This window comes from Pseudomonas sp. GW704-F2 (assembly GCF_059423025.1).
In genome coordinates this window covers 1-43,684 of record NZ_JBWKXO010000038.1, presented here as the reverse complement: position 1 = coordinate 43,684, position 43,684 = coordinate 1, and the positions used below count along the sequence as shown (strand labels likewise).

At 61.8% G+C, this 43,684-nt stretch carries 34 protein-coding genes, 1 tRNA gene and 2 pseudogenes; 18 read left to right on the top strand and 19 right to left on the bottom strand.

The genetic code is table 11. The features are described 5' to 3' along the window. On the top strand, positions 1-9,120 hold a 9,120-nt coding region (locus AC07W0_RS24760), incomplete at its 5' end, for a tandem-95 repeat protein (protein WP_495029338.1). Between the two features lie 123 nt (positions 9,121-9,243). Then, on the top strand, positions 9,244-9,582 hold the full coding sequence (locus tag AC07W0_RS24755; RefSeq protein WP_017849960.1) for a hypothetical protein: 339 nt from the start codon (positions 9,244-9,246) through the stop codon (positions 9,580-9,582). Between the two features lie 44 nt (positions 9,583-9,626). Here AC07W0_RS24755 and lapD read toward each other — a convergent pair whose 3' ends face one another. Further along, the gene (lapD, locus tag AC07W0_RS24750) at positions 9,627-11,585 is read right to left on the bottom strand and encodes a cyclic di-GMP receptor LapD (protein ID WP_046385016.1); all 1,959 of its coding nucleotides are present in this window, start codon (positions 11,583-11,585) and stop codon (positions 9,627-9,629) included. 11 nt (positions 11,586-11,596) lie between these two features. Continuing rightward, complete coding sequence (gene lapG / locus AC07W0_RS24745; protein WP_017849958.1) at positions 11,597-12,313, bottom strand: cysteine protease LapG; 717 nt, start codon at positions 12,311-12,313, stop codon at positions 11,597-11,599. Positions 12,314-12,578: 265 nt separating this feature from the next. Here lapG and bcsQ point away from each other — a divergent pair, with 265 nt between their 5' ends. Then, on the top strand, positions 12,579-13,538 hold the full coding sequence (gene bcsQ, locus AC07W0_RS24740) for a cellulose biosynthesis protein BcsQ (protein ID WP_102618607.1): 960 nt from the start codon (positions 12,579-12,581) through the stop codon (positions 13,536-13,538). Positions 13,539-13,779: 241 nt separating this feature from the next. Here bcsQ and AC07W0_RS24735 read toward each other — a convergent pair whose 3' ends face one another. The 5 genes from AC07W0_RS24735 to AC07W0_RS24715 all read right to left on the bottom strand — a co-directional run bounded on the left by AC07W0_RS24735 (position 13,780) and on the right by AC07W0_RS24715 (position 17,985). After that, positions 13,780-14,967: a methyltransferase gene (locus AC07W0_RS24735; RefSeq protein ID WP_102618608.1), complete on the bottom strand. Its 1,188-nt coding sequence runs from the start codon at positions 14,965-14,967 to the stop codon at positions 13,780-13,782. Beyond that, positions 14,948-15,637, bottom strand: a complete 690-nt coding sequence (locus tag AC07W0_RS24730; RefSeq protein WP_102618618.1) for an ABC transporter permease — start codon at positions 15,635-15,637, stop codon at positions 14,948-14,950. Before AC07W0_RS24730 ends, AC07W0_RS24735 begins: the two co-directional genes overlap by 20 nt. A 38-nt stretch (positions 15,638-15,675) precedes the next feature. Continuing rightward, positions 15,676-16,371: an ABC transporter permease gene (locus AC07W0_RS24725; protein ID WP_017849953.1), complete on the bottom strand. Its 696-nt coding sequence runs from the start codon at positions 16,369-16,371 to the stop codon at positions 15,676-15,678. 74 nt (positions 16,372-16,445) lie between these two features. Continuing rightward, a complete protein-coding gene (locus AC07W0_RS24720; RefSeq protein ID WP_017849952.1) occupies positions 16,446-17,198 on the bottom strand; it encodes an ABC transporter substrate-binding protein in 753 nt (250 codons plus the stop codon). 13 nt (positions 17,199-17,211) lie between these two features. Continuing rightward, a complete protein-coding gene (locus tag AC07W0_RS24715) occupies positions 17,212-17,985 on the bottom strand; it encodes an ABC transporter ATP-binding protein (RefSeq protein WP_017849951.1) in 774 nt (257 codons plus the stop codon). A 555-nt stretch (positions 17,986-18,540) separates the two neighbouring features. Here AC07W0_RS24715 and gabP point away from each other — a divergent pair. Next, complete coding sequence (gene gabP, locus AC07W0_RS24710; RefSeq protein WP_017849950.1) at positions 18,541-19,932, top strand: GABA permease; 1,392 nt, start codon at positions 18,541-18,543, stop codon at positions 19,930-19,932. A gap of 140 nt (positions 19,933-20,072) precedes the next feature. On the opposite strand, the gene AC07W0_RS24705 is transcribed toward gabP, so the two are convergent. Next, on the bottom strand, positions 20,073-20,486 hold the full coding sequence (locus AC07W0_RS24705) for a hypothetical protein (protein ID WP_046385011.1): 414 nt from the start codon (positions 20,484-20,486) through the stop codon (positions 20,073-20,075). Between the two features lie 69 nt (positions 20,487-20,555). Next, positions 20,556-21,503, bottom strand: coding sequence for an alpha/beta hydrolase family protein (locus AC07W0_RS24700; RefSeq protein WP_102618609.1), 948 nt, complete (start codon positions 21,501-21,503; stop codon positions 20,556-20,558). Between the two features lie 302 nt (positions 21,504-21,805). Between AC07W0_RS24700 and AC07W0_RS24695 the strand changes: the two are divergent. The 3 genes and pseudogenes from AC07W0_RS24695 to AC07W0_RS24685 form a co-directional block, all read left to right on the top strand. After that, positions 21,806-21,961, top strand: a pseudogene (locus AC07W0_RS24695) (type II toxin-antitoxin system RelE/ParE family toxin); the annotation flags it as partial. A 41-nt stretch (positions 21,962-22,002) separates the two neighbouring features. Then, positions 22,003-22,977 (top strand): arsenic resistance protein, encoded by a 975-nt coding sequence (locus tag AC07W0_RS24690; protein ID WP_102618611.1) that lies wholly within the window; start codon positions 22,003-22,005, stop codon positions 22,975-22,977. 78 nt (positions 22,978-23,055) lie between these two features. Next, positions 23,056-24,663: an ArnT family glycosyltransferase gene (locus tag AC07W0_RS24685; RefSeq protein WP_102618612.1), complete on the top strand. Its 1,608-nt coding sequence runs from the start codon at positions 23,056-23,058 to the stop codon at positions 24,661-24,663. A gap of 143 nt (positions 24,664-24,806) precedes the next feature. Here the strand turns inward: AC07W0_RS24685 and AC07W0_RS24680 are convergent. From AC07W0_RS24680 to AC07W0_RS24665, 4 genes are all read right to left on the bottom strand, one after another. After that, positions 24,807-24,882, bottom strand: a tRNA-Phe gene (locus AC07W0_RS24680). A gap of 103 nt (positions 24,883-24,985) precedes the next feature. After that, on the bottom strand, positions 24,986-25,258 hold the full coding sequence (locus tag AC07W0_RS24675) for an oxidative damage protection protein (protein ID WP_017849944.1): 273 nt from the start codon (positions 25,256-25,258) through the stop codon (positions 24,986-24,988). After that, positions 25,255-26,322 (bottom strand): A/G-specific adenine glycosylase, encoded by a 1,068-nt coding sequence (gene mutY / locus AC07W0_RS24670; protein ID WP_102618613.1) that lies wholly within the window; start codon positions 26,320-26,322, stop codon positions 25,255-25,257. The genes AC07W0_RS24675 and mutY overlap by 4 nt, the downstream gene beginning before the upstream one ends. After that, positions 26,319-28,538: an AsmA family protein gene (locus tag AC07W0_RS24665; protein WP_102618614.1), complete on the bottom strand. Its 2,220-nt coding sequence runs from the start codon at positions 28,536-28,538 to the stop codon at positions 26,319-26,321. Before AC07W0_RS24665 ends, mutY begins: the two co-directional genes overlap by 4 nt. Positions 28,539-28,862: 324 nt before the next feature. Between AC07W0_RS24665 and AC07W0_RS24660 the strand changes: the two genes are divergently transcribed. From AC07W0_RS24660 to AC07W0_RS24630, 7 genes are all read left to right on the top strand, one after another. Beyond that, positions 28,863-30,524, top strand: coding sequence for an OFA family MFS transporter (locus AC07W0_RS24660; protein ID WP_102618615.1), 1,662 nt, complete (start codon positions 28,863-28,865; stop codon positions 30,522-30,524). Positions 30,525-30,693: 169 nt separating this feature from the next. After that, positions 30,694-31,287, top strand: a complete 594-nt coding sequence (gene hisB / locus AC07W0_RS24655) for an imidazoleglycerol-phosphate dehydratase HisB (RefSeq protein WP_017849940.1) — start codon at positions 30,694-30,696, stop codon at positions 31,285-31,287. Continuing rightward, positions 31,287-31,925, top strand: coding sequence for an imidazole glycerol phosphate synthase subunit HisH (hisH, locus tag AC07W0_RS24650; protein WP_017849939.1), 639 nt, complete (start codon positions 31,287-31,289; stop codon positions 31,923-31,925). Before hisB ends, hisH begins: the two co-directional genes overlap by 1 nt. After that, positions 31,926-32,183, top strand: a complete 258-nt coding sequence (locus tag AC07W0_RS24645) for a DUF2164 domain-containing protein (RefSeq protein ID WP_017849938.1) — start codon at positions 31,926-31,928, stop codon at positions 32,181-32,183. Positions 32,184-32,222: 39 nt separating this feature from the next. Then, positions 32,223-32,960, top strand: a complete 738-nt coding sequence (gene hisA / locus AC07W0_RS24640) for a 1-(5-phosphoribosyl)-5-[(5-phosphoribosylamino)methylideneamino]imidazole-4-carboxamide isomerase (RefSeq protein ID WP_017849937.1) — start codon at positions 32,223-32,225, stop codon at positions 32,958-32,960. 9 nt (positions 32,961-32,969) lie between these two features. Next, entirely contained in the window at positions 32,970-33,740 is a 771-nt protein-coding gene (hisF, locus tag AC07W0_RS24635; RefSeq protein ID WP_010563131.1) for an imidazole glycerol phosphate synthase subunit HisF, read from the top strand. A gap of 66 nt (positions 33,741-33,806) precedes the next feature. Next, positions 33,807-34,562, top strand: a complete 756-nt coding sequence (locus tag AC07W0_RS24630) for a substrate-binding periplasmic protein (protein ID WP_102618616.1) — start codon at positions 33,807-33,809, stop codon at positions 34,560-34,562. Here the strand turns inward: AC07W0_RS24630 and AC07W0_RS24625 are convergent. From AC07W0_RS24625 to gpmI, 4 genes and pseudogenes are all read right to left on the bottom strand, one after another. Then, positions 34,553-35,337: pseudogene (locus tag AC07W0_RS24625) on the bottom strand (divergent polysaccharide deacetylase family protein). The gene AC07W0_RS24630 and the pseudogene AC07W0_RS24625 sit on opposite strands and share 10 nt — an antisense overlap. Position 35,338: 1 nt before the next feature. Then, positions 35,339-36,655, bottom strand: a complete 1,317-nt coding sequence (locus tag AC07W0_RS24620; protein WP_046490883.1) for a S41 family peptidase — start codon at positions 36,653-36,655, stop codon at positions 35,339-35,341. Positions 36,656-36,685: 30 nt separating this feature from the next. Continuing rightward, the gene (locus AC07W0_RS24615; protein ID WP_017849933.1) at positions 36,686-37,981 is read right to left on the bottom strand and encodes a murein hydrolase activator EnvC family protein; all 1,296 of its coding nucleotides are present in this window, start codon (positions 37,979-37,981) and stop codon (positions 36,686-36,688) included. A 246-nt stretch (positions 37,982-38,227) separates the two neighbouring features. Further along, a complete protein-coding gene (gpmI, locus tag AC07W0_RS24610; RefSeq protein ID WP_046385000.1) occupies positions 38,228-39,754 on the bottom strand; it encodes a 2,3-bisphosphoglycerate-independent phosphoglycerate mutase in 1,527 nt (508 codons plus the stop codon). A 151-nt stretch (positions 39,755-39,905) separates the two neighbouring features. Here gpmI and AC07W0_RS24605 point away from each other — a divergent pair, with 151 nt between their 5' ends. From AC07W0_RS24605 to secB, 3 genes are read left to right on the top strand one after another with little or no spacing between them, the layout of a single operon-like run. Next, complete coding sequence (locus AC07W0_RS24605; protein WP_017849931.1) at positions 39,906-40,319, top strand: rhodanese-like domain-containing protein; 414 nt, start codon at positions 39,906-39,908, stop codon at positions 40,317-40,319. Between the two features lies 1 nt (position 40,320). Next, positions 40,321-40,575 carry a glutaredoxin 3 gene (gene grxC / locus AC07W0_RS24600; RefSeq protein ID WP_017849930.1) on the top strand — a complete coding sequence of 85 codons (255 nt, stop codon included), beginning with the start codon at positions 40,321-40,323 and terminating at the stop codon, positions 40,573-40,575. Positions 40,576-40,616: 41 nt separating this feature from the next. Then, positions 40,617-41,096, top strand: a complete 480-nt coding sequence (gene secB, locus AC07W0_RS24595) for a protein-export chaperone SecB (protein ID WP_017849929.1) — start codon at positions 40,617-40,619, stop codon at positions 41,094-41,096. Between the two features lie 118 nt (positions 41,097-41,214). On the opposite strand, the gene AC07W0_RS24590 is transcribed toward secB, so the two are convergent. Beyond that, positions 41,215-41,670, bottom strand: coding sequence for a tRNA (cytidine(34)-2'-O)-methyltransferase (locus tag AC07W0_RS24590; RefSeq protein WP_017849928.1), 456 nt, complete (start codon positions 41,668-41,670; stop codon positions 41,215-41,217). Here AC07W0_RS24590 and AC07W0_RS24585 point away from each other — a divergent pair. Next, complete coding sequence (locus tag AC07W0_RS24585; protein ID WP_017849927.1) at positions 41,669-42,109, top strand: hypothetical protein; 441 nt, start codon at positions 41,669-41,671, stop codon at positions 42,107-42,109. The two genes, AC07W0_RS24590 and AC07W0_RS24585, sit on opposite strands and share 2 nt — an antisense overlap. 532 nt (positions 42,110-42,641) lie before the next feature. On the opposite strand, the gene ntrC is transcribed toward AC07W0_RS24585, so the two are convergent. Beyond that, positions 42,642-43,684: nitrogen regulation protein NR(I) (ntrC, locus tag AC07W0_RS24580; protein ID WP_102618617.1), on the bottom strand; the 1,043-nt coding region annotated here is incomplete at its 5' end.

Here is a 43,684-nt window from a genome sequence, read left to right as displayed (position 1 = left end):
ACCGTTTACTTCAAGCCGAACGCGAACTTCAACGGCACCGCGAACTTCACCTACACCGCCACCGACGGCGGTATCGCTGACGGCGGCAGCCCGCTGACCTCAGCGCCTGCCAACGGCACTATCACCGTAACTCCGGTCAACGATGCGCCAGTGGCTGTGACCACTACCGCAACCGGTGCTGAAGACCCAAGCGTAGGTATCGCGGTCAAGCTGTCCGCCACCGACGTAGACGGCGTGGCGGACGTGAAATCGTTCACCGTCAGCACCCCAACCAACGGCACGTTCTACACCGATGCGGCCATGACCAAGCCAGTGACTGGTTCGATCGACGCCGTCAACGGTGAAGCCACCGTTTACTTCAAGCCGAACGCGAACTTCAACGGCACCGCGAACTTCACCTACACCGCCACCGACGGCGGTATCGCCGACGGCGGCAGCCCGCTGACCTCGGCACCTGCCAACGGCACCATCACCGTGACTCCGGTCAACGATGCACCGGTCGCCGAACCGACCACAGCAACGGGTTCTGAAGATCCGGTTCAAGGCATCGAAGTCAAACTGAGCGCGACCGACGTAGACGGCGTGGCAGACGTGAAATCCTTCACCGTCGGCACCCCAACCAACGGCACCTTCTACACCGACGCGGCCATGACCAAGCCGGTAACCGGCTCGATCGACGCGGTCAACGGCGAAGCCACCGTTTACTTCAAGCCAAACGAAAACTTCAACGGCACCGCGAACTTCACCTACACCGCCACCGACGGCGGCATTGCTGGCGGCGGCAGCCCGCTGACCTCGGCTCCAGCCAACGGCACTATCACCGTGACTGCGGTGAACGACGCGCCGGTACTGGGCAACGCCTCGACCAATGCATTCGGCGACACCTATATTGAAGGCAAGCCTGGCGGCTACGTGGCGGCGAACCTGACCGTCAGCGACGTCGACAACAACACCCTGCAAAGCGCCAAAGTCACACTCGTCAACCACCTGGCAGACGATGTGCTGATCGCAGATGTCAGCAACACCAAAATTGCAGTCAGCTACGACAAGGCCACTGGCATCTTGACCTTGTCCGGTGAGGCCACCACGGCTGAGTACCAGGAAGTCCTGCGTTCGGTACACTTCGCCAGCGAAAGCGCGAACCCGGACCCGGCCAACCGCACCCTGACCATCACCGTCAACGACGGCCAGCTGGATTCGGCGCCTGTCACCTCCGTGGTGTACGTGGTTCCGGTGAACGATCCGCCTGAGGTCAAGTTCGACAGCACCACATTCACTGAGCAAAAAGACGCAGTCGCGCTGGTCGAAAACCTGACCATCAAAGACGTCGACAACACCACCTTCAGCAAAGTCGTGGTCACCGTCGACCACCTGGCTGCAGGTGATTTGCTCAGCAATACCGATGTGCTCAAGGCCCTGGCCGTTGCCGGGATCACCATCACCCAGAGCGGCAGCGCCGCCGACGGGAAAATCGTCTACACCCTCACCAGCGACTCGAAGGCCGGCAGCAGCGCCGCCGACTTCGTCAAACTGGTTGAAGCCATCACCTTCCAGAGCCCGGGCAATAACCCTGTCGGTACCGATCGTACCGTCACCATCGATGTGACTGACAACGGTGGCGGCAACCTGGATCGCGAACCGCCGGAAACCGGCAGCGCCACCGGCAAGGTCACTATCGACCTGTTCAACGACGCCCCGACTGCATCGGCCGACAACACCACCGCCGATGAAGACCATACCGCCAAGATCGTGCTGGACGGCAAGGATGTGGACGGTACCGTCTCCAGCTTTGTCATCACCACCTTGCCGGAAAACGGCAAGCTGTACAGCGATGCCACGCTGCAAACCGAACTCAAAGTCGGCGACTCGGTGCCGGCGGGTGCCGACGGCAAGGCCGCGGTTTACTTCGCCCCGACCGGCGACTGGAGCGGCAAAACCGAGGTGACGTTCACTGCGGTCGACAACGGCGGTAAATCGAGCGCCGTAACGACGGCCGACATCACGATCGCGCCGGTTACCGACACTCCGCACCTGGGCCTGCTCGGCGGCGGCCCTGTGACCTCGATCAACTTCGACAGCGCCAACCTCAATGGTTCGTGGGGCATCGTCGGGGTAAATGACGCCAACAACGCGCCTGTCAGTGGCACCCCGAGCACTCCGTGGCTCACGGGGAATGCCGGCGGCCAAGTCGAAATCGGCCAAAGCAGCAACTACGGCGTAGAGACCCCAGGCAACAGCCAGGTCATCGAGCTTGAGAAAAACGCCGGCGACGACTCCAGCCTGTACACCATCATCAAGGCAGAAGCCGGCACGGCGTACACCATCTCGGTCGACTACTCGCCGCGTGCGGGTGCTGAGAACAATTCGGTGATCGACGTATTCTGGGGCGGCGTCAAAGTCGGCACCCTGGATACCACCACCGTCGGCATGAAGACTTACACCTTCGTCGTGCCGGTCACCGCTGACGGCGATGCCAAACTCGAGTTCAAAGCCCCGGCCGGGGATGCAAACAACTCGTTGGGCGGTGTGCTGGACAACATCAACGTCACCCAGGTGCTGAACACCGGCCTGGAAGACCATGCGATCAAGCTGTCGACCATCGACGCATACGCCACCGACAAGGATGGCTCCGAGACGCTCAAGCTGGAAGTCGGTGGCATACCGCTCAACGCGACCATCTCCGATGGCACGCCGGGCCACACCTTCACTGCGACGGCTGGCAATCAAAGCGTCGACATCAGCGACTGGAACAAGGCCACCCTGGTCTTCACCCCGGCGGAAAACGCCAACGGCCTGGTGAACCTCACCGTCACCGCCACCGCGCAGGACGGCACGGCTGATCCGAAGTCCGAGTCGATCACCCTGCCGATCAACGTGATTGCCGTTAACGATGCACCAGAAGCTATCGCGACCACCGCGACCGGTTCCGAAGATCCGGTTCAAGGTATCGAAGTCAAGCTTTCGGCTACTGATATCGATGGCGTGGAGAACGTGAAATCGTTCGCGGTCGGCACGTCGACCAACGGTACGTTCTATACCGATGCGGCGATGACCAAACCGGTGACCGGCTCGATTGATGCGGTCAACGGCGAAGCCACGGTTTACTTCAAGCCAAATGCGAACTTCAACGGCACGGCGAACTTCACCTATACCGCCACCGACAGTGGCAATGCTGACGGCAGCAACCCGCTGACCTCGGCACCGGCCAATGGCACCATCACTGTAACTGCGGTGAACGATGCGCCGGTTGCCGCACCGACCACTGCAACGGGTTCCGAAGATCCGGTCCAGGGTATCGAAGTTAAGCTTTCGGCCACTGATGTAGACGGTGTGGCGGACGTGAAATCGTTCACCGTCGGCACGCCAACCAATGGCACGTTCTACACCGATGCGGCGATGACCAAGCCAGTGACTGGCTCGATTGATGCCGTCAACGGCGAAGCCACGGTGTACTTCAAGCCGAACGCGAACTTCAACGGCACGGCGAACTTCACTTACACCGCGACCGACGGCGGTATCGCTGACGGCGGCAGCCCGCTGACCTCTGCGCCTGCCAACGGCACCATCACCGTAACTCCGGTCAACGACGCGCCTGTGGCTGCGGCCACTACCGCGACCGGTGCTGAAGATCCAAGCGTGGGTATCGCGGTCAAACTGTCCGCCACCGACGTAGACGGCGTGGCAGACGTGAAATCCTTCACCGTCGGCACGCCTACCAATGGCACGTTCTACACCGACGCTGCCATGACCAAGCCGGTAACCGGCTCGATTGACGCCGTCAACGGCGAAGCCACCGTTTACTTCAAGCCGAACGCGAACTTCAACGGCACCGCGAACTTCACCTACACCGCGACCGACGGCGGTATCGCTGACGGCGGCAGCCCGCTGACCTCAGCCCCAGCCAACGGCACCATCACCGTAACTCCGGTGAACGATGCGCCGACTGCGAGCAATGGCTACGTCGAAAGCAACGAAGACACCCCAGTCGAGCTGAAATGGTCGACGTTCGGGGTCAGTGATGTGGATTCCACGGACCTGAAAGTCGTCTTCACCAGCCTGCCCAACGGTGCCATCGAGTACAAAGTCGACGGTGTCTGGGTCAAGCTCAGCGCGGCTGATCTGAAAACCGATACGTCGCCGGGCAAGGCCTTCAGCCAGGCCGACTTCGACAATCACAATGTGCGTTACAGCCCAGCGGCCAACGAGTCGGGCGATAACAGCTTCGGCAATGCCGGCGTCGGTAACAAGCAGGGTGATTACACCGAGCTGAAGTTCCAGGCGACCGACGGCCAGCTCAACAGCGATACGAAAACCATCACCGTGGATATCCACCCAGTGACGGACGTTCCTGTCGTGACCGTCGGCGCATTCGGTGACGTGCCAACCGGCTTGACCATTCAAACCTGGACCGGCGGCAACCTGCCGGGTGCATTGGGTACGAACGGTAATGGGGTTGTTCAGTCCGGCGATTTGATCCGGGTCGTCAACGCCCAAACGCCTGACAGCGCAGCCTCCACGGGTGTGACTGCCAACGTGAGCAACGCTAATGTGGTGGAACTCACCGCGACCAAAGTCTCCGGCCTGATTTACCTGGAAGCCGGCAAGAGCTACAGCTTCACCGGCAGCGCCGATGACAGCCTGGCGGTTACCGTCGGCGGCAAGTTGGTGTCGACCGAGACCTGGAGCCAGGGCACCGGGATCAACGCAACCCCCTTTACGCCGACAGAATCGGGTTATTACACCCTCGACATCTATCACTACAACCAGGCCGGTCCGGGCAACTACGACGTCAATGTTTCGATTAACAACGGCCCGTCGATGGCGTTGGGCAGCAGCGGCGTGCAGACCTATACCAGCCTGGAAGCGTTGAAAGCCGCCGGGGCGGTGTTTGACGATGCTCATGTGGTCAACGGAGAAGGTTATTACACCGGCTACGTTTATAACCACGGCCTGGAAGACACTGCGATCAAGATCAGCCCGATCACGACCACGTTTGTCGACAATGACCAGTCGGAATCGCACAAGGTAGAAATCAGCGGCCTGCCTGAAGGCGCTGTCATCACCGACGGCGCCACGGGCCACAGCTATACCTCGACGGGTGCGACCACCCAGTACGATGTCAGCAATTGGAACCTGGCTACCTTGACCGTCACTCCGGCCAAGGATGCGACTGCCAATTTCGATCTGACTGTGACGGCAACGGCCAAAGAGTTGAGCACGCAGGTTGAAGAAGTCACGACTGGCAAGGTGAGCGTGGTGATCACTGCGGTCAACGACGCGCCGGTGGCTGTGGCCACTACTGCGACGGGTGCTGAAGACCCAAGCGTAGGTATCGCGGTCAAACTGAGCGCGACCGACGTAGACGGCCTGGCGAACGTGAAATCGTTCACCGTCGGCACGTCGACCAACGGCACCTTCTACACCGACGCGGCCATGACCAAACCAGTGACCGGCGCGATTACCGCGGTCAACGGCGAAGCCACCGTGTACTTCAAGCCGAACGCGAACTTCAACGGCACGGCGAACTTCACCTACACCGCGACCGACGGCGGCAACGCTGACGGCAGCAACGTACTGACTTCGCCAGCAGCCAACGGCAGCATCACCGTGACTCCGGTCAACGATGCGCCAGTTGCAGCGGCAACCACCGCGACCGGTGCTGAAGACCCAAGCGTAGGCATCGCGGTCAAGCTGAGCGCGACCGACGTCGATGGCCTGACCAACGTCAAGTCGTTCACCGTCGGCACGCCAACCAATGGCACCTTCTACACCGACGCAGCGATGACCAAACCCGTGACCGGCGCGATTACCGCGGTCAACGGCGAAGCCACCGTGTACTTCAAGCCGAACGCGAACTTCAACGGCACGGCGAACTTCACCTACACCGCGACCGACGGCGGCAACGCTGACGGCAGCAACGTACTGACCTCGCCAGCAGCCAACGGCAGCATCACCGTGACTCCGGTCAACGATGCGCCAGTGGCTGCAGCAACCACCGCGACCGGTGCTGAAGACCCAAGCGTAGGCATCGCGGTCAAGCTGTCCGCCACCGACGTCGATGGCCTGACCAACGTCAAGTCGTTCACCGTCGGCACGCCAACCAACGGCACCTTCTACACCGACGCGGCGATGACCAAAGCGGTGACCGGCGCCATTAACGCTGTCAACGGCGAAGCCACGGTTTACTTCAAACCGAACGCGAACTTCAACGGCACGGCGAACTTCACCTACACCGCCACCGACAGCGGCAACGCTAACGGCAGCAACGTACTGACCTCGCCAGCAGCCAACGGCACCATCACCGTGACCCCGGTCAACGATGCGCCGGTTGCAGCGGCAACCACCGCGACCGGTGCTGAAGACCCAAGCGTAGGCATCGCGGTCAAGCTGAGCGCGACCGACGTCGATGGCCTGACCAACGTCAAGTCGTTCACCGTCGGCACGCCAACCAATGGCACCTTCTACACCGACGCGGCGATGACCAAAGCGGTGACCGGCGCGATTACCGCGGTCAACGGCGAAGCCACGGTTTACTTCAAACCGAACGCGAACTTCAACGGCACGGCGAACTTCACCTACACCGCCACCGACAGCGGCAACGCTGACGGCAGCAACGTACTGACCTCGCCAGCAGCCAACGGCAGCATCACCGTGACCCCGGTCAACGATGCGCCGGTTGCAGCGGCAACCACCGCGACCGGAGCTGAAGATCCAAGCGTGGGTATTGCGGTCAAGCTGAGCGCGACCGACGTAGACGGCCTGGCGAACGTGAAATCGTTCACCGTCGGCACGCCAACCAACGGCACCTTCTACACCGACGCAGCGATGACCAAACCAGTGACCGGCGCGATTACCGCGGTCAACGGCGAAGCCACCGTGTACTTCAAGCCGAACGCGAACTTCAACGGCACGGCGAACTTCACCTACACCGCCGCCGACAGCGGCAACGCTAACGGCAGCAATCCGCTGACCTCGGCCCCGGCCAACGGCACTATCACCGTGACCTCGGTCAACGACGCACCGACCCTGGACCTGAGCACCACAGACGGTTCCGTCCTCACCAGCTACAGCACGGCCTACTCGGAGCGCAGTACGGGTGGGATAGCGATCACCGGCAACGTAGCCATCGGTGACGTCGACAGCAGCCAGATGCAAAGCGCGACCATCACCTTGAAAAACGCCAGCGCGGGCGACCAGCTCAGCTCGAGCCTGGTGACCGTGGGCGGTACTTACAACGGCGTCACCCTGACCAGCGTCGGCACCGACGTCAGTGGCAAAATCGTCCTGACCCTGTCGGGCGCGGCTGACACGGCCACCTACAAGTCGTTGCTCGAGTCGTTCCAGTACTCCAGCACCAGCAAGTATCCGACCACGGGTGATCGCACTGTCGAGATCGCCGTGAAGGACAACGCAGGCGCTGACAGCCTGAGTTCGTCGGTGGCCACCAGCACCATTACCGTTACGCCACAGACTTATGTGGTGACGGAAGGCGGCGGCACCGCCGATGTCGTCGACCTGAGCAGTACCTCGGCCAACAACATGGTGGTCGGTGACAAAGGCGGCATCGTCAATGCCGGCAGCAACTACAACATTGCCTTTATCGTCGATACCTCGGGCAGTATCGGCAGCAGTGCGATGAAGTCGATCAAGGCGCAGCTTGCGAGCGTGTTCGATACCTTGATCAGCAATGCCGGTAAAAGCGACTCGGGTGTTGTGAAGGTACTGCTGGTCGACTTCGATACGCGGGTTGAAGCGCAGGTCTCGGTCAACCTCGCCGACAAGGACGCCGCTAAAGCGGCCTTGCAGGCTGTGTTGACTCAGATGACGTCAAAATCGAGCGACATGACCAACTATCAGGATGCGTTCAACGCCGCCACCAACTGGTTCAAAGGCGACGAAGCCACGAGCAATGTGGGTGCAAAAAACCTGACGTACTTCATTACCGACGGTGAGCCGAACGTATACACCAGTGTTGATGGCAACCCTTACCTGGGCTGGACCGGTTGGAATGGCTCGGATGTTTACTTTGATAGCGTCGTCAACAACTCCAACTACGTTTTGGGTCAGAGCACCCCGGTCACCGCGACAATCAACGGCAGGACGCAGGTGATTGTCGATGGCGACGGCAACGTCTATTCCTACTATAACGGCTATAGAAACTACGAAGGCACCGTGGTGGCCAACAGCAGCGGCGGCTTTGACGTGGCGTCGGTCTACAACGATTCCAGCAACGCCATGAGCAACGCCAAGTCGGCCTACTCCGATCTGGTCAACGCGGTTCCAGGCAAGGTTGTCGTCGAGGCCATCGGTCTGGGCTCGAACATTGATACCGCTGTGCTCAAGCAGTTTGATACCGATCATAACGTCTCCACGATCGACACCGCGAAGCTGGCGGATGCCATCACCGGCCACGCGGCCGATACCGGCGCCGACACCCTCACCGGTGGTTCGGGCAACGACATTCTGTTCGGCGACCTGATCAGCTACAACAACCTTGAAGGCAGTGCTGCACTCAAGGCGTTCGCGGCCGACAAACTGGCCACGACCGTCGATCACATCGATGACCGTACCTTGCACCAGTTCATCACCGAGCACGTCGCTGACGTGGGTGCATTGGCCAGCGCGTCGAACATCTACGGCACCAACGACGGCGCTGACAAGCTGATCGGCAACGCCGGCGACGACATTCTGTTCGGCCAAGGCGGTAACGACGTGCTCAACGGCGGGGCGGGTAACGACATCCTGGTGGGCGGCAAGGGCAATGACACCCTCACCGGCGGCGCGGGGGCGGATACCTTCGTGTGGCTCAAAGGGGATACCAACACCGGGACTGGCGTCGATACCATCACCGACTTCAAGCACAGCGAAGGCGATAAGTTGGACCTGTCTGATTTGCTGCAAGGCAATAACGACACCAACCTGACCAACTACCTGAAGTTGAGCACCGACTCGGCGGGCAACTCGACGCTGAGTGTCAGCAGCAGTGGTTCGTTCACGGCGCAGGGTGGCGGTACGGCCGATGTTACGATCAAGGTCGATGGCGCCAGCTGGGGCAGTGGCAGTGCCGCGATCAACAGCCTGATCGCCGGTGGTGATCTGACCGTCAAGCATCACGACTGATCACCCTGGAGCGCCAATCTTTCGGGATTGGCGCTCCGTGGGCACCAGCTTCGGGAAAATGTGTGTAATCTCTGTAGGAGCCAGGTGCGGCGCCTGCAGGGATTTTTTATTGGGAGAACGCTGATGTTCTACGTGCAACGCGATCAATACAACGCTTTGGTTCGCGTCGAGGCGCAGGCCTTCGCCGAATCCACCGGGACTCTACCGGCGGATCATCAGGACATTCAGGCGTGGTTTGCCACGGATGTGATCGACAACAGCCTCAAGCAGCTCCAACAGAGCGACTCCGAGATGATTCGGGTGCTCGATGACTTGATCCAGGTGCTGACCGCCAAGGGCGTGATCCGCATCACTGACCTGCCGCCCGCCGCGCAGGTCAAGGTGATGGAGCGTACCCAGGCACGGACGGCGCTGGGCGGTTTGAGTGAGCTGATCAATGACGATGAAAGCGGTTTGATCTGAGGCGCACGCACCTCTTTCACGGCATGAGCGTCAAGCCGGCATGATTACTCGGCGCTCCACGTCCACGGCGCGGGTTCACCGACCAGTTGGCCTTGCACCCCTTCGATGCCCATCTCGCGAATCACGCGCAACTCACCTTCGGTTTCCACGCGTTCTGCAATCAACGGCAGATCGATGCTGTGGGCGGCACGCTGGATCGCCTCGATAAAAAAGCGCTTGTGGCTTTCCTGATCAATGGTACGGATGTAGCTGCCGTCGATTTTGAGGTACGCCAGGCCCAGGTTCGCCAGGTTGCCGATCATGCTGAAACGCCCGCCGAAACGTTGCAGGCCGAGGCTGTATCCGAGGCTGCGCAGGCGCCGGGTGAGACGCTCCAGCTGGGCTTGCTCGGGCACTTGCTCTTCGCCGATCTCCAGCGTCAGGCGCGTACCGAGTGTCGGGTGTTGCGCCAATCGCTCGAACATCCGCTCCAGGGCTTGTGGGTCATTCAAGGTCGCCGCCGAGAGGTTCAACGCCACCGATTGGTTGTGTTGTGCCAGGTGTTTGATCACCAGGTCGAGCATCAATTGGTCAAGGCGTGCGGTCCAGCCGAAGCGCTCCAGCCAGGGCAGGAAGTGCCCCGCCGCAATGGTCTGGTCCTGGTTGTCGAGCAGGCGCGACAGTACCTTGTAGTGCAGCACCTGACGGGTATCGCTGCTACTGACCACCGGCTGGAAAAACAAGCGGAAGCGCCCCTGATTCAGGGCCTCGTCGAGCAGGGTGTGCCAGCTATGCGGGTCGTCGCTGACGGTGTCCCGGGTCTGGCGCTCCAGGCATACCCAGGTTTGGCCGCTACTGGCTTCAGCCTGGGCCAGGGCCTGATCGGCCAGCTTCAACAGGTCTGCCGAGGCATCGCCGGGGTTGTAGGGCGCGAGGCCGATGTAGGCCACGCTCTGCATGTCTGTGGCGCCCGTTTCGTACAGGCTCTGCAGGGTGGTTTCCAGCGCCTGGGCCAATTGCACCGCTTCGTGACGCACCAGGCCCGGGGCAAGCACCGCGAACTCGCCGCCGCGGCTGCGGGTGATCAGGTTGTGGGTTTCCGGGTACTTGGCGCAGGTCCGCACCAGTTGCTGGCTGACGGCTTGCAGCAGTTGGTCGGTGCGTTGCCCGCCCAGGCGCTGGTTGAGACCGGCGAGGTCGTTGACCCGCAAGATCAGCAGGTAGCCTGAACTGGCTTCTTCCAGGTTGCTGACCCGCGAGTTGAGCTGCATCTCGAAATAGCGCCGGTTGGCCAGCCCGGTCAGGCTGTCCTGGTAGGACTCCACGCGCAGCTTTTCGCTGCGCTCGGTCTGTTCATTGAACAACGCCTTGAGCTTCTCGACCATCTGGTTCATGGCCTGCACCACGCGCCGCAGTTCGGGGGTGCGGGGCAGGTCGGGCAAACTGATGAATTCGCGCCGCGCGATGGCGTGGGACTGCTCGACCATATAGTCCAGCGGCTTCAACTGACGGCGCAGCAACAGCGCGCCGAGCACCGCACTCGCGGCGCCGCAGAGCAGCAACCAGCCCAGGCTGCCCAACGCGCTCTGCCACAGTTTGGCCAGGGCGAACATCGGGTGGCTGATCACCTCGACCCGTGCCGCCTGCTGCCAGCCTCGGCTGACGATGGCATCGCCGCCGGCCGGCGCGAGGCCGATCATTTTCACGAACCAGGCCGGCACGCCGCTGGCATCAGGCTCGGCGGCACGCTCCACCAGCACCTGGTTATTGCTCAGGTCCACCACGCGGATGCTCGCGTAGTAGCCACTGTCAAAAATCGAACTGACCATCAGCTCGGTCATCGCCGGGTCATCGATGTTCGGCGTCAGCGACAGCGCCAGTGCGGTGGCCGCATCCTGGGCGTGGGAACGCAACTGGTTGACGTACTGCGCACGCGAGCTTTCCAGGCTGACGATGAAGCTACCGCTGAAGGCAACCACTAGAAACACACAGATAGCGATCAGCAATTGTTTGAACAGTGACATCGTAGCTCCTGTTAATTATCCGAACTGGCCGGAAAACCTTCGGCGGTCATTTTTTTCAAGACATCCTGCCAGCGTGACAGGCGCTTGCTATCACCGACTTTTTTGTTGCCCGCCGCGCCGGTCAGCCACAACCCTTCGCCGTTGAAAGCGTAGACGGGCAGCAGGTCCGGACGTTGGCTGGCCGGCAGAATGGGGTCCATCAGGCTGTCGAGTACCAACGGCATGGCTTCCGGGCTTGCATAATAGGTCAGTACCATATGCGCGCGATTCTGGCGCAAGGCCTTGACGTAGGTTATGCGCAGCTTCTCGGCCGGCACGCCCAAGTGACGCAGGCTGAAGTATTTGGCGATGGCATAGTCTTCACAATCACCGGCACCTTTCCACAGGGATTGAATGGGCGTCGCCCAATAATCGATCTCGTGCCACAGGTCGATATCTTCTTCGTAGTGCAACTGGCGGTTAAAGAACAAGTTGACCACGTTGAGTTGTTCGGTCTCGCTGACCTGCTTTTGCGCCGTGAGCAGGTGTTGCCAGGCATCGATACGCTGGCGCCCGGCGCCCAGGGGCCCGTAAAGCGCCTCGGCGCGGCGGCTGATCTGGCTGAAATCCCAATCGGCGAGCAGATTGCCCAGCAGGCCGCCACCCAGCAACAGCGTGATGGCCAGACCGTACAGGAACCGAGGGAAGTTAAAGCGTATCGCCACTGCGAATACCCGAGCTTGCAGCATTGAAGGTGCGGCAATGGTGCGGTGATACCGGGTAAAAAACAATGGCACGATGAAATCACTTTGTAGCAATTTATCCTGAATAAGTGCCGGTAAATTGGCTATTTTCCGCTCGTCTGAAAGGGTGGCGGCAATTCCATCAAAATAATGACACCTCATAACGCCTGTCACAGAATGTCGCAACCAAAGCGCCGACAAAAAGACTTGCGGTCAGCCTTATCTTGCCGACCTTTCACGTCTTTAATGGCACTGTGAAGGAGTTATGGCCATGAGCCGTACCGATGATCTGTTTGCCCCGTCCGGCAAGAGCCTGACCCGGGAGCCCAAGGCACGGAACGCTCGGCTGCACTTTTTCGGCACCCTTCCATTCGATGATGGCACCCGCGCTAACCAGAAAGACGGCTCGCGCTTTTGCGCCAATGCGCCAGCGGCGTATGAACAACCTCATCATTATGACTTGAGCACACCGCGCCCAACCGTGGTGGCGCTGGTCTCGGTCAATGGCGGCGTTGGCCGCAGCACCCTGGCCACGGCGTTGAGCAGCGGCTTGCAGCGCTTGGGGGAGTCGGTGGTGGCGCTGGATCTGGACCCTCAAAACGCATTGCGCCAGCATTTCGGCGTGGCCCCGGAGCTCCTGGGCGTCGGCCGCGCCAGCCTGCTCAATACGCGCTGGGAGACGCTCCTGCAAACAGGGTTTGCCGGCTGCCGCGTGATCCCCTTCGGGCACACCGATATCAAGCAGAAGGACAACCTGCAACGTTGGCTCACGCGTGAACCGGAGTGGTTGGCGCAGCACCTGTCGACCCTGGGGTTGAGCGAGCGCCCGCTCATGCTCATCGACACCCCCGCCGGTAATAACGTCTATCTGCATCAAGCGTTGAGCGTGGCCGATAGCGTATTGGTCGTCGTCCAGCCGAATGCCGCATGCCTCGGCACGCTTGACCAGTTGGACGCGGTGCTGGCGCCTTATCTTGAGCGTGAACACCCGCCACATTGCCACTATGTGATCAATCAACTGGAAGAAAACTCGGCGTTCAGCCGGGACATGGTCAATGCCTTCAAACTGCGCCTGGGCGACAATCCGTTGGACGTGGTGCATCGCGATCCATCGATCAGCGAAGCCCTGGCCTTTGCCACGGACCCGCTGGATAACTTGGCGGCGAGCGCCGCCTGCGACGATCTCAAGAGGCTGTGCCGGTTGTTGATCGCACGGAAAAAAGCCCGCTAAATCACGCTTTATGCGCTGAACGCGAAATGCTTATGCACAATCGGCAGGTCGCCGATGGCATCGAGTGGGGTCTGGGTGGAGCCATTCTCAATATGGCGCAACCGCCTGTTTTGCGTGCGTTTTATTCGCTGCACAAAAAATGATCAGTATGGCATTTGGCCTGTAGCGCAGATGGTTACAGCTTCTGTAAGGATTTCATCAACAGAGTTATCCACAGGGCGCGCGTAGGAAAAAATGCGCTTTAATCGCGCTCAGCCAGCACCATAAGGTTGCGTGGGGTCAGGGTGGTTTCGCAGAAGCTGCCTACCGCCACGGTGTAGCCCTGTTCCCGCAGAAACAGAGCCCGATCCAGCACCAGCCACAGCTCCAGCGGGCGGCGGAACAACCCTCGCAGCAGTTCCAGGTTTCTGACCTCGGCCAAGCGCCGCCAGCCGTGTGCCTCCAGCGCTGTCCAATCCTGCTCGCCTGTGGATAAACCTTTGAGGCCGGCCAACTCGCGGCAATAGTCGGCGAAGGGTTTATCCAGCCAACTGGCGGGCAGGGACGGCGTGGGCAGGTACGTGTCGCAATGGCGCAATTGGCGCTGCAAGTGATCGAAACCCAGGCGCCTGGCCATGGACGTATCCCGTTGCCGGCGCACCCGCTTGCCGGCAGTGACGGTTTCACTGAGGGGCAGCCCCAGGTCATCCACCGATAAGCGCAACGCCGAAGCGCGGCCGACGCTCGACAGTGGCTGATAGCGGTCGGTGCGGATGCGGTTGTAGCAGCAGGGTGCCAGCGCCAGTTGCTTGCAGCCAGCAGTGCTGGCCAGTTGCAGCAGGCGCACGTGCAGGTCGCCGCAGGCGTGCAGGGCGACGGGTGTGTGTTCGGCGCTGACCGTCACGTCGGCCAGTACGTCTTGCAGGTGATGGGTGACGGGCAGTTGATGGTGGTCGCTCAAGGCCTGCCCGGCGGCGATCAGGGCCGGATCGTATTCCAGGCAGGTCAGTTGCTGCCCGCTGTGCAGCAGGCGGCGGCCGAGGTGGCCTTTGCCGGCGCACCAGTCCAGCCAGTGCCGCGGTAGTTGCGCGAACCCCAGGGCGGCGCCGAAGGCTTCGATCTGTTGCCACTTGCGGCCGGGCACATCGACGTTCAGGCGCTGGCGGGCGGGTGCCAGGGGCTGCGTCGGTAACTTATCCACAGCACTGAGGCGCAGCGCCTGCGCGGCCAGCTGTGGAAAAGGCGCCGGGGCGGGCAGCTCATGGGGCCGGTTGTGGCTGCTTTCCGCGTCGGCCAGCGAGCGCCGGCGCAGCCACTGGGCGAGCGCGGGATGTTGGGATTCCCAGGGTAACTGGCGATGCGTGAAGGGCCGTGGTCGCCACAGCCCCTGGTGTTCGCTGAGGAACGCATCCAGCGCCTGGAAGTGCGCTTCAACGTCCCTGGCAGGCATCGACCCGCAGCCAGCGTTCCAGCAGTTTGAAACCGCGCACCAGCACATAGGCCATCAGCAGGTAGAACATCCCGGCGGCGAAGAAGATCTCCACTGGCAGGTATGTGCGCGCAATGATGGTGCGCGCCATGCCGGTCAGTTCGAGCAGCGTCACGGTGCTGGCCAGGGCGCTGGCCTTGAGCATCAGGATCACTTCGTTGCTGTACGCCGGCAGGCCGATGCGCGCGGCGCGCGGCAGGATGATGTAGAACAGCGTCTTCGGCTTGGACATGCCCAGGGCCCGCGCCGCTTCGATTTCACCCGGCGGGATGGCCTGGATCGCACCGCGCAGGATTTCGGCGATATAGGCGGCGGTGTGCAGGGTCATGGTGGCGGTGGCGCACCAGAACGGATCGCGCAGGTACGGCCACATGAAGCTGTTACGCACCGCATCGAACTGCGCCAGGCCGTAGTAGACCAGGAACAGTTGCACCAGCAACGGCGTGCCGCGAAAGAAGAAAATGTAGCAATAGGGCAGGGTCCGCACGTACCAGCGGCGCGAAGAGCGGGCGATGCCCAGCGGGATCGCCAGCAGCAGGCCGGCAATCACCGCAATGGCCACCAGCTCGAGGGTGAGGGTCGCGCCCTGGGCCAGTTTGGGCAGCCACTTGATGATCACGGCCCAGTTCAGGCCCAGGTCGAAATGGGACAGCCAGCTGTAGTCGCCGTTCATTGGGTGCTCCTTGCAAAGCCGCGACTGGCGCGTTTTTCCAGGAAGTGCATGCCAGTCATGGCCAGCACGGTGAGGCCCAGGTACATGAACGCCGCCACCATGAAGAAGGTGAACGGCTGCTTGGTCACGGTCACGCCGATCTGCGCATGGCGCATGATTTCTTCGAGGCCGATCACCGATACCAGCGCGGTGTCTTTCATCAGGATCATGAACAGGTTGCCCAGGCCCGGCAGGGCGATGCGCCACATCTGCGGCATGATCAAGCGGGTGAAGATGCGAAACTTCGACAGGCCCAATGCCACACCGGCTTCACGGTGGCCCTTGGGAATGGCGAGGATCGCGCCACGGAACACTTCCGTGGCGTAGGCGCCAAAGCACAGGCCCAGGGCGATGACCCCGGCGGCGAAGGCGCTGAGGGAAAGGTCGGGGTTACCGAAAAACTCCCCGAGGGCACGCATCAGGTTGACCGTGCCGAAATAAATCAGCAACACCCACAACAGTTCGGGAATACCGCGAACGAGGGTCGAGTAAGTCCCGCCCAGCCACTGCAGCAGCTTGTATGGGGACGTCTTGGCCAAAGCGCCGGCCAGGCCGAGTACCAGCCCCAGGCACAGGGCCGTGAGCGCCAGCTTGACGGTCATCAGCGCGCCAGCGGCGAGCGCCGGGCCGAATCCGTAGAGATCGAAATTCATGGTGTTTTCATATCGCGGCAGGCAAAGCTGAAAGCCGACGCGCCCCTGGGAGCGCGTCGGGCATACCGTTCAGATCATTCGATGCTGAAAGGGAAGTACTTGTCGTTGATCTTCTTGTAGGTGCCGTCGGCCTTGATCTCTGCCAGGGCTTTGTTCAGGCGTTCACGCAGCGGGTCGCCTTTGCGCACGGCGATACCGATCTTGTCGCTCTCGACCACCGGGTCGCCCTTGAATTCGTAGGCAGAACCGTCTTTGCTCTTGAGCCATTCGTACTGCACGTACTTGTCGGCGAGGATGCCGTCCAGGCGGCCGGACGTCAGGTCGAGGTAGGCGTTTTCCTGGGTGTCGTAGAGCTTGCTGGTGGTGTCTGGCAGCTTGTCTTCCAGGTAGGTGCCGGCCAACGTCGCGCGTTGTGCGCCGATGATCTTGCCTTTCAGGTAGGCCGCGTCGGTCTTGAAGTCTGCCGTGGCTTTAGGTGCGATGAACTGCAGCTTGTTGGAGTAGTACGGGTCGGTGAAGTCGACGGCCTGCTTGCGTTCGTCGGTGATCGACAGCGAGGACACCAGGAAGTCGAATTTCTTCGCGTTCAGCGCCGGGATGATGCCGTCCCAGTCCGATACATACACTTCGCACTTCTCGACTTTCATCTTGGCGCACAGGGCGTCGCCGATGTCTTTGTCGAAGCCGACGACGTTGCCGCTGGCATCTTTATTGTTGAACGGCGGGTAGGCCGCTTCGATCCCCATTTTCAGGGTTTCTGCCATGGCCGAGGCGCTGAACGCCATCGAAACGGCCGCGGCCAGAAGGAATTTTTTATAGTTCTGCATGCATGTTGCTCCGTTAGCGGTTGCTGGACATGAATTGTTTGCAGCGCGCCGAAAGCGGGTTTTCAAACACCTGCTGTGGCGATCCTTGCTCTTCGACCAGGCCTTGGTGCAAGAACACCACTTCACTGGACACCTGGCGGGCGAAGCCCATTTCATGGGTGACCAGCAGCATGGTGCGGCCTTCTTCGGCCAGCGCGCGGATCACATTAAGTACTTCCTGGACCATTTCCGGGTCAAGGGCCGAGGTGGGTTCGTCGAACAGGATGACTTTCGGCTGCATCGCCAGGGTACGCGCGATGGCCGCCCGCTGCTGCTGGCCGCCGGACAATTGCGCGGGGTAGGCGTGACGCTTGTCGCCGATGCCGACCTTGGCCAGCAGGGCTTCGGCCACTTCGATGGCTTCGGCCTTGCTCTGGCCGAGCACACGGCGTGGGGCCTCGATGATGTTGTCGAGGATGCTCATGTGCGGCCACAGGTTAAAGTTTTGAAACACAAAACCGATTTCGCTGCGCAGGCGGTTGATCTGCTTGCCGTCGGCGGCTATCAGCTCGCCGTTCTTCGCGGCCTTGAGCTTGAGCTCTTCGCCGGCCACCAGGATCTGGCCCTGGTGCGGGTTTTCCAGCAGGTTGATGCAGCGCAGGAATGTGGACTTGCCGGAACCGGAGGAACCCAGGATCGAGATCACATCGCCGTCGCGAGCGGTCAGCGAGATACCTTTGAGTACCTCCAGCTCACCATAGCGTTTATGCAAGTTGCGGATTTCAAGCGCGGGCGCGGCCAGAGCCATGTGCGGTCCTCATTGTGTTCGTTGCGTTCCTGCTGTTGGGTCGCCTTCCTGGCGAGGCGCCAACCTAGCATAGCGTCCGGATGGCAGCCAACAGCGCGGCGGATGCTTAACAGGTGGTCTGCGGCAAGGTGTCGCATCGACACAGCGGCGTGTCGCGCCATCAACAACCGAACAGCCGTTTGAACCTGAAAAACCCGCAGGCTTCGCGTGAAAAAGGGCGCGATGGTGCCAGCTTTGGGCGGGTGTTGGAAGGGTTAACCGGGCAAACGGTGATCATCGGCCCTTTTATGGGGCGTCACGTACTTTTTGTGTGTATTTGTGGTGCGCGCGTTCGGGTAAAAGTGAGTCGCTCGGTAACGCTGTAGCGGAATGCCAGCATTCTCAATGACTTGCGAGGGCTGCTGGATCGTCCTACAGCCCGCGTCAATCGGGGTTTTGTAACATTTTGGCGCAAATATTGCGTAAAAAATAAAGAACGCCCTGTTTGTTTCTTTTCACGTAAAAGGCACGCGCCGGGCGGACCGTTTTCGCAATTCCTCGTTTAAAGGTGTGTCAATGAGTAGTACGCATAGCTCCAATGACCTCGAACAGGGGCTCAAACCGCGTCACGTCACCATGTTGTCGATTGCCGGCGTCATCGGTGCCGGTTTGTTTGTCGGCTCCGGCCACGCGATCGCCGCCGCCGGCCCTGCGGTACTGCTGGCGTATGCCGCCGCCGGTGCGCTGGTGGTCTTGGTGATGCGGATGTTGGCCGAAATGGCCGTGGCGTCGCCGGACACCGGTTCGTTCTCTACCTACGCCGATCGGGCGATCGGTCACTGGGCCGGTTTCACCATCGGCTGGCTGTACTGGTGGTTCTGGGTGCTGGTGATTCCATTGGAAGCCAACGCCGCCGCGACCATCCTCCATGCCTGGTTCCCCGGCGTGGCCATCTGGGCGTTTACCCTGATCATCACCTTGCTGCTGACGGCGACCAACCTGTTCAGCGTGAAACACTACGGTGAGTTCGAGTTCTGGTTCGCGCTGATCAAAGTCGTCGCGATCGTGGGCTTTGTGATCCTCGGCCTGCTGGCGATCTTCGGCTTCCTGCCGACCAGCCAGGTCAGCGGTGTCTCGCACCTGTTCGACACCCAGGGCTTCATGCCGAACGGCATGGGCGCTGTGCTGGCGGCCATCCTGACCACCATGTTCTCGTTCATGGGCACCGAGATTGTCACCATCGCGGCCGCCGAGTCGAAGGACCCGGGCCAGCAGATCACCAAGGCCACCAACTCGGTGATCTGGCGGATTGGTTTGTTCTACCTGCTGTCGATCTTCATCGTGGTGTCCCTGGTGCCTTGGAACGATCCGACCCTGGCTGCCGTAGGTTCCTACCAGACAGTGCTGGAAAGCATGGGTATCCCGAATGCCAAGCTGATCGTTGACCTTGTGGTCTTGGTTGCCGTGACCAGCTGCCTCAACTCGGCGCTGTACACCGCCTCGCGCATGCTGTTTTCCCTGGGCCGTCGTGGTGATGCACCCGCCGTGTCCAAGCGCACCAACAAAAGCGGCACGCCTTACTGGGCGGTGATGCTGTCCACCGGCGCAGCGTTCCTGGCGGTCTTCGCCAACTACGTGGCACCGGCGGCGGTGTTCGAATTCCTGCTCGCCAGTTCCGGCGCCATTGCGTTGCTGGTGTACCTGGTGATTGCGGTGTCGCAACTGCGCATGCGTCAGAAGCGTACTGCGGCGGGCGAGACGCTCGCGTTCAAAATGTGGTTGTTCCCAGGCCTGACCTACGCGGTGATGGTGTTCATCGTCGGTACGCTGGGGATCATGCTGTTCCAGGAAGCCCATCGGGTCGAGATCATCGCGACCGGGGTCTTGAGCTTGCTGGTGGTGGCGGCGGGGCTGCTCGTTTCGAGCCGTCGCAAGGCCCAGAGCGTAGGCGCTGCAGTACTGAATTGATGTGATGGAGTGCGGTGCTTGATTGCGCCGCAGTTCAAATGTGGGAGGGGGCTTGCCCCCGATAGCGGTGTATCAGTCAATTAGATGTCGACTGGCACACTGCAATCGGGGGCAAGCCCCCTCCCACATTGCGTTTTGCGTCAGTCTTGGGAAATCACCAGCGCCTGGGATGCGGCGACGTAATCCGCCTGGAACTGCGGCGACTCGACCCACGCCAGGGCTGCCGCTTCATCCTCGGTGTCGGTAGCCCACTGCCGATATTCGATCAGTGCCGCCAGGATAAAGTCGGTGGCCTCTTCTTCGCCTTCCTGCTCCAGCACCAATGCCAACAGCGGGTGCGCCAGGAATGCCGCGCACAGCGCTTGCTGGCTGATTTCGCCGGCAGTACGCATTTCGACAAACAATTCAGTCAAATCCACCGACTCAAGATCGATGCGGCTGTCATCGCCGGCAAATGCATCCGGCTTGCTCGCGACGGCGCGTTGGGTACGGTTTTGCTTGGCCTTGGCCTTTGCCCGGTGGGCACGTTTTTGCTGCTTGTTCGGCGAGGCCATGGGCTCACGTCCTTGGTTCAGGATCTGGGTGGGTATTGAAGCGCAGGTTGAGGGAAATCCCAAGGGGTTCTAGACGCGCGCCGTCATGCGACGGCCCGGTGTGCCGGGTGTTAGCGCGCCGTGCTTCAGCCATGCCAGCGCAATCGGCCACAGCCGATCCTCATACTCGCTGCGAAAGAACGCGAAATGTCCGACCTGTGTTTCTCCGATATCGTCAGGGGCGATGCGCAGGTGAGTGCGTTCGCTGCTGGCGAAGTAGCTCAGCAAGCGCTCGATGGCCGGCACGGTGCCGAAGGGATCGTCGGTGATGCTGATCGCCAGCACCTGCGCCGTTAGCCGGGCAAACGGCAGTTCACCCAAGGCGCGCCCGCTGGGCCGTGTTTCATAGCTCGGCGTCGGCGCGCTCCAGTCCCGTACCACGCCGGCCGGCGTATCCTCCAGCCAGCCCAGGCGCTTGCCCGGGAAGTAGCCGAACAGCGCCGTCACCAGTGGCATCACCACATGCCACTTGCCAACCATGCGCCAGCGCCCGCTCGCGGCGTAATCGCGCCAGTAGGCGAATTGCGCGCCCACCGTCACCAGGCGCCGGATCACTGCGCCGGACGCCCCCAGCCCCGCTGCACAGCCGCCGAAGCTGTGACCGACCACGTCGATCGGCTGCCCCGGGAACTCGCGCTGCGCCCGCTGCAATATCGCCTCGAAATCCAGGCGGCCCCAATCCGACCATGAGGCCTTGAAGCCTCGCAGCGAGCCACGGCGGGACTCGCCGATGCCGCGATAGTCGTAGGTGATGACATCGAAGCCGTTGGCGAACAGGTAGTCGGCGAAGCGTGAATAGTGGCGACAGCGCACGGAGGTGGCGGCGTTGATGATGACGACCGGGCGTGTAGGGTCGCTTCGGATGTGGCGCCAGGTGAAGCCGCCAAGCGGGTAGCCGTCTGCGGCGGGTGCTCTGAAGGAAGTGTTTTGGCTGGGTTGAGTTGCAGGCGTTAGCGAAGAGGCATCATTCAAATTCATCGTTTTGGGCCTGTGCCGATTTTTTATTTTTGGTAACGGTTGGCCAGTTTGCCAGCACTTGTACTTCGTTCCGCTGACTCACTAATCTCTGGCGCTCACAACGCCTACAACGCCCGCGCACAGTGGCTTGTTCCGAAAAAACCACGCATCTGAGAGAAACGACAGCCAACCATGGACAGATTAGACTGGCAGGCATCCATTACGGAGGTCTCTATGAGCATTCCACGTTCTCCCATCGTTTCGGAGTTTGAAACAGAAGAGCAAGCTGCCAGCTACGACCGTTGCCATACGGATTCAAGCACGGTCGCTTGTCTGGTACTCGGGAAATGGTTGTTCATCCAAACTACCTGGGGGTCTATCGGGTGACGGAGCACGTTGAGATAGTGATGGTGTTACACACTCGCCAGGAATATCCCAGGGATGTGATCGGGCCACACCACTCGACCTCACGCCAGTAGATGCTTAGGCTTGCGCCTTTGCAATCAGCGAGAGCGTCCTGATGACCCGCGACACCCTCGAACACCACCAGATTCCCCTCTACTTCGCCAGCGTCCTCCTGGCCGCCGCTTTCGGTCTGCTCGCGCCGTCATTGGCGCATGGCCTCGGCGTGCTGGTCACGCCGGCCATCGCGGTGCTGATGTATGCGATGTTCCTGCAAATCCCGTTTCTGCAACTGCGCCAAGGCGTGGGCAACCAGCGGTTCCTGGCGGCGTTGCTGCTGGCCAATTTTGTTCTCGTGCCCGTGCTGGTGTGGCTACTGACGCGTGGCCTGGTGGAGCGCCCGGCGTTGCTGGTGGGGGCGTTGCTGGTGTTGCTGACGCCGTGTATCGACTACGTGGTGGTGTTTACCCATATCGGCAAGGGCGATTCGCGCTTGATGCTGGCCGCGACTCCGCTGCTGCTGCTGTTGCAGTTGGTGTTGTTGCCGGTGTACCTGGGGTTGATGTTGGGCGCGCAGTCCGCGGTGGTGGTGGAGGTGCGGCCGTTTGTCGAGGCGTTCCTGTTATTGATCGTGGTACCGATGGTGCTGGCGGTGATCACCACCTCGCTGGCGCGGCGATCCTCGGTCGTCAACGCCTGGAACGATGCCTGGGCCTGGTTGCCGGTGCCGGCGATGGCCGCGGTGCTGTTTGTGGTGATCGGTTCGCAAATCACCGCGGTGGTGCGCGATATCAGCCTGTTGCTGCCGGTGATTCCGGTCTACGTTGGCTTCGTGCTGTTGGCGCCATTGATGGGGATGTTCGCCGCGCGCCTGTTCGCGCTGCCGGCGGTGACGGCGCGCGCGGTGACGTTCAGCGCGGCGACGCGTAACTCGCTGGTGGTGTTGCCCCTGGCGCTGGCGTTGCCCGAAGGCGTGCGCGGGTTGGCGGCGACGGCGGTGATCCTGCAAACCCTGGTCGAGTTGATTGGCGAGCTGATCTACGTTCGCCTGATCCCGATGCTGGTGTGGCGCGCAGATCGGCCGGGCACATGAATGTTCAGGGTTGTTCAGGCGCTATTTGGGATGTGTTGGGCACCATAAGCCGCCGCTCACTACCTGGCAGGACAACCGATGGATCAGCGCAACTCTTTTCGCCTGGAGTCTCTGGGCATTTTTCTGATTGCTTTGTTGTTATTTACGTTGGGGATCTGGGACCAGCAGCCTCAGGGGTTTGACGGGCGCTGGGCGTTGTTCATGCAGGAAATGTTTCGCCATGGGGCGAGTCTTTTCCCCACTACCTACGGCCAGCCCTACGCGGATTATCCCGGTACGGCGACGTTCTTCAGTTTTGTATTCGCCCGGCTGTTCGGTGCGCCCAACCACCTGGCGAATGTCCTGCCCACTGCGCTGGCCTCTGCCGGAGTGGTGGCGCTGATCTATCGCTTGCTGGTGCCTTCCAGTCGCGCCTGGGCGCTGTTGACGGTGCTGCTGACCTTGCTCACCACCCAGTTGCTCGAAAAGTCGCGCTCGGTGTGCCTGGATCAGATGGTGGCGCTGTTGTGCGTAGGCAGCTTCTACCTGCTGCACAGTGGCGAACGCCTTGGCTCGCGGCTGCGGCAGTTGGCGGTGTTCCCGCTGTTTATCCTGGGCTTTGCGATTCGCGGGCCATTGGGCTTGATCGAAGTCTGTGGGGTGGCCTGTGTGTATTGGGCGTTGGGTCGTCCGGGGGAGCGGGTCAGGCAAGTGCTGATCCACGGCGTTATCGGGTTGCTGCTGTTGGCGTGTTGCTGGTGGCTGCTGATGCGGTTGGCGCGGATCAGTGGGGGCCAGGCCTTTGCCGATGAAGTGTTCAAGATGCAGGTCGGCGGGCGCCTCGATGAAATCGGCGAGCCGTTCTATTTCTACTTCCAGCTGAGTCTGTACCGTTACTTCCCGGTGGTCCCCATGGCGTTGGCGAGCATGGTTGCGTTGCGTCATCGCTGGCCGGAACGCTGGGGCAATGACGACGTGCAACTGGTCGTGCGGCTCGGCGCCTGCGGCTTGATGATTCTGCTCGGGCTGTCGGTGCCGCACTTCAAGCGCGCTTATTACATCCTGCCCATGGTGCCGATGTTTGCCGCTGTCGCCGCCTATGGGCTGCTCCACGCACAGAACTGGTTCGTCGGGGTGCGTCGCTGTTACACATGGCTCGTCGCGGCGCTGCCGGCGTTGTGCGTGGTTGTAGTCTTCGTGTGTCGACATGGGTGGCAGAAGCACGGTTACTGGCCGGACGTTTCGTTGCCGTTGCTGATCGGCGTGCTGGTGATCCTGCAGGGGGCAGCATTGATCGCCTGGCGTCGCGCCGGGCGTTTGGTGTGGCTCAGCGCGATCGCACTGGCGGCGCAGTGGTTGTTGCTGGTGACCGTGGTAGAGCCGGCCAAGGACCTGCAGTTCGACACCCGGCAATTTGTCAGTCAGGTGGAAGCGCTTCGCGCACAAGAGCCTGGACCGTTGGTGTTTGTCGGCCTTGCGCGGGACACCTGGGCAGTGCGCTACATGATGAACCTGGATCACGACGAGCAACCGCTGTTCATCGGGCGTAACCAGCTCGATCAGTTGGACTCGCTGCCACGGCCGTCCTGGGTGATCGTGGCGCGCAAGGAAACCGAGCAGTTGAAGGGCACACCGGTGGAACACCTGGCGCCGATGTTCAACGGGCGACTGAACGACAATCCGCTGTTGGTGTTCTTGCTCAAGTAGGCGGCGCGAGGCGGGTATTGCGTACTGGGGTGACGGTGAGCCACCCCGGTTCGGGATGGGTAAATCGAAGGCAACAAAAAACCCGCACTAGGCGGGTTTTTTGGGTGTTTCAGATGATCGTTGCACCACCTGAAACTTAATAGTGGTGCCCAGAGACGGAATCGAACCGCCGACACGGGGATTTTCAATCCCCTGCTCTACCGACTGAGCTATCTGGGCAACGGGGCGCATTAAACGGGTTTTTCAGGGGGTCGTCAAGCAAGTTTTCAAAAAATATTTAATTATTACCGTCGCTTACGTGCCGACCCCGGTTTTTGCTCAATTATTGAGCAGGCGGCACGTAGCCTTCGGCCTTGGCGTAATCCTCGCCGGAAAAGAACTTGTCCATCTCGCCTTGCAGGTATTTGCGGTCTTCGGCGTTCATCATGTTCAGGCGTTTTTCGTTGATCAGCAGGGTCTGGTGTTTCTGCCAGTCGGCCCAGGCCTTGGCGGAGACGTGATCGAAAATGTCCTGGCCCTTGGCACCCGGGAACGGGGCGCGCTCCAGGGCGGGCAGTTCTTCGTGGTACTTGCGGCAGATGATGGTGCGGGTCATGACGAAACTCCTGCGTTCAATACGTCGGCCGCGCGCTTCAGCAGTTTTTTCACCGGGGCGGCAAGGCCCAGGCGCGGCGGGGTGGCGAGGTTATACCAGAGCCAGTCGGCCTCGGCCACGTGATGGGCGGATTCCTCGACCTGGACCAGCCAGGGTTCGATGGCCAGCTGGAAGTGGCTGAAGGTGTGGATCAGCCCCGGCAGTTCCTGTTGTTTGCCCAGCTCCAGCGCGTGCTGGTGGGCGAGGTGTTCGAGGTCTTGCAGGTCGTCCAGCTCCGGCAGGCTCCACAAACCGCCCCACAGGCCCGTGGACGGGCGACGGTAAAGCAGGATCGCGCCGTCGCCATTGGCCAGCATGGGCATCAGCGTGCGCTTCTGGGGGATGGTCTTGCGCGGCTTGGGGATCGGGTAGCGCGTCTCCAGGCCGAGCATGTGGGCTTCGCAGCCTTTTTCCAGCGGGCATAACAGGCAACTGGGCTTGCTGCGGGTACACAGGGTGGCGCCCATGTCCATCATCGCCTGGGTGTAGGCGTTGACGCGATCATGGGGCGTGAAGCGCTCTGCGGTGGCCCAGAGCTGTTTGGCCACTTTGGGTTCGCCGGGGTAGCCCTCCTGCGCGGTAAAGCGTGCCAGCACGCGTTTGACGTTGCCATCGAGGATCGGCGCGCGCAGGCCCATGCTCAGGCTGGCGATCGCGCCGGCGGTGGACAGGCCGATGCCGGGCAGTTCGGTGAGTTTTTCCACGTCGCGGGGAAACTCGCCGCCGTACTCGGCCACGACAATCTTCGCGGTCTTCTGCAGGTTGCGCGCCCGGGTGTAATAGCCGAGGCCGGTCCACAGGTGCAGCACCTCGTCTTCCGGCGCGGCCGCCAGGGCTTCGACCGTTGGCAGGGAGGCCATGAAACGGTCGAAGTAATTGAGCACGGTGCTGACCTGGGTCTGTTGCAGCATGATCTCCGAAACCCACACCCGGTAGGGCGTGATGCCCTGTTGCCAGGGCAGGTCATGGCGACCGTGGCGCTCGTACCAGTTCAGTACCGCCTCGGAAAACTGCTCGTTTCTCATCGTTTGAACAGGCCTTTCAACGCGTCTTTCAACTGCGGGTTAACTTTGTCGAGCTTCTCTTCCAGCTTCTCGTTGAGGCGGTTGCCAGCGGCCTTGATGGCGACCTGGCCGAGGCCGTCCTTGTCCAGGCGGCACGCCTTGGCGCCCAGCTCCAGCGGGCCACGGCAGCGCAGCGGCACTTCGATGCCCTGGAAGTTGGCGCCTACCTCGCAGGCGGGGTCCGGCACTTCGCGTTGATCGCCCTCGACGATGATGCCGACGCGATAATCCATGCCCAGCACGCGCAGGTCGATGTCGCCGTTGCCGTTGACCGTAAGGCCGGGGATACGCACCTTCAGGTCGGGGTTGTTGGCCACGCCGTTGCGCAACGTCAGGTTGCCCCTGAGTTCCTGGAACGGGGTGTCCTTGGCCCGTGGCTCGCTGCTCAAGGTCTTGCGGTTGAGCAGGGCGATGCCGGTACACAGTTGCTGTTCAAGGTTGGCGTTGAGCAGCACGCCGTTGTTGATCACGAAGCTGGCGTTGCCGTTGAGGCTGTCGATCAGTGCCTTTTGGCTGTTGCCGCGGCCGCTGAGGTTGCTGTCGAGGGTGATCTGGCCCTTGACCGGCGGCGTCTGCCCCTGGGCTTGCAGGATGCGCTCGACCGGCACTTGCTTGATCTGGCTTTGCAGGGCCAGCACTGGAATGTCCTGGCGTACATCGAGGCTGCCATTGGCCTGGAAGCTGCCGTTGTAGAGGCCGCCGCTCAGGCTGTCGAGCTTGAGCTGGCCGTCGAGGCCGCTGGCCTTGAGCATGGCGTTCTGGATCGGCAGCTTGCTCAGGGTCAGTTGGCCGAAGGCCAGGTCGGCCTCCACGTCCAGCGTGCGCAGGCGGGTCAGCGGCAGCAGCTTGTCGGTGCTCCAGGCGCCTTTGGTCGGGGCGTCCGGCAGCGGTGTGGTGCCACCGGCGGCCATGGCGCCGGCTTCGCTGTTCTGCACTTCGGCCTGGCGTGCGGCGGTTGCCCCCTTGGCGGACTCGGACTTGGCCGGCAGGTAATTGTCGGCGTTGAAGGTGTCGCCCTTGAGTTGCACGCGCAGCGATTGCTTGGCGAAATCGTCCACGGCAACGCGGCCGGTGAAGGTGCTGCCGTCGAGTTTCAGGTTGAGGTCTTCCAGGGCCAGGCGGGTCGGCGTGCCTTGGAGGCGGCTGACCAGCTCGACTTTGCTCAGGCTGCCCTCGGCCATCGGTGGCAGCGGGTTGCCGATGCTGTCGAGGAACTTGGCCAGGTCGAACTGGGCGATCGACAGGGCGCCGCTGAGCTGCGGGGTCTTGTCCAGGTCGTTGACCTTCAGTTCGCCGAGGGCGCGCAACTGGTTGGCCGAGAGTTTCAGGTTGGTCCACTCGGCAATGTTGGCCGCCAGGTCCACCAGCAGTTGGCCCTGGGTGGAGAAGGTCACGGTTTTGCCTTGCAGCGGCTCGCCGGTGGCTTCGCCGCTGAACCGCATGTCTTCGAACTGATAACGCTTGAGCGCCCGCTGAATGCGCAGGTTGCCGTTGAGTTCGGTCTTGACGCGCATGACCGGCTGGTTGCTGCCGAGGAACGCGGTGAGCTTCAGCGGAATGCTCGCCCCTTCGTGGATGGCGCCCGCACTCAGCTGGATGCTTTCGGCGCTGAACTGCTTGCCGGTCTCTTCATCGTTGTATTCGATGCGGGCGTTGTTGATGGTCAGGCTGTCGATGTCCAGGCGGATGGGCTGCGGCGGTTTCTCTGCCTTCACCTCGGTCACCGGTGCCGTCGCTTGCACGGGGGTTGGCGTAGCGGTGGGCGCCTCGGGGGCGTTCTTGCCGATGTCTTCCCAGTTGCCGTGGCCTTGCTTGTCGCGGTTGAGGCGCAGGTTCAGGCCTTCGACGCGCACATCGCTCATCTGCACTTCGCGGCGCAGCAGCGGCAACACGCGTACCGACAGGCCGAGCATCTGCAGATCGGCGAACGGCTGGGTCGGGTTGGTCAGGGTCGCGACGCTGGCTTCGTGCAGTTCCAGGCCCAGCCAGGGGAACAGGCTCCAGCCGATGTCGCCATTGAGCGTCAGCTCGATGTGGGCCTTGTCGCGGGCAATCTGGCGAATCTCGTCTTTGTAGTCGTTGGGATCGAAGAGATGGGTCAGGGCAAAGCCGAGAGCCACAATGATCAGCAACAGCCCGAGAAGTACCAGACCCAGGATTTTGCCGAACGCTTTCATGGGCGAGTCCTTGTATGTCGATTTCAAAATTTAGCCGCAGAGTATAGCGCCCGATGGCCTGCGTCAGTTCACGGATCGTTACATTGTATCTAGCGCAGGGGGGCGGTATTTTGGCGTCAAAAAACACAAAAAATCCGCGAAAGGTAGTGGCATTTTGGTTTTTCTGTCATCCACTGATGCTAATCTCTGCGCGTTCGTCCGCCTTCTGCGACGTAACGTCGCGCTTTAAATGGAGCTTTATTCAACAAAACGGCCACGCTCTGCGTGCAAGGCCGAAGGAGAGCGCGCCTGACGAACACATACTAATAACTGGGGGAAACACCAATGAGCACTAGCACTGCGGCGGGTATTGCTGCCGCGCAGCCTGCGTTCCTGTCCAAGGAGCGCATCATCGCCAAGCCCGGGTTCAACCGCTGGCTGGTTCCACCGGCCGCTCTGGCCATTCACCTGTGTATCGGCATGGCCTACGGCTTCTCTGTGTTCTGGTTGCCGCTGTCCAAGGCGCTGGGGATCAGCGCGCCGGTCGCCTGTGCGCCGGATATGAGCTTTATCGCTCAGGTTTTTTCGTCCCAATGCGACTGGCCGATCTCCATGCTGGGCTGGATCTACACCCTGTTCTTCATCTTCCTGGGCTGCTCGGCAGCGATCTGGGGCGGCTGGCTGGAACATGCCGGGCCACGCAAGGCGGGCGTCGTCTCGGCGCTGTGCTGGTGTGGCGGCCTGCTGATTTCGGCGCTGGGGATTTATACCCACCAGATCTGGCTGATGTGGATCGGCTCCGGGGTCATTGGCGGTATCGGCCTGGGCCTGGGTTATATCTCGCCCGTGTCGACCCTGATCAAGTGGTTCCCGGACAAGCGCGGCATGGCCACCGGCATGGCGATCATGGGCTTCGGCGGCGGCGCGATGGTGGGGGCTCCCCTGGCGGCAGCGCTGATGGGGCACTTCGCTTCGCCGACCAGCGTCGGCGTGTGGCAGAGCTTTCTGGTGATGGCGGCGATTTACTTCGTGTTCATGATCGGTGGCGCGCTGTCCTACCGCGTTCCGCCGACCGGCTGGAAGCCTGAGGGCTGGACCGCGCCGGTGAAAAAAGCCAGCAATGCGATGATCACCCATCGTCACGTTCACGTGAACGTCGCCTGGAAAACCCCGCAATTCCGTCTGGTATGGCTGGTGCTGTGCCTGAACGTATCGGCCGGTATCGGCATCCTCGGCATGGCTTCGCCGCTGCTGCAGGAAGTGTTCGGCGGCAAGTTGCTGGGTGTGGATGTGCCGTTCGGCCAACTGAATGCCGGGCAACTGGCCTCGATCGCGGCGATCGCGGCGGGCTTTACCGGGCTGTTGAGCCTGTTCAACATCGGTGGCCGGTTCTTCTGGGCGTCGTTCTCCGATTACCTGGGCCGTAAAAACACCTACTTCGTGTTCTTCGCCCTGGGCTTTGCCCTGTATGCGCTGATCCCGAACCTTGGGCACCTGGGCAACGTGGCGCTGTTCGTGGCGGCGTTCTGCATCATCCTGTCGATGTACGGCGGCGGTTTTGCGACGGTTCCGGCTTACCTGGCCGACCTGTTCGGCACCCAGATGGTCGGCGCGATCCATGGTCGCCTGCTGACTGCCTGGGCTGCGGCGGGCGTGCTGGGCCCGGTGTTGGTGAACTACCTGCGTGAATATCAGTTGAGCATCGGCGTCGAACGCGCCGCCGCCTACGACATCACCTTGTACATCCTCGCCGGCCTGCTGGTGCTGGGTTTCATCTGCAACCTGCTGGTGCGCCCGGTGGCCGACAAGTACTTCATGAGCGACGCCGAACTGGCCACCGAACAGGCGCTGGGCCATGACAAGGGTGCCGATTCGAGCACCGTGCTGGAGTGGAAAGCCTCCGCCGGCAGCAAGCCGCTGGCTGTCGCGGCCTGGTTGGTGGTGGGTATTCCGTTGGCGTGGGGTGTGTGGGTGACCCTGCAGAAGACGGCGGTACTGTTCCACTAAGTTGACTGCAGGCGGGCGCACCATCCTGGAGCGCCCGCTTGTATGCACATGTCTAGCGTCGACCTTCCTCGCTTCAACTCGTCAGTCTTATCCCCTTCGATGTTTCTGTTTAGCGCCCGCGCCCCTATAATGGCTGCCTTTTTCGCCCAATGATTTTGCGGAGCTGGTGATGGCCGAACGTAAGGCGTCCGTCGAGCGCGACACTCTGGAAACCCAGATCAAAGCCTCGATCAACCTGGATGGCACCGGAAAGGCCCGATTTGATATCGGTGTACCTTTTCTTGAGCACATGCTGGACCAGATCGCCCGTCATGGGCTGATCGACCTGGATATCGTCAGCAAGGGCGACCTGCATATCGACGACCACCACACGGTGGAGGATGTCGGTATCACCCTCGGCCAGGCTTTCGCCAAGGCCATCGGCGACAAAAAAGGCATCCGTCGCTACGGCCACGCCTATGTCCCGCTGGATGAGGCGCTGTCGCGTGTGGTCATCGACTTCTCCGGCCGCCCCGGCCTGCAGATGCACGTGCCCTACACCCGCGCCACCGTGGGCGGCTTCGACGTCGACCTGTTCCAGGAATTCTTCCAGGGTTTCGTCAACCACGCCCTCGTCAGCCTGCACATCGACAACCTGCGCGGCACCAACACCCACCACCAGATCGAAACCGTGTTCAAGGCCTTCGGTCGCGCGCTGCGCATGGCGGTGGAGCTGGATGAGCGCATGGCCGGGCAAATGCCATCGACCAAGGGCGTCCTGTAATGCAGACGGTCGCGGTTATCGATTACGGCATGGGCAACCTGCACTCGGTGGCCAAGGCCCTCGAGCACGTAGGGGCTGGCAAGGTGCTGATCACCAGCGATGCCACGGTGATTCGCGAGGCTGACCGCGTGGTGTTCCCGGGCGTTGGCGCGATTCGCGATTGCATGGCCGAAATCCGTCGCCTGGGCTTCGACAGCCTGGTGCGCGAGGTCAGTCAGGACCGGCCGTTCCTCGGCATTTGCGTGGGCATGCAAGCCTTGCTCGAGCGCAGTGAAGAGAACGACGGCGTCGACTGCATCGGCCTGTTTCCAGGCGAAGTGAAGTTCTTCGGCAAGGACCTGCATGAAGACGGCGAGCACCTGAAAGTCCCGCACATGGGCTGGAACGAAGTGCGGCGCACCGTGGATCACCCGCTGTGGCATGAGATCCCGGACATGGCGCGCTTTTACTTCGTCCACAGCTACTACATCGCCGCCGGTAACCCGCGCCAGGTGGTGGGTGGCGGGCACTACGGCGTCGACTTCGCCGCCGCGCTGGCCGAAGGTTCGCGTTTTGCGGTGCAGTTCCACCCGGAGAAGAGCCATACCCATGGCCTGCAATTGCTGCAGAACTTCGCTGCGTGGGACGGTCGCTGGTAGATGGCCAAGAAACCGAAGCTGCCGATCCTGAACCTCACGCCCGAACAGGAACGTGAGGCTACCAACAAGATCAAGCGCTTCATGGAGGACCGTTTCGAGCTCAAGCTGGGCTCGTTCGAGGTTGCCGAGATCCTTGAGTTGTTCACCATTGAAGTTGCGCCGCACTATTACAACAGGGCGATTTTCGATACGCAGACGCTCCTTAGGGAACGGTTCGAAAGCATCGAAAGCGACCTGTGGTCGCTTGAGAAACCCTGATTTCCCAAGCATTGCTGAATATCGAATAAGGTTTGCCAGATGCTGATTATCCCCGCTATCGATCTCAAGGACGGCGCTTGCGTGCGTCTGCGCCAGGGCCGCATGGAAGATTCCACGGTGTTTTCCGACGACCCGGTGAGCATGGCTGCCAAATGGGTGGACGGTGGTTGCCGTCGCCTGCATCTGGTGGACCTGAACGGCGCCTTCGAAGGCCAGCCGGTCAATGGCGAAGTGGTGACTGCGATCGCTAAGCGCTACCCGAACCTGCCGATCCAGATCGGCGGCGGTATCCGCTCCCTGGAAACCATCGAACACTACGTCAAGGCCGGCGTAAGCTACGTGATCATCGGCACCAAGGCCGTGAAAGACCCGGCCTTCGTCGCCGAAGCCTGCCGCGCGTTCCCGGGCAAGGTGATCGTCGGCCTGGACGCCAAGGACGGTTTCGTCGCCACCGACGGCTGGGCTGAAATCAGCACGGTGCAGGTGATCGACCTGGCCAAGCAGTTCGAAGCCGACGGCGTGTCCGCCATCGTTTATACCGACATCGCCAAAGACGGCATGATGCAGGGCTGCAACGTACCGTTCACCGCTGCGCTGGCGGCGGCGACCAGGATCCCGGTGATCGCGTCCGGTGGCATCCACAACCTGGGTGACATCAAGTCGCTGCTGGATGCCCGGGCCCCTGGAATCATCGGCGCGATCACCGGCCGCGCAATCTACGAAGGCACCCTGGACGTCGCCGAAGCCCAGGCTTACTGCGATGCCTACAACGGCTGAGGACTGACCATGGCGCTGGCCAAACGCATCATCCCTTGCCTGGACGTCGACAACGGTCGCGTGGTCAAGGGCGTCAAGTTCGAGAACATCCGTGACGCCGGCGACCCGGTGGAAATCGCCCGTCGCTACGATGAGCAAGGTGCCGACGAGATTACCTTTCTCGACATCACCGCCAGCGTCGACGGCCGTGACACCACGCTGCATACCGTCGAGCGCATGGCCAGCCAGGTGTTCATCCCGCTGACCGTGGGCGGTGGCGTTCGCACCGTGCAAGATATCCGCAACCTGCTCAATGCCGGCGCGGACAAAGTCTCGATCAACACCGCCGCAGTGTTCAACCCGGAGTTCGTCGGCGAAGCCGCACAGCACTTCGGCTCGCAGTGCATCGTGGTGGCCATCGACGCCAAGAAAGTCTCCGGCCCCGGCGAACCGCCGCGCTGGGAGATCTTCACCCACGGCGGGCGCAAGCCGACCGGCCTGGACGCGGTGGAGTGGGCGATGAAGATGGAAGGCCTGGGCGCCGGTGAAATCCTGCTGACCAGCATGGACCAGGACGGCATGAAAAACGGCTTCGACCTCGGCGTGACCCGTGCCATCAGCGATGCGCTGGGCATTCCGGTGATCGCGTCCGGCGGCGTCGGCAACCTGCAGCACCTGGCCGACGGCGTGATCGAAGGCCACGCCAGCGCCGTGTTGGCGGCGAGTATTTTCCACTTCGGCGAATACACCGTCCCCGAGGCCAAGGCGTACATGGCCGCGCGCGGTATCGTGGTGCGCTAAACGCTGCTGGACACCATGGCAAGTGCGCGGCACTCTCTGCGCTTGCCATGGATTCCGGTAACTTTCATGTTCAAAGACCTGTTGCTCGCGCTCGCCAGTACCTCCGTGCTCATGATCGGAGTGGCCCAAGCCGAAGAATCGTCTGACGCCTCCCTGGTGTTGCTGACGGAAAACTTCCCGCCCTACAACATGGCGAAAAACGGCAAGAACTTCGCCAAGGACGAGAATATCGAAGGCATCGCCGTGGACATCATGCGCGAAACCTTCAAGCGTGCTGGCATTTCCTACAGCCTCACTCTGCGCTTTCCTTGGGAGCGGATCTACAAACTCGCCCTGGAAAACCCCGGCTACGGTGTGTTCGTGATGGCCCGCCTGCCGGAGCGCGAAGCGCTGTTCAAATGGGTCGGCCCTATCGGCCCGGATGACTGGGTGATGCTGGCCAAGGCCGACAGCAAGATCCGGCTCGACGAGCTGGCGCAGGCGCGGCACTACAAGATCGGCGCGTACAAGGGCGACGCGATTGCCGAGACCCTGGAGAAGCAGGGCCTCAAGCCAGTGCTGGTGCTGCGTGACCAGGACAACGCGCAAAAGCTGCTGGATGACCAGATCGACCTGTGGGCCACCGGCGACCCGGCCGGCCGCTACCTGGCGCGCCAGGTCGGTGTGACCGGGCTCAAGACCATCCTTCGCTTCAACAGTGCCCAGTTGTACCTGGCGCTGAACAAGGATGTGCCGGACGAAACGGTGGCCAAGCTGCAGGCAGCGTTGGATCAGTTGCGCGAGGAAGGCCTGCTCGACCAGATGATGGCGCGCTATTTGTAGCGATAGGTGCCGTTCTTGCCGTGCCCTGCCATCGCCTGATTGCTGCGCACGCTGATCATCAGTTTGATATCAATCCAGTCCACGCCCTGGGCCTTGAGCTTGGGCAGCTCGCGTTCGAGCACCGTCAGGGTTTGTGGATACGGATGGCCGATCATCACCGCTGAGCCCTGTTTATGGGCCAGTTTGATGGCGCTCTGCAATTGCGTGGTGATCGCGGCTTCGGTGCGTTCGTCGTCGAGGAACACATCCCGCGAGACGCTGGCCAGGCCGATCTTCTGCGCTTCGGCGGCGCCGACGGTCTGCGCGCTGGTGCGGCTGTCGACAAAGAACTTGTGGCGCCGTTGCAACTCGCCCATCAGCCAGGCCATGGCTTCGGGCTGGGCGGTCATGCGGCTGCCCATGTGGTTGTTGATGCCGGCGGTGTAGGGCACGGCCTTGAAAGCGGCGTCCAGGCGCTTGCCGAGCTCCTCGATAGGCAACTCGGGGTGCCAGGCGAACGGGCCGGTGGCCGGGTCCATGGGCATGTGCAGGATCACGATCTTGCCGGCCTTGTGCGCTTCGCGGGCGAATTCGGCGGCGTGGGGCGTGTCGGGCATGATCGCCGTGGTCACCGGGCCGGGCAGGGCCAGCACACGGCGATCCCGGGGCAGGTTTTGCCCCAGGTCGTCGATGATCAGGGTCAGGTAGGCTCTGTGCGGTTCGCTGGCCCGGGGGGGGGGGGGGGGCCCCCCCCGGCCAGGCTGCACAGTGCAGCGATGATCAGGGCAACGCGCATATCAACGGCTGCGCGTGATGCTCAAGCCCTTGAGCAGGCTCAACGCCTGGGCCAGTTGGTAGTCATCGTCCTGTGGCATCGGCTTGGCCTTGGCACTGCTGCCGGTCGGCTGGTCGGCGCCGCCGTTGCCATTGCCGAGGTGGCCTTGCAGGTCGGCTTCCTTGTAGTACTCGCTGTCGACCTCGTTGGTGATCTTGGCCTTGCGCACTTCGATGTCCGGCACGATGCCCTGGGCCTGGATCGAGCGGCCGTTTGGCGTGTAGTACAGCGCGGTGGTGATTTTCAGGGCGCGCTCGTTGTTCAGCGGCAACACGGTTTGCACCGAGCCTTTGCCGAAACTGGTGGTGCCCATCAGTACACCGCGCTTCTGGTCTTGCAGGGCGCCGGCGACGATCTCCGAGGCCGAGGCGCTGCCGCCGTTGATCAGCACGGCCAGTGGCACATTTTCGCTGAGGTCGTTGCCGGTGGCCGAGAAGCGCAGTTCGGAGTTGGCGATACGGCCCTTGGTGTAGACGATCAGGCCTTTGGTGATGAAGTGGTCGACCACTTCCACCGCCGACTGCAGCACGCCACCGGGGTTGTTGCGCAGGTCGAGCACGATGCCGTTGAGCTTCTTGCCGTTGTCTTTACGCAGCTTGGCCAGGGCCTTGGCCACTTCGTCGCCGGTCTTGACCTGGAACTGGGTGATGCGGATGTAGCCGTAGCCCGACTCCAGCAACTGGCTCTTCACGCTCTTGACCGTGATGGTCGCGCGGGCCAGGGTCACGTCGAACGGCGCGCCGCCGTCGCGCACCAGGGTCAGGGTGATTTTCTGGCCGATCTTGCCGCGCATCTTGTCGACGGCTTCGGTCATGGTCTGGCCACGGGTCGGCTGGCCGTTGATCTTGACGATCAGGTCACCGGCCTGGATGCCGGCCTTGGACGCCGGGGTGTCGTCGATCGGCGAGACCACTTTGATCTGGCCGTCTTCGGCGCCGACTTCAATGCCCAGGCCACCGAACTCACCGCTGGTGCTTTCCTGCAGCTCGGCGAAATCTTCCGGGCCGAGGTAGGCGGAGTGCGGGTCGAGGTTGCTGAGCATGCCCTTGATGGCATTTTCCAGCAGGGTCTTGTCGTCCACGGGTTCGACATAGGCTGCCTTGATCCGGTCCATGACCTCGGCAAAGGTGCGCAACTCCTCCAGCGGCAACGGCGCCTTGGTGGTCGCGGCCATGCCGGCGGATGCAGCCGGTTCGGCCTGGTCGGCGAAAGCCAGAGGCGCGCCGATCACCAGGGCGATCGTCAGGGCCAGCGAAGTGAGGCGGGACAAATACAGCATGTCGAACGAACTCCTAATGTAGATGCGACCCTATCCTTGGGTGCGGCACCATTGTGCAGGATCGCTCGGGCGGCCCTGCTGACGAATAGCGAAGTACAGCGCCGGGGTGTCCTGGCCGCCACTGTTACCGACAGTGGAGATGGATTCCCCGGCTTTTACCACATCACCTGCCGACTTGAGTAAAGTCTGATTGTGGCCATAAAGACTCAAATAGCCATTACCGTGGTCGAGAATCACCAATAAACCGGCGCCCCGCAGCCAATCGGCAAACACCACGCGACCGCCGTGGACGGCGTGGACCTGGCTGCCGGCGGCCGCGCTGATCATCACCCCATCCCACTTGGCGCGGGTGTCATCGCCGCGGGTTTCCCCAAAGCGTGCCAGCAGTCGACCATCAACCGGCCACGGAAGTTTGCCGCGCGCGGAAGCAAAAGGCCCGCCGAAGGATTCGCCCGCGCTGGAAACCAGCGGCCCGGGCGCTGCATGCGCCGGTTTACGTGGGGCCGGAGCGTCGGTAGTGGCTGCCAGTTCGGCCTCACGCTGGCGCTTTTTTTCCGCTTCCTGCTGGGCGATCAGCGCTTTCTGTCGCGCTTCCTCGGCCTCGCGTGCCTGGCGGGCCAGGGTTTCTTCGATGGTTTTCAATACTTTGGCCAGGTCGGCCTGGTCCTGCTCGCGGGCTTGCAGCTTGGCGTCGCGGGCCTTTACGTCGTCATTGAGCTTGGCCAGGGCCAGTTGGCGCTCCTTGCGCACCTTGTCGAGCTGGTCGCGCTGGCTGTCGAGGCTGCTTTTCTGGTCGAGCAGTTGTGATTGCTGGTCGGCGATTTCCTGTTCGACGTTGGCCAGTTGGCGCAGGGTCTCGTTGAAGCCCTTCAATTGGGCAAGGCGTGCCTTGCTCAGGTAATCATAGTAGGTCAGGGTGCGCGCGAACTTTTCCGGGTTCTGCTGGTTGAGCAGCAGCTTGAGGTACTCCTGGCGGCCACTCTGGTAGGCGGCGCGGGCCTGGATCGCGATCAGGCGTTGTTGTTCAACGCGGGCGCTCTGGAGTTTTTTTTTCTCAGCGTCGAGTCGCTCCAGTTCCGACTCGCTCTTCTTTAATTCTTTTTGTAGCTCCTGGACCTGCTTCTCCAGCTTGCCCATCTCGGTTTCCGTGCCGCGCAGGTCTTTCTGCACCCCGGATTTCTCTTCCTGGAGCTTGCCGAGCAGTTTTTTCAGCTCGGTGATGTCCTGACGCGTAGCGTCCAACTGTTGTTGGGTTTGCGCGCGCTCATCGGCAAATGCCGGTTGGAGCAGGCAGACGAGAGCGAGGGTAATCAAGGCGCGAAGCATAGAGGCGGGCGACACCAGGGAAAGGGACGGCCTAGTATGCCCGGCAAGCGCTGCAAAAAAAACGCCCAATTCGGGCTTCTGGGCAAGATAGGTGCCGAGCGGCAGTGGTATGGCGAAAAGACATCTACCCAACACCGCGAGTCCAGTGTGGGAGGGGGCTTGCCCCCGATAGCAGTGGGTCAGCCAACACCTATTCAGCTGACACACCGCAATCGGGGGCAAGCCCCCTCCCACATGTGGTTTAGATCAGACCAGGATCGAAGTGCCAGTCATCTCTTTGGGCTTTTCCAGCCCCATCAACATCAGCATGGTCGGCGCCACATCGGCCAGCACGCCGCCTTTGCGCACTTTCAGGTCACGCTTGCCGACGTAGATGAACGGCACCGGCTCGGTGGTGTGGGCGGTGTGGGCCTGGCCGGTGGACTCGTCGGACATTTGCTCGCAGTTGCCATGGTCGGCGGTGATCAGCGCTTCGCCGCCGACTTTTTCCAGGGCGTCGACGATGCGGCCTACGCACAGGTCCAGGCATTCCACGGCCTTGATCGCGGCGGCCAGGTTGCCGCTGTGGCCGACCATGTCGCCGTTGGCGTAGTTGACCACGATCACGTCATAACGCTGGTGTTCGATGGCGTCGACGATCTTGTCGGTGACTTGCGGTGCGCTCATTTCCGGTTGCAGGTCGTAGGTCGCGACTTTCGGCGACGGGATCAGGATGCGCTCTTCGCCCGGGAACGGTTCTTCGCGGCCGCCGGAGAAGAAGAAGGTCACGTGGGCGTACTTCTCGGTTTCGGCGATGCGCAGTTGGGTCTTGCCGTTTTTCGCCAGGTAGTCGCCCAACACGTTTTCCAGGCTGCCGGGGGCAAAAGCCGACGGGGCCGGGATGTTGGCGGCGTATTGGGTGAGCATCACGAACTCGATTTTCGGCTGGCGCGCGCGTTCGAAGTCCTTGAAACCCGGGTCGACGAACACATGGCTCAGCTCGCGGGCACGGTCGGCGCGGAAGTTCATGAACACCACGGCGTCGCCGTCTTCCACTTTCACCGGCTCGCCGATGGTGGTGGCCTTGACGAACTCATCGCTCTCGCCGCGCGCGTAGGCGGCTTCCAGGCCTTCCTGGGCGGTGGCGGCGTTGAATTCGGCCTGGCCGTCGACGATCAGGTTGTAGGCCTGGGACACGCGGTCCCAGCGGTTGTCGCGGTCCATCGCGAAATAGCGACCGACCAGGCTGGCGATGCGGCCCTTGCCGAGGGCGGCGAAGGTGGCGTCCAGCAGTTCGATCGACGATTGCGCGCTTTTCGGCGGCGTGTCGCGGCCGTCGAGGAAGGCGTGCAGGTAGATCTTGTCGGCGCCGCGCTTGAAGGCCAGTTCGGCCATGGCCACGAGGTGGTCCTGGTGGCTGTGTACGCCGCCATCGGACAGCAGGCCCATGAAATGCACGGCCTTGCCGGCAGCGACGGCTTTATCGACGGCCGCGCAGATGGTCGGGTTCTCGAAGAACTCGCCGTCGCGGATCGCTTTGGTCACGCGGGTGAAGTCCTGATAGACCACTCGTCCGGCGCCGAGGTTCATGTGGCCGACTTCCGAGTTGCCCATTTGGCCGTCCGGCAGGCCCACATCCATGCCCGAACCGGAGATCAGCCCGTTGGGCAAAGTGGCGGTCAGACGGTCCAGCACCGGCTTGTTGGCCGAGTACACGGCGTTGTCGTGGTGGCTTTCACTGTGTCCGAAGCCATCGAGAATTATCAGGACCAAAGGTTTAGGCGTCGTAGTCATAGATCCTCTCGCGGCGGTAATTGATGAAGGGGATTGAAAAGGGAGTGGCAGTTTAAAGCGAAGTTCCGACCACGTCACCGCTTTACGGGGGTTGGCCCCCCCTGACGGCTGTGTATACTTACCGCCATTTTAACGCCCTGGAACCTCCTTGATGGTTGATCACCTGATTGCATTTGCCACTGCCCACTACCTGCTCGCGGGTGCCTTCGTCATCCTGCTGGCGCTGCTGATCGCTCATGAAATGAGCCGCGGTGGCCGCAGCCTGAGCACGTCGGAGCTGACCGCGCTGGTCAACAAGGATGAGGCCGTTGTCGTGGATATCCGTCCGGCCAAGGATTTTGCCGCCGGTCATATCGTCGGCGCCCTGAACATCCCCCAGGACAAGCTGATCGCGCGCCTGGCCGAGCTGGAGAAGCACAAGGCCAAGACCATCATCCTGGTCGACGCTCAAGGCCAGCACTCCGGCACCCACGCCCGCGAAATGCTCAAAACCGGCTTCACCGCCGCCAAACTGTCTGGTGGTATCAGCAGCTGGCGCGCGGACAACCTGCCGCTGGTGAAGTGATATGAGCCAGGTTGTCGTGTATTCCAGCGATTGGTGCCCTTACTGCATGCGGGCCAAGGCCTTGCTGGAGAAGAAGGGGGTTGCCTTCGAAGAGATCAAGGTCGACGGCAAACCCCAGGTGCGCGCCGAAATGGCCCAGAAGGCGGGACGCACGTCCGTGCCGCAGATCTGGATCGGCGCCAAGCACATCGGTGGATGCGATGACCTGTTTGCCCTTGAGCGCGCCGGTAAACTGGACGCGCTGCTTCACGTCTGACTCCTAAACCCTAAAAGACCCAAGATCAAGAAGGATCTGCGATGACTGACCAACAGAACACCGAAGCAGCAGAAGCCCAAGGCCCACAGTTTTCGCTGCAGCGCATCTATGTGCGTGACCTGTCGTTCGAAGCGCCGAAAAGCCCGGCCATCTTCCGTCAGGAGTGGACCCCAAGCGTCGGGCTGGACCTGAACACCCGTCAAAAAGCCTTGGAAGGCGACTTCCACGAAGTCGTGCTGACCCTCTCGGTCACCGTCAAGAACGGCGAAGAAGTGGCCTTCATCGCTGAAGTGCAACAGGCCGGTATCTTCCTGATCCAGGGCCTGGACGAAGCGTCCATGAGCCACACCCTGGGCGCGTTCTGCCCGAACATCCTGTTCCCGTATGCCCGCGAGACCCTGGACAGCCTGGTCACCCGTGGCTCGTTCCCGGCGCTGATGCTGGCTCCGGTGAACTTCGATGCCCTGTACGCGCAAGAGCTGCAGCGCATGCAACAGGAAGGTTCGTCGACGGTTCAATAAGTCGATGCGCTAAAAATGTGGGAGGGGGCTTGCCCCCGATTGCGGTGTGTCAGCTGAATAGGTGTTGGCTGACCCACTGCTATCGGGGGCAAGCCCCCTCCCACATTTGTTATGTGTGTTACTTGAAGCCGAGTTGGCGCCAGCCTTCGTAGACGGCGACGGCGACGGTGTTCGATAAGTTCAGGCTGCGGCAACCTTCGCGCATCGGCAAACGCAGGCGATGGCCGTCGGGCAGGGCGTCGAGCACCTCGGCCGGCAGGCCACGGCTTTCCGGGCCGAACAGGAAGGCGTCGCCGTCGGCGAAGCTGGCGTCATGGAACGGCCGCGAGCCCTTGGTGGTGAACGCGAACAGCCGAGGGTGGCCGAGGCTTTCCAGGCAGCTGGCGAGGTCGGCGTGGCGTTGCAGGGTGGCATACTCGTGGTAGTCCAGCCCGGCGCGGCGCAGGCGCTTGTCGTCCATGTCGAAGCCCAGCGGCTCGATCAAATGCAGGTGGCAGCCACTGTTGGCGCACAGCCTGATAACGTTGCCGGTATTCGGCGGAATTTCTGGTTGAAAAAGGATGACGTGAAACATGCACGGCTCCGAAGGCAAAGATGCGCTGCATTCTACCCTCGAAGAAGACCCCAGGCCGAAGCTATTGCCAAGGGTTTTGGGCTCTTTGGCGATTGTCGGCCTGATGGTAGGCCTGATGATCGGGCGCCTGACCGCCCCGGACCCGGTCGAATTGCTGCAGGTGACGCCGGCGGCCGACGGTGTGGTGGTGTGGTTCAACAGCGAACCCAAGCTGCATGGCGAGCATATCGACGGCACCGTGGCGCTGTTGTTCGACGCGCAGGGCAAGGCCGCCAGCGGGCAGCTCAAGGTCAATGACAAGGATGTGAACTGGCGCGTGCGCAAGACCGATGGCGGCCTGCTGCTCAACCTGGTGGCGGCGCGGCCGTTGCGTGGGGAATGGTCGGGAGAGGAAGCTGAAGGCCGCTGGCGGCTGGAGATCCATCTCCAAGAGCAATAAAAGAGGGAGTTCCCGGCCTGCCTGTACCAGGGCTCCCAAAACGGGATGAAGCCATCCGGCTTCGTGTTAAAGAGGGAATCCCCGGCCTGCCTGTACCGAGGTTCCCGAAAGCGGTGTGGAGCGCGACGCGGTTCGCATCAAGCACCCCGGGTGTAAAGAGGGGATTCTCGGCCTGCCTGTACCAAGGTCCCCGAAACTGGGTTGTATCAGGGTTATTGCAGGGCGCGTGCCACACTGGCCAAGTTGCTCGAAAAAAAACGCTCCAGACAGCGAAAAGCCCAGGAATACGGGGCTTTGGCGTTTTCGGTTGTCTGATTTCAGGCGGCGGTGCGAAGGTTTGAGGTGTTGGCGCCGTGCCCGATGCCGGTTCATGGTGCATTGAAGCGGTGCATGGTCGCCAAACCTTGTGCAGATCCAAATGTGGGAGGGGGCTTGCCCCCGATGGCGGTGGATCAGTCATGTAGATGCCGACTGACATGCCGCTATCGGGGGCCAGCCCCCTCCCACATTGGATCTTCAGTGGGTCTGAGATTCAGCCCTCGTCACCTTCGTCATCATCCGCGCCATCGACCTTCATCCCCAGTTCCTTGATCTTGCGCGTCAGGGTATTGCGGCCCCAACCCAGCAGCACGGCGGCATCGCGACGGCGGCCGGCGGTGTGCTTGAGGGCGGTTTCGATCATGATCCGTTCGAAGGCCGGCACGGCGCTGTCCAGCAGGTTCGACTGGCCGCGTGCCAGGGCCTGGTCGGCCCATTGGCGCAGCGCCTGTTCCCAGTTGGTCACGGGGGCCGAATCCTGCGGCAGGCTGAGCAGCTCCGGCGGCAGGTCGCTGATATGCACTTCGCGCCCGGACGCCATGACCGTGATCCAGCGGCAGGTGTTCTCCAGCTGGCGCACGTTGCCGGGCCACGGCAGGTTCTTCAGGTATTCCTCGGTCTCGCTTTTCAGCAGTTTCGGCTCGACGGCCAGCTCCTGGGCGGCGCGGCTGAGGAAGTGGCGCGCGAGGGTCGGGATGTCTTCGCGACGGTCCGACATGCGCGGGATGTGGATGCGGATCACGTTGAGGCGGTGGAACAAGTCCTCACGGAACTTGCCCGCATGCACCAGGGTTTCCAGGTTCTGGTGAGTCGCGGCGATGATACGCACGTCAACCTTGACCGGCGTATGCCCGCCCACACGGTAGAACTCGCCGTCCGCCAGCACGCGCAGCAAGCGGGTCTGGGTATCGGCCGGCATGTCGCCGATTTCATCGAGGAACAGCGTGCCGCCGTCCGCCTGTTCAAACCGCCCGCGCCGCAGGTTGGCCGCGCCGGTGAAGGCGCCTTTCTCGTGGCCGAACAGTTCGGACTCCATCAAGTCCTTCGGAATCGCCGCCATGTTCAGCGCAATGAACGGCGACGCCGCCCGCGGGCTGTGGCGGTGCAGGGCGTGGGCCACCAGTTCTTTACCGGTGCCCGACTCGCCGTTGATCAGCACGGTGATGTTGGAGTGGCTCAAGCGCCCGATGGCGCGAAACACTTCCTGCATCGCCGGCGCTTCACCGATGATTTCCGGGGTGCGGGTCAGGGCGGGCG

Excerpts from the sequence above, each read along its gene's own strand:
- hisB (WP_017849940.1), top strand. The coding sequence starts at position 30,694 with ATGGCCGAACGTAAGGCGTCCGTCGAGCGCGACACTCTGGAAACCCAG.
- grxC (WP_017849930.1), top strand. The coding sequence starts at position 40,321 with ATGAGCCAGGTTGTCGTGTATTCCAGCGATTGGTGCCCTTACTGCATG.
- AC07W0_RS24675 (WP_017849944.1), bottom strand. The coding sequence starts at position 25,258 with ATGACCCGCACCATCATCTGCCGCAAGTACCACGAAGAACTGCCCGCC.
- AC07W0_RS24590 (WP_017849928.1), bottom strand. The coding sequence starts at position 41,670 with ATGTTTCACGTCATCCTTTTTCAACCAGAAATTCCGCCGAATACCGGC.
- AC07W0_RS24585 (WP_017849927.1), top strand. The coding sequence starts at position 41,669 with ATGCACGGCTCCGAAGGCAAAGATGCGCTGCATTCTACCCTCGAAGAA.
- mutY (WP_102618613.1), bottom strand. The coding sequence starts at position 26,322 with ATGAGAAACGAGCAGTTTTCCGAGGCGGTACTGAACTGGTACGAGCGC.
- AC07W0_RS24690 (WP_102618611.1), top strand. The coding sequence starts at position 22,003 with ATGACCCGCGACACCCTCGAACACCACCAGATTCCCCTCTACTTCGCC.
- gabP (WP_017849950.1), top strand. The coding sequence starts at position 18,541 with ATGAGTAGTACGCATAGCTCCAATGACCTCGAACAGGGGCTCAAACCG.
- AC07W0_RS24665 (WP_102618614.1), bottom strand. The coding sequence starts at position 28,538 with ATGAAAGCGTTCGGCAAAATCCTGGGTCTGGTACTTCTCGGGCTGTTG.
- AC07W0_RS24720 (WP_017849952.1), bottom strand. The coding sequence starts at position 17,198 with ATGCAGAACTATAAAAAATTCCTTCTGGCCGCGGCCGTTTCGATGGCG.
- secB (WP_017849929.1), top strand. The coding sequence starts at position 40,617 with ATGACTGACCAACAGAACACCGAAGCAGCAGAAGCCCAAGGCCCACAG.
- lapD (WP_046385016.1), bottom strand. The coding sequence starts at position 11,585 with ATGTCACTGTTCAAACAATTGCTGATCGCTATCTGTGTGTTTCTAGTG.
- AC07W0_RS24735 (WP_102618608.1), bottom strand. The coding sequence starts at position 14,967 with ATGCCTGCCAGGGACGTTGAAGCGCACTTCCAGGCGCTGGATGCGTTC.
- lapG (WP_017849958.1), bottom strand. The coding sequence starts at position 12,313 with ATGCTGCAAGCTCGGGTATTCGCAGTGGCGATACGCTTTAACTTCCCT.
- AC07W0_RS24620 (WP_046490883.1), bottom strand. The coding sequence starts at position 36,655 with ATGCTGTATTTGTCCCGCCTCACTTCGCTGGCCCTGACGATCGCCCTG.
- AC07W0_RS24630 (WP_102618616.1), top strand. The coding sequence starts at position 33,807 with ATGTTCAAAGACCTGTTGCTCGCGCTCGCCAGTACCTCCGTGCTCATG.
- gpmI (WP_046385000.1), bottom strand. The coding sequence starts at position 39,754 with ATGACTACGACGCCTAAACCTTTGGTCCTGATAATTCTCGATGGCTTC.
- AC07W0_RS24605 (WP_017849931.1), top strand. The coding sequence starts at position 39,906 with ATGGTTGATCACCTGATTGCATTTGCCACTGCCCACTACCTGCTCGCG.
- AC07W0_RS24685 (WP_102618612.1), top strand. The coding sequence starts at position 23,056 with ATGGATCAGCGCAACTCTTTTCGCCTGGAGTCTCTGGGCATTTTTCTG.
- hisH (WP_017849939.1), top strand. The coding sequence starts at position 31,287 with ATGCAGACGGTCGCGGTTATCGATTACGGCATGGGCAACCTGCACTCG.
- AC07W0_RS24725 (WP_017849953.1), bottom strand. The coding sequence starts at position 16,371 with ATGAATTTCGATCTCTACGGATTCGGCCCGGCGCTCGCCGCTGGCGCG.
- AC07W0_RS24615 (WP_017849933.1), bottom strand. The coding sequence starts at position 37,981 with ATGCTTCGCGCCTTGATTACCCTCGCTCTCGTCTGCCTGCTCCAACCG.
- AC07W0_RS24755 (WP_017849960.1), top strand. The coding sequence starts at position 9,244 with ATGTTCTACGTGCAACGCGATCAATACAACGCTTTGGTTCGCGTCGAG.
- bcsQ (WP_102618607.1), top strand. The coding sequence starts at position 12,579 with ATGAGCCGTACCGATGATCTGTTTGCCCCGTCCGGCAAGAGCCTGACC.
- AC07W0_RS24700 (WP_102618609.1), bottom strand. The coding sequence starts at position 21,503 with ATGAATTTGAATGATGCCTCTTCGCTAACGCCTGCAACTCAACCCAGC.
- AC07W0_RS24645 (WP_017849938.1), top strand. The coding sequence starts at position 31,926 with ATGGCCAAGAAACCGAAGCTGCCGATCCTGAACCTCACGCCCGAACAG.
- AC07W0_RS24705 (WP_046385011.1), bottom strand. The coding sequence starts at position 20,486 with ATGGCCTCGCCGAACAAGCAGCAAAAACGTGCCCACCGGGCAAAGGCC.
- hisF (WP_010563131.1), top strand. The coding sequence starts at position 32,970 with ATGGCGCTGGCCAAACGCATCATCCCTTGCCTGGACGTCGACAACGGT.
- AC07W0_RS24715 (WP_017849951.1), bottom strand. The coding sequence starts at position 17,985 with ATGGCTCTGGCCGCGCCCGCGCTTGAAATCCGCAACTTGCATAAACGC.
- AC07W0_RS24660 (WP_102618615.1), top strand. The coding sequence starts at position 28,863 with ATGAGCACTAGCACTGCGGCGGGTATTGCTGCCGCGCAGCCTGCGTTC.
- hisA (WP_017849937.1), top strand. The coding sequence starts at position 32,223 with ATGCTGATTATCCCCGCTATCGATCTCAAGGACGGCGCTTGCGTGCGT.